Here is a 57,671-nt window from a genome sequence, read left to right as displayed (position 1 = left end):
GCGGTCACGGTCACGCCGGGGCCAGCCAGACCCGCTGCCGCGGTGCGGGTCTGGCTCGGCGAGCCGACCGGGCTGTCCGGACCGGTCGGCCTGGACTTCGGCGCGCGATCGCGGCGCAGCCTGCTGGTCATCGGCGAGGACGAGGCCAACGTCGGCGTACTCACCTCGGTGGCCGCGAGCCTCGCCCTCGCCGGTATCGGACGCACCCCCGCGGGCACCGGCGCCATCTCGGTGCTCGACTTCACCGGTACGGGACCCTCCGCGCAGTACACCCATGTGCACGCCGAACTCGCCGTGCTCCTGCCCGGTCTCACCCGTCTGCCCACGGGCGAGGCGCTGGCCCACGTCAGTGCCCTCGCCGACGAGGTACGCGGCCGCCACGGCGACGACTCCCACCGGGTGGACCTCGCCACGAACGCGCACTTTCTGCTGATCAACGGCCTGAACCGCTGCCCCGGCGGGCTGCGGGACTCACCTCGCGGCTACCGTCCGAGCGGCTTCGGTGTGCCCCTCGACGTCCTGCTCACACAGGGCTCCGACGTGGGCGTCTTCGTCATCGCGACCCTCGACCCCGGTGCGCAGCGCCAGGTCCACGGCGAGTTCACCAACGAGTTCGGCCCGGTGCTCACCCGCCGCCAGCCCGACGCCTTCGACCACCGGGTCCAGGCGCTGATCGGACGGCGGACGGCGAGCCTGCGTCCGGGCCAGGCACTGCTCGTCGACGACGACACCGAGCGACGCCTGCGCCCCTACCGCATTCCCGCGCCCGGTTGGCTCACCGACCTCGCCGAGCGCCTCCCCCGCGGCTGACATCCACCCGAGGCCGGGAGCGAAGCGCGACGAACGGGCACCTTCGGTTGGGGTCGATTGTCACTGTCACGGCATGTCGGACCTCGGTGGACGGTAGACAGGAGCCTATGAGCACCTTCCGCCTGTGGGCCCCGGACGCCAAGACGGTCAGCCTCGTCGTGGCGGGGGCCACCGGCGACGCCACCCACGAGATGTCCGCCGGGCGCGGGGGCTGGTGGTGGATCAACGTGCCGTCGGCCAGGCACGGGGCGGACTACGCCTACGTGCTCGACGGCGACGACCAGGAACTGCCCGATCCACGTTCGGCCTGGCAGCCCCACGGCGTGCACGGGCGCTCCCGGCTCGTCGAGCACTCCACCTTCACCTGGACGGACGCGAGCTGGCGGGGCATCGCCCTGGCCGGCAGCGTGCTCTACGAACTGCACATCGGGACGTTCACCCCCGAGGGCACCTTCGACGCGGCGATCGAGAAGCTGCCGCACCTGGCCGAACTCGGCATCGACGCGGTCGAACTGCTGCCCGTCAACGCCTTCCCGGGTCGGCACGGCTGGGGTTACGACGGGGTGGGCCTGTTCGCCGTGCACGAGCCGTACGGCGGGCCGGACGGGCTCAAACGGTTCGTCGACGCCGCGCACGCCCACGGCATCGGCGTGATCATGGATGTGGTCTACAACCATCTCGGACCGGACGGCAACTACCTCAACCGGTTCGGCCCGTACTTCACCGACCGTTACATCACCCCGTGGGGCCCGGCGGTCAACCTGGACGCGCCCGGCTCCGACGAGGTGCGCGCGTTCATCCTGGGCAGCGCCCTGTCCTGGCTGCGTGAGTACCACTGCGACGGCCTGCGGCTGGACGCGGTGCACGCCTTCCAGGACAGTCGGGCGCTGCACCTGCTCGAGGAGATCGCCGAGTCGGTGCACCGGCTCGGCGCCCAGCAGCGCCGTCCGCTGTTCGCCGTCGCCGAGTCCGACCTGAACGACCCGCGTCTCGTCGTCGCCCCCGAAGCCGGCGGTTACGGGCTGGACGGCCAGTGGTGCGACGACGCCCACCACGCGCTGTGGGCGACGCTGTCCGGCGAGCGGCAGGGCTACTACATCGACTTCGGTTCACTCGCCACCCTCGCCCATGCCCTGACCAGGGGTTTCGTGCATGAAGGCGGCTACTCGACGTTTCGGGCCCGCTCCCATGGCCGGCCGATGCCGGCGACCACCCCGGCCTACCGGTTCGTCACGTTCCTGCAGAACCACGACCAGATCGGCAACCGGGCGCTCGGCGACCGTTCGTCCACGCAGCTCAGCGATGGTCTGCTGCGTATCGGAGCCGCGCTGCTGCTCACCTCGGCGCTCACCCCGATGCTGTTCATGGGTGAGGAGTGGGGTGCGCACACGCCCTGGCAGTACTTCACCGACCACACCGATCCGGACCTGGGCGACGCGGTCCGCAACGGCCGCCGCGCCGAGTTCGCCGCCCACGGCTGGGGCCCCGAGCAGGTCCCCGACCCACAGGACCCGGCCACCTTCGAGCGGTCACGGCTGGACTGGTCCGAGCCGACCCGCCCCGGCCACGGCAGCCTGCTCGACTGGCATCGCCGGCTGATCGGCCTGCGTCGCCGGCTGCCCGCGCTCACCGATCCGGCCTGGTCGTCGGTCGCCTGCACCTTCGACGAGCAGGCTCGCTGGCTGGTCGTGCGCCGCGGGGATGTCGCGATAGTCGTCAACTTCGCCGACGAACGTCAGGCGGTGCCGCTCGACGGCGTCCCGTTCGACGCGCCGGCCGCCTCCACCCCCGGTTTCACCTACATGCCCGGACGGGTGGAACTCGACGGCGAGTCGGTCGTCATCACCCGCCTGCTCCCCACCGAACACCCCGCCGGCTGACCGCCGCACCGCCTGGGCACCCGGCCGGGTGTCAGCGGCGGGTGCGGTCGCGCATCAGGTAGGCGTAGAGCCCACCCAGCACCGCCAGCCCCACCAGCAGCACCATGACGAGCAGGACGACGTAGGTTCCCATACCCGCATCGTCGCAGGGCCCCGCCTCGTCGGCGACAGACAGGTGGCGCGGGGCCGCCGGCGGATACAGTCGGCGCCGTGCGCTACCTGTTCTCCGAGACCGAACCGGCACCGGCCGTCCCCCCGCGGGGGGAGGTCGATCTCGACCAGGCGTACGCCTATCCGGAGAAGGCCGCCACACACAGTTACGTGCGGTCGAACTTCGTCAGCGCCGCGGACGGCGCCGCCGAGGTCGACGGCCGCTCCGGCCCGCTGGGCGGGGAGGGCGACCGGCAGGTGTTCCGGATGCTGCGCTGGTTGTGTGACGTGGTGCTCGTCGGCGCCGGCACCGTCCGGCATGAGAACTACGGCCCGGTGGTCATCCCGCCACAGCGTCGGGAGCAGCGGGTCGCCACCGGACTCGCGGCCGCGCCGCCGGTGGCGGTCGTCACCGCGTCGGCGGCGTTGGAACCGACCGCCCGGCTGTTCGACACCGAGGTACGCCCCATCATCCTGACCTGTGCCGACGCCCCCGCCGACCGGCGCGCGGCGTTGGCGCGGGTCGCCGAGGTCGTGCTGTGTGGCGACAGCACGGTCGAGCCGGGCGCCGCGCTCGCCGCGCTGGCCGAACGGGGCCTGACCCGGGTGCTGCTCGAGGGCGGCCCGACCCTGCACGCCCAGCTCGCCGCGGCCGGCCTGCTCGACGAACTGTGCCTGACCGTCGCCCCCCTGCTCGCCGGCCCCGGCCACAAGAGCATCACGATGGGCGACGACTGGGCGCGGCCCGTCCCCCTGCGGCTGACCCAGGTTCTCACCGAGGACGGCAGCCTGTTCCTGCGCTACCAGCGAGGCCAGTGCGGTCCCTGACACGAACCCCTCGCGTCAGTCCGGCGGGCGTTGTCCACAGGGGCGGGTCGGCGGTGGTCGCCGGGTGTCGTCGTCCACAGCGCCGGTGCGCGGCCGGCGAGACCCCGCCTGTCGTTGTTACGGTCACCGCACCCCGACCCTGATCCTGACGGTGGTGTGCGATGACGGATGTCGATGCGGCCCGGGCGGCTACGGCGGATGCCCTGGCGGTGGCCCGGCGGGTGCAGGCCGAGGTGGAGCAGGCCCTTGATCAGGTCAACGCTGCCGGCGTCGCGGCCTGGGAGGGCGCCGCGGCCGAGCAGGCCGCGCAGCGGCTGCGCCGGTTGGCCGTCGAGGCCGCGGCGGTGCTGGCGAGCTGCGTGCGCCTGTGCGAGCAGGCCGGGCTCGCCACCGGTCCACCCCAACCTCCGCCGCCGTCCCCGCCGTCCCCGCTGTCGTCGCCGTCCGGGCGGCAGGCGGGTCCGGCGTCGTGACGGCCCACGGCCTGACGATCCGCACGGCGGCCGGGGCGGAGCCTGGCCGGGTGCTCGTCGATCCGGTGCGGCTACGCGGTCTCGCGAGGGCGGTGGGAGCGGCGGCGCAGGCACTTCGCGCCGGTGCCCGGGCGCTGGAGCGAGCGGCGTCCCTCGCCGCGGGGCTGGCCGGGCTCGCCGGGTTCGTCGAGCAGCTCCTGCGCCTGGCGGCGGCGTTCGACACCGAGGCGGGTGCCCTGACCGACCGCGGTGGCGCCGCCGAGCGGGCCGACGTCGTCCTGCCACGGGTGTCGCTCGCGGCGAGGGACCTTCACGTGCTGCCCGTGATGGCGCGCACGGCGTCGGCGCACACGGCCGCGTGGGTGGCGGGGCGGGCGGCGGCGACATTACTGACGGGCGGTTCCGGTTCCGGTTCCGGTTCCGGCGGCAGCGGCAGCGGCAGCGGCAGCGGCAGCGGCAGCGGCAGCGGCCATGATGCTCGGGCAGGCCGGCGGCTGGGGTCGCCCGGCGCGTCTGGCGTCGGCGGCCCGGGGGGTACCGGCGGCGCCAGCGAGGGTGGCGGGGCCCGGCCGGCGGCGCTGCGGCTGCTGGGCGCGCGGGCGAACGATCCGGAGTTCGTCGCCGGTTTCTACGACACGCTCGGTCCGGCCGGGCTCGCGGCTCTGCTCACCCGGCTGGCCGGGTACGTCCCGGGGCCGCTGGGTCACCGGCCGCCGCCGACCTCGGGCGTGGACCAACCGCAGGCGCACGCGCTGCTGGGGCGCACCTTCGCCGCCTACAGCCGGTTCCGTGGTCTCGACGATGCCTGGCTGGGCCGCTTCAACGTCACCGGGCGCACCGACCGGGTTGACGCGGTGCTGCTCACTCCCCTGCTCGGCGCCGGGCGGTTCGACCGCACCCTGCTTGACCGGCTCGCCCGGCTGACCTTCGGCGCCGGCGACGGCATCACCGACCCGCGCGTGACCGGTGCCGGCATCCGTGCGCAGGCGGTCGACGACGGGCTGCGGGCCGGTGCGTACCAGGTGGCGTTGCTCGACGCGATTCGGCTCGAGCCCGCGCTGGTGGCACAGGTCGCCGCACGTCATGTCGAGCTGGCCGTCGGGGCGTCGATGATCGGCGCGCTGCGGCTGCCGGTGCGGGTCGCCACCCTGCCAGCGGCGACGCTTGCCGCCTGGTCACGGGTGATCGCCGCGGCTGGCTCGCCGGCGGCGCGGGCCGCCGATCCGGCCGGCAGCGCGGCCTTCGTCGGGCGGCTCGTCCAGACGATGGCCGCGACCGACCAACCGACACTGCCGCTGCGGCTGCGGGCGGCGTTCGTCCCGGTGCTGCACACCTACCGTGACGAGCTCTACGCGACGGTGACAGCGGTGGTACCGGGTCGGGCCGACAGCGGGGACCCGGCCGACGGGTTGGCGGACGTGCCCGCCGCCGCCTGGCGGGCGCTGCTGCGGGAGTGTCTGCGCGGTGGTGCGCTGGCCGGTTCGCTGGCCCGTGACGCCGCCGGTTACGGCGTCGATCTCGAGGCTCGGCTGGCGGCCCGAACCCGAGGCTGGAACCAGCCTGCCGGTGGCTATCCCTCGAGTCCCCGCGCGCTGGGCTACCTGCAGGCCGTCCGAGCGCAGACGTTCTTCGCCCAGGTGCTGGTCGACGCGGCCGATGATGTCGTGCGTGACCATGCGGCGTCCGGTGCCGCCCATCGGCGTCGCCAGGGCGCGATCCTGGAACTGCTGGCCACGGTCGCGACGTCCATCGAACCGTCGAACCCCTCGGGAACCATCACCAGGATGACGGTCGGGCTGACCGTCGACGCGCTCGAGATCGCGATCCGCCAGCGATACCGGGACACCGGCACCGCCGGCCCCCGCCGTGTCCTGGCCGGTCTGCGGGCGGCCGCCCGCGATCTGCCTGACTGGGTCGGGGTCTACGAGTCGAGCGCCCGGCTGCTGTGGGCGCGGCGCGCCAGCGATCCGCTTCGGCCCGTCACGGTGACCGATGACGCCGGGCGGCACCGCACCTACACCGGCGATCCGCATCAGGATGGCTTCATCACCGGAGCGCGGACCGATTTTCTCGACGCCACCGGGGCACCCCTGGCGGTGGCGGCGATGACCCCGCGTCAGCGCGGCGCCTACCGGGCCTGGTTGGAGTCGCCGGCCATGGTCGCCAACAACGACCGGCTGCCCATGCTGGCCGGATTCGCCGCCGCGGGCGATACCCGTGTCCCACCCGACCGTGCCCTTCGGCCCGACGCATGAGCTCCGGGATCCGAACCGGGCGTGTCGCGCACCGGTCGACGCGGTCACCGACCCGGGGTCAGCGCAGGACGCGGCTCAGCTCGATCGGCGCCGGCCGGCCGAACACGGCACGCCGCCGGCCGAGGGTCCGAGGATGAGAGGCTCAGAGGATCATGCCGGCGCCGAGGGTGGTGCCGGTGACCTCGTCGATGAGCAGCACGCTGCCCGTCGTGCGGTTGCGGCGGTAGGGGTCGTAGCACAATGGGGACGTCGTGCGCAGCGCGATCCGTCCGATGTCGTTGAGGCCCAGGGTGTCGATGGTCTCGTCCCGGTGCAGGGTGTCGATGTCGACGCGGTAGGAGATGTCGGTGACCATCGCCCGCACCGAGCGGGTGGTGTGCTTGACGCCGATCCGGGCCCGGCGACGCAGCGGCGCGTCCACCATCCAGGACACCATCAGGTTGATGTCCTGGCCGACCGTGGGCTGGTTGTTCGGGCGGGCGATCAGGTCGCCGCGGGAGACGTCCAGGTCGTCCTCGAGGCGCACGGTCACCGACATGGGCGGGAACGCCTCGTCGACCGGGCCCTCGAAGCTGTCGATCCCGGCGACCCGCGTGGTCAGACCCGAGGGCAGCACGATGACGTCGTCGCCGGGCTTGAGCACACCGCCGGCGACCTGCCCCGCGTAGCCGCGGTAGTCGGGTAGTTCCTCGCTGCGGGGACGCACCACCCACTGCACCGGGAACCGGACGTCGATGAGGTTGCGGTCGGAGGCGATGTGCAGCTCCTCCAGATGGTGCAGCAGCGAACTGCCGTCGTACCAGGGGGTGCTGGGCGAACGCGAGACGACGTTGTCGCCACTGAGCGCCGAGACCGGGATCGCGGTGACGTCGACGATCTCGAGCTTCGCCGCGAAATGCCGGAACTCCTCCTTGATCTTCTCGAAGATCTCCCGGTCGAAGTCGACGAGGTCCATCTTGTTCACGCACAGCACCAGGTGCGGAACCTGCAGCAGGGAGGCGAGGAAGGCGTGCCGGCGGGTCTGCTCGACCACACCCTTGCGGGCGTCGACGAGCAGCAGCGCGAGGTCCGCGGTCGAGGCGCCGGTGACCATGTTGCGGGTGTACTGCACGTGCCCGGGAGTGTCGGCGAGGATGAACGACCGCCGGGGGGTCGCGAAGTAGCGGTAGGCGACGTCGATGGTGATGCCCTGCTCACGTTCGGCGCGCAGGCCGTCGGTGAGCAGCGCCAGGTCGACGTAGCCGTCGCCGCGTTCCCGACTGGTCCGCTCGACCGCCGCCAGCTGGTCGGTGAACAGGGACTTCGTGTCGTAGAGCAGCCGGCCGATCAGCGTCGACTTGCCGTCGTCGACGGATCCGGCGGTCGCCACGCGCAGCAGCTCGGCCATCAGAAGTACCCCTCCCGCTTGCGGTCCTCCATGGCGGCCTCGCTGACCCGGTCGTCGGCGCGGGTGGCACCACGTTCGGTGATCCTGGTCGCCGCGACCTCGGCGATGACCTCCTCGGGCGTGTGCGCCGTCGACTCGACCGCACCGGTGCAGGTGATGTCACCGACCGTCCGGTAGCGGATGCGGCGGGGCACGGCGGTCTCGCCGGGGCGGGGCAGCGTCAGCGGCGTGACCGCGAGCAGCATGCCGTCGCGCTCGACGACGTCGCGGCTGTGCGCGTAGTAGATCGAGGGGATCTCGAGCCGCTCCTGGGCGATGTAACGCCAGATGTCGAGCTCGGTCCAGTTCGACAGCGGGAACACCCGGATGTGCTCGCCGGGCCGGTGCCGGCCGTTGTACAGCGACCACAGCTCGGGACGCTGGTTCTTCGGGTCCCACTGGCCGAACTCGTCGCGGAAGGAGTACACCCGCTCCTTGGCCCGGGCCTTCTCCTCGTCGCGGCGCGCGCCACCGAAGACCGCGTCGAACCGGTTGTCGGCGATCGCGTCGAGCAGCACCGGGGTCTGCAACTGGTTGCGGGACGCGCCCGGGCGGGTGTCCTCGGTCAGCGTGCCGGCGTCGATCGCGGCCTGCACGGACGCGACGATCAGGCGGGCGCCGAGCTCCTTGGCGCGATGGTCGCGGAACGCGAGCACCTCGTCGAAGTTGTGCCCGGTGTCGATGTGCAGCAGCGGGAACGGCAGCTTCGCGGGCCAGAACGCCTTCTCCGCCACCCGCAGCATGACGATCGAGTCCTTGCCGCCGCTGAACAGCAACGCGGGACGCTCGAACTCGGCCGCGACCTCACGGAAGATGTGGATCGCTTCGGCCTCGAGCATCTGCAGATGGGTGAGCTCGTAACCCCTGACAGGCACGCGGATACCCCTCGTCGAGCCGGTGTATCCGTCCAAACTAGCCGACCCCAGCGTCCGTAGGCTGGTTTCGCCACCGTTAAGCAGCTCACCCACGTCACACGGCTGTCACCAGACGCCCACCGGGCGCACTCTGATCACCCGGCGACTCGCCCGGGAGCTCATCCGGCGGCGGCGATGGCCGCGAGCACGGCCGTGGCCAGCGGCGCCGTACAGATGACCAGGTCCGGTAGCAGCGGGTCGGGCTGGTTGTAGCGCAGCGCCGAGCCGTCGAGGCGGCTGGTGTGCAGGCCGGCCGCCCTCGCCACAGCCACGGGCGCGGCGGAGTCCCATTCGTACTGGCCCCCGGCGTGCAGGTAGATCTCGGCCTGACCGCGGATGACCGCGCCGGCCTTCGCGCCCGCCGACCCCATCGGCACGATCGTCGCCCCCAGCGCCTCGGCGACCTGGGTGACCAGCAGCGGGGCTCGGGTGCGACTGGCCACGATCCGCGGCGGGCTCACCACCGGCCGGGTCTGCGGCGCGGCGGCGGCCGGCAGCGTGATGCCCAGCGCCGGCAGCGCGACCGCGCCGCAGACGAGCTCACCGCGTTCCCACAACGCGACGTGGACAGCCCAGTCGGAGCGGCCGGGCTCGGCGAACTCGCGGGTGCCGTCAAGCGGATCGACGATCCACACGCGTTCGGCGGCCAGCCGCGCCGGGTCGTCCACACCCTCCTCGGACAGCACCGCGTCCAGCGGCCGGTGGCGGGCCAGGGCCCGGGCCAGCAGCTGGTGCGAGCGGGCGTCCCCGGCGTCGCGCAGCGTGGCGGGTTCGGCGAACCCCACCTCGTCGCGGATCCTGAGCAGAAGTTTGCCGGCATCCGTGGCCAAACGCCGGGCCAGGTCATTGTCGTCGAGTTCGTCGCTCGCGATGTCGACGGGAACGCGAGCCGGCTGGCTGGTGTCGTCGGTGTTCATCGAAGGGGAGTCTGTCACCCGCTACGGTCGCGAGTGTGAGTGCCACCTCTGCTCCGAATCCTGATCGTCACGTCGTCTCCCCGACGGACCCCGCCGCGGGCTCGACCGGGTCCGCGGGCCATCCCGCGGCGTCCGCCGGCGGTGATCCGCTGCTGACGCTGGTCGGCCCGGCCCGGGCGGCCGAGCTGACCTCGGCCTCGCGGGACTGGTCGTCGCTGACCCTCACGCCGGCGCAGCTCGCCGGGCTCGAGCTGCTGCTCGTGGGCGCCTACGGCCCGCATCCCGGCTACCCGGCGCAGGACGAGGTGGCCGGGGTCCCGGTGCCGACCCTGATCGTCCCGACCGGTCTCGACCCGACACCGCAGGTGCCGGCGCCCGGGTCGAGCGTCGCGCTGCGCGACGCCGAGGGCGTGATGATCGCCGCCCTGCACGTGGGGGCGACGATCCCGGCGCCGAGTACGGGGCAGGGCGGGGCGGGGCAGGGTGGGGCGGGGCCGGTACGCCTCGTCGGTGAGCTCGAGGGCATCCGGCTGCCGCATCACCCCGACCATCCGGACCTGCGGCTCACCCCGGACCAGCTGCGCGCGGAACTACGGGCCCGCGGCTGGATCGGCCCCCAGGTCGGCGAGGGTGCCGCGTGGGCGGTGTGGGCCGACGGTCTGCTGCACACCGCGGACGTCGGACGCATCCGGGCGCTGACCCGGCAGGGCAAACGCTGCGTCGTGCTCGCCCCGGTCGGTGGGGCCGACCCGGCGGACGCCCGCCACCATCTGCGGGTGCGCTGCCTGCTGGCGGCGCTGGACGCCGTCGACGCGCCGCTGCGCCCCTCCGAGGCGACGCTCGCCTCCGAGGCGGTGGCCTCCGACGCCCTGGGCACCGGGGGATCGGGGCGCCACCGTGAGCCGACGCCCGACCCCTACCGTCGTCCCGCGCCCGGTGATGCGACGCGCGGCCGACGCAGCCTGCTCGTGCTCGTCCCCGCACTGCCCTCGCCGCTGCTGGTGACGCCGCGTGAGCCGGGCCTGAGCGCGACGGTCCTGAGCGGGCCGGCCAGCACCGGGGCCGCCGCCGGAGCCACTGCCGGCGCTGCCACCGCTGGCGGCAACGGGGACGGCGTCCCGACACCCGGCCAGGATGGCGCCGGTGTCGACGCCGAACCCGGCGCGGCCCGCGATCTCGGCACCCCGGTCAACCCTGGCACACCGGTCGACCTTGGCCTGGAGGCGGCCGAACTGTCCCGGCTCACCGCCGAGCGGGCCCAACTGGCCAGCGCCTACGGTCTGACCGGCAGCCTGACCGGTCCGGCGATCGGCGCCCCGGGGCGCGACGAGCTCGCCTCGCTGCTCGACAGCGGTGGGCCGATTCCCGCCGAGCTCACCCCGCCGACGGTGGCCGCCGAACTGACCCGGGCGGTGCCGCCGCGGCTGCGGCGGGGGCTGACGGTCCTGTTCACCGGGCTGTCCGGCTCCGGCAAGTCGACGCTGGCCGGTCTGCTGGTCTGCCGGTTGCTCGAGGAGGGTGGGCGCCGGGTGACCCTGTTGGACGGGGATGTGGTGCGCACCCATCTGTCGAAGGGCCTCGGCTTCGACCGCGCCGACCGGGACACCAACGTGCGCCGGATCGGGTTCGTCGCGGCGCAGGTCGCCGGGGCGGGAGGCACCGCGGTGTGCGCGCCGATCGCCCCCTACGCCGAGGTGCGCGCCGAGGTACGGGCGATGGTCCGCGCGGCCGGCGGGGGCTTCGTGCTCGTCCATGTGGCGACGCCGGTCGAGGTGTGCGAGGCCCGTGACCGCAAGGGTCTGTACGCCAAGGCCCGGGCCGGGGTGATCCCCGCGTTCACCGGTGTCTCGGACCCGTACGAGGTGCCGCAGGACGCCGACGTCACCGTCGACACCGCCCGGCTCTCGCCCGAGGAGTCCGTCGACCGGGTGCTCGACCATCTGCGCCTGGCCGGCTGGCTCGCCGCCGACTGAGCTCGGGCGCCGACCCGACAGGAGGGGGCCGGCGCCCGGGCGGCGAGCCGGCGGATCAGTAGGCGCCCTCGCGGCGCAGCACGGCGAAGACGGTGCGCCACAGGATGACGAAGTCCATCGCCAGCGACCAGTTCTCCACGTAGCGCAGGTCCAGGCGCACCGACTCGTCCCATTCGAGGTCGGAGCGGCCGCTGATCTGCCACAGGCCGGTCAGACCCGGTTTGACCATGAGGCGGCGGTGCACGTCGTCCTCGTAGCGGGCGACCTCGCTGGGCAGCGGTGGGCGCGGACCGACCAGCGACATGGTGCCGTTGAGCACGTTGAACAGCTGCGGCAGCTCGTCCAGCGACCACTTGCGCAGGAACTTGCCGGCCCGGGTGATGCGCGGGTCGTCACGCATCTTGAACAGCAGTCCCTCGCCCCGCTCGTTGTGCGACTCGAGGTCGGCCTTGCGGGCCTCGGCGTCGATGTACATCGACCGGAACTTGAACATCGTGAAGTGCTCGCCGCCGCGGCCGACCCGGATCTGCTTGAACAGCGCCGGACCGCGGCTGGTGAGGCGCACCGCGAGGCCGAGGCCGAGCAGCAGCGGCGAGAACAGCAGGATCACCGTTATGGCGACGAAGCGGTCGAACACGCCCTTCATCACCCGCCGGGTGCCGGACAGTTCCGGCTCCTCGATGTGCAGCAGCGGCAGCCCGGCCACCGGCCGGATCGAGATCCGCGGGCCGGTCACATCGGTGAGTGCCGAGGAGACCAGCACGTCGACGTCGCTGCCCTCCAGCGTCCACAGCACCCGGCGCAGCGTCTCGCCGTCCATCTGCGGGCAGATCGCCACCGTGGTGGCGTGGGTGGCGCTGATCGCGGTGTGCAGGGTGTCGGAGGTGCCCACGATCGGCACGCCCAGCAGGTCGAAGCCGCTGCGTTCGGGACGGTCGTGGCTGTGCCGGCCGGGTGAGCGGTCCAGCACGACACCGACGACGGCCCAGCCGGATGTCGGGTCTCGTTGGGCCAGTCGCACGAGGGTGGCCGCCGACTCGCCGGCCCCGACGACCAGAACCCGGTGCAGGCAGCGCCCGGAGCGGCGCATCCGGTGCAGGATGCCGCGGCCGATCACCCGCCCGGCCACCGAGAAGACGGTGGCCGCCGGGAAGGCGATGAGCACGTAGCTTCGGGCGATCTCGGCCTTGGTGGCGTAGGAGGCGATGGCCACCGCGGCGGTAAGCCGGGCGGCGGAGTTCACCACCCGGCGGAACTCCTCCGAGCCGCCGCCGAGGAACCGGCTCTCGTAGGCCCGGTTGAGTGACATCGCCAGCACCCAGGCCAGCGGCAGCAGCACCGTCATCAGGATGTACGGCTTGATCGAGATCGGTTCGGTGTCGAAGCTGACCAGGTTGCCGAACCGGACGAAGAAGGCCAGGGCGGCGGCGAGCACACACGCCGCCGCGTCGAACCCGAGCAGCATCCGCACGTAGCGACGTTCCCAGTTGACCTGGGCCCGGTAGGCCAGCGACGGGTCGCCGCCCGCCCGGGCGGCGCTGTGCCGCCCGACCGACGAGCCCAGCGACCCGGCGTTCGACCCGCGCCGGGAGCGGCCACCGCGCCCCTGACCCGGTACCCCGCCGGCCCCGTCGGGCGGCTCCGGTCCGCCGGAGCCGCCATAGCCACCGGGCCCGCCGAACCCGCCAGGATCGGCGGGCCCGCCAGGGCTCATGGGGCCGCTGGGATGTGCGCCGTCCGGCCCGTACTGCGGCCGTACCGGCGGGTACTGCACGCCGGCACCCTGGTCGTCGCGCGGCCGGGCGACGACGTTGGGGCCGCCCGAGCGCCGATTACCCGACATGGTGTCGGTCACCTCTGGACTAGTCCGGTTTGCGCCGGCTCGCAGTAGTTCGCGTTAACGTGTGACTCCCCCGCCGATCGCCCGTACCGCATCGACCGCCCGGCCTGGCGCGGTCGGTCTATCCCGTTCGATCGACGCGAGAACCTGTTCCGACCGCCTCTGGCCGGGGGTCGCTCCGGCGGCGGCGAGCTCATCTTTCGGTGATGCATCGACCGGACCTCCAGCGCTCTTCCCCCGCCACTGAATGAGCCCCACGGGCGGCACGAGGACGACTCGCACCCGCTCGCGGACCTGGGCCGCACGCCCGTGATCACGCCTGGGCCGCCACGGCGGACCAGACCGAACACCTGGCATGACCGGCGCCCTGCTCATGGGCAACGTTACCGGCCCTCTCAGGCCGAACCACCAGCGGGCGGATGGGGCACCCACCCATTCGAGGCGCATGGATCGCCCGTTGCCACGGCGTCATCCGTCCGTTTGCGGCGACTCAAGGTAACAGAGATGGCGCCACGATCCGATAACTCGACGCAACCGGATTTCCGTGATTGCGCTCTGGTCATGACATGCGGGGACCCGGAACCCGAGCGACACGCTGTGTATACAACGAGCGACGATTGTGCTACTGTGCGTCATGCTCCTGGGCGTGACCGAGGAGCTTCCGGGCCCCTGACCTCTGTGGGAGCGCGGACGCAACACCTGCCGTGGACCGTGGTCCGACCCGCACGACGGCGCACCACGAGCACGGCTACAGAACGGTCGGCGTCTGCCGGACGGGTGGGGGCGCCCAGGCAGACGCCGACTGCGTCAGGCCGCGGGCAGCCCCGCACCCGCGCGCGGCGACCGACTGTTCTCGCAGGTCAGCGGCCCTGTTACGGCAGGGCGGCGATGATGTCGGCGACGGGCTTGCGGGCGCCGGTGTAGAAGGGGGTTTCCAGCCGGGTGTGTCGCCGGGCGGAGCTCGCGCGCAGGTGGCGCAGGCAGTCGACGATCCGGTGCAGCTCGTCGGCCTCGAACGCGAGCAGCCACTCGTAGTCGTTGAGACCGAACGACGCCACGGTGTTCGCCCGGACGTCCTCGAACTCGCGCCCCATCATGCCGTGCTCGGCGAGCATCCCCCGTCGCTCGTAATCGGGTAGCAGATACCACTCCAGGGAACGGTTGAACGGGTACACGCAGACATACGTACGGGGGTCCTCCCGGCGCACGAAGGCCGGGATGTGGTTGCGGTTGAACTCGGCCGGGCGGTGCAGCCCGACCGACGACCACACCGGACGCAGATGCCCACCGAGTGTGGTCTGGCGGAACCGCTGGTAGGTCTCCTGCAGCAGATCCGGGTCAGGGCTGGTCCACCACAGCATCAGGTCGGCGTCAGCCCGGTAGCCGGACAGCTCGTAGAGCCCGCGGGTGTAGACGTCCTTGGCGAGGGCGCCCTCGAGCAGCGCCTCGACCTCGTCGGTCAGGGCGCCCCGTTCGGCGGGCAGCCGACGGTCGGCGGCGAAGACCGACCACCCGGTGTAGAGCAGCTCGGCGTTGAGCTCGTTGGCGGACTTCGTGGACTCCGGCATTCGGCGGTCTCCATGGTCGGCCGGCCGGGCCCACCCCGGCCGGAATCGCGGTCAGACTCCGGGGGCAGCCGGCTGGGTCGGGCCACCGTGTGTGGCGCGGACGGCCCCCCGCAACACCGCGGCGGCGGCGGCCTCACCCGAGCGGATGCAGGCGGGGATGCCGATCCCGTCGTAGCCCGCGCCGGCCAGGGCGAGGCCGGCGGGCAGGGACCGGCGCACGGCGGCGACCCGGTTCAGATGGCCCGGCAGGTACTGCGGCAGCCCACCCTCCCAACGGCTCACCCGGGACGCGATCGGACGCGCCAGCAACCCGGTGATCTGCGCGATCTCGGCGGCGGCGATCCCCGCGAGCTCCGTGTCACCACGGGTCAGGTCGCCCTCGGCGCCGGCCCGCCCGAGACTGGCGCGTACCACCGTGAGACCCGCCGCGCCGACGTGCGGCCACTTCGTGGTGAGGAACGTCGCCGCCTTCACCGCGGTTCCCGCCCTGGCCGGCACCAGGAAGCCGCTGCCGGGCGGCGGGGTGACGTCCCGGTAGATGAGCGTCACCAGCCCGACGGAGGCGTACGGGACGCCGGCCAGCGGCGCCGCGGCGTGCGGAACGATCGGGCGCAGCAGCGAGCGGGCCACTCCCGTGGGCACGGCGAGGATCACCGCGTCGGCCAGCAGCGGCTCGGGGGTCACCCCGGTGCGGTCACGCCCGCACACCACCCGCCATCCGGACGCGGTGCGTTCCAGCGCCCGCACGGACACGCCGGTGCGCACGGTGGCGCCGCAGCGCTCGGCCAGCCGCCGGGCGAACCCGCCGAGGCCGCCGCGCACGCTGGCGAACACCGGTGTGGCGGCGGCGCTGGGCGCGGGACCGGTGCGGGCCCGCACCCGGTGCGCGCCGAGCAGCAGCGAACGGTCCTCGGCGAGGATGGGGACGAGCTGGGGCACGGTGGCCCGCAGTGACAGCGCGTCGGCCCGGCCGGCGTACACGCCACCGAGCAGCGGATCGACGAGCAGGTCGACGACCTCCCGGCCGACCCGCGCGCCGACGAAGGCGCCGACGGTCGGATCCTCGGGGAACTGCGAGCGCGGCAGGGCGAGGTCGGCGGCGGCCCGCAGCATCCCCCACGGCGAGAGCACACCCGAGCGGATCAGGCCGAACGCGTCGGTGGGCACCCCGAGCATGGTGTTCGGCGGGATGGGCCGCAGCCGGCCGCGAATCCACAGCGACGCCGACGTCGTGGCCGGATGCACCACGTCATGGCCGAGCCCGATCTGGCGGGCCAGCCGCAGGCCGTCGGGGACCCGGGCGAGAAACGACTCGGCGCCCTCCTCGACGTCCATCCCCTCGATCGGCGTCGTGTGCAGCTTGCCGCCGACCCGCTCGGCCGCGTCCAGGACGGTGACCTCGGCCTGACCAGCCAGCGCGTGGGCGGCGGCGAGCCCGGAAACGCCCGCACCGACGATGACAACCCGCACGTTCCTGCCGCCCTCTCGCAGAGCCACGAACTTCGAACTCACGAACCGCTTCGCACTTTCGCCCCCGCGCGCCCCGGTCACCCGGGCTCGCGGGGGCACCTGGATCAACCCGCGTGGACGACGTCCACGATGTGCGCGAGCACGCCCGGGTCCGTCTCGGGCAGCACACCGTGCCCGAGGTTGAACACGTGCCCCGGTGCCGCCGTGCCACGCGCCAGCACGTCCCGGATCTTCGCGTCCAGCACGTCGTGCGGGGCGAAGACGGCCGCCGGGTCCAGGTTGCCCTGCACCGCGCGGTGCGGCCCGACCCGGCGGGCCGCCGCGTCCAGCGGGACACGCCAGTCGACGCCGACCACGTCCGCGCCGACCTCGCCCATCGCAGCGAGCAGTTCACCGGTGTTGACCCCGAAGTGGATACGGGGCACCTGCCCGGCGAACGCGCCGAGCACCTTCGCGCTGTGCGGGGCCACGTAACGACGGTAGTCCGCCTCGCTGAGCGCGCCCGCCCAGGAGTCGAACAGCTGGATCGCGTCGACCCCGGCGTCGACCTGGACCCGCAGGAACGCCGTGGTGATCCCGGCCAGCCGGTCGAGCAGATCGTGCCAGAGCTTCGGCTCGCTGTACATCAGTTCCTTGGTGCGCAGATGGTTGCGGCTCGGTCCGCCCTCGACCAGGTAGCTGGCCAGGGTGAACGGCGCTCCGGCGAAACCGATCAGCGGCGTGTCGCCCAGCTCGCGCAGCAGCGAGCGGACGCCGTCGGCGATGTAGGGGACGTCGTCGGCCACCAGCTCGCGCAGCCGCGCCACACCGGCCGCGTCCCGCACCGGCTCGGCGACGACCGGCCCGACACCGGCCACGATGTCGATGTCGAGCCCGAGGGCGACCAGTGGCACGACGATGTCGGAGAAGAAGATCGCGGCGTCCGGGCGGAACCGCCGCACCGGCTGCATGGTGATCTCGGTGATCAGCTCCGGGTCGCGGCAGGAGTCAAGCATCGGGATACCGGCCCGTAGCCTGCGGTACTCGGGAAGCACCCGGCCGGCCTGGCGCATGAACCACACGGGTGTGGTCGCGGGCCGCTCACCGCGGCAGGCACGCAGGAACGCAGCCGTGGCTGCGAGATCCGGCCGCCGCGCACCGACAGCGGCGCCGGCGTCGATGTGGACGACAGACATGGCTCGATCGTTGCATGCCCGCCGCGACAGTGCGGGTGCGACCGGGCTCAGGCGGGCTGGCCCGCGCGGGTGAGCCGTGGCGTCGGCATGCTCACGATGGCGTCCCGGCCGCCCTCTGGACGTCGACTATCTTCTACTCTCAGTAGAAGAACACCCTGGTCTGCGCCGTTTCCCTCCGCCCGACCCACGGCCGGGAGCTCCGCGGGCCGCGCGAACCTCGCATGACCGAATGTGACGCAATCGGCTCTCCGCCCAGGCGGACCGCCACCCGCCCGACCATGACCGCCACGCCTCACCACCCAGCCCGCGACCCAGCCCACGATGCGATTCCACGCACCACGACGGAGAGGTCACCGATGACCGGTCAGGCACCCCCCAGCGGCTCCTCGATCCTGACCGCCGCCCGAGCGGTCTCCCTCGCCGAGGCGACGTCCTTCCTGCTCCTGCTCGTCGCCACCGTGATCAAGTACGCGGCGGACCACCCCGGTGGCGTCCGCGTGCTCGGGCCGATCCACGGCGTTCTCTTCCTGACCTACTGCGCCCTCGTCGGCTATCTCGCCTTCGCCGGGCGCTGGCCCCGCCGACGCACCGTCCTCGCCCTCGTGGCGTCGGTGCTGCCGGTGGCACCGTTCTTCGTCGAACGGCGCTGGCTGCACCCCGGCGCACCGGGTACCCCCGGCGGTCCCGCGTTCACCGCCGGCTCCTCCCCTCGCCCCGCACCCGCCGCCGGCCGGCCCTGACCCCTCCCCCAGCCTCGACCCGCTCCATGCGGACCGGACCTTCGATCACGCTCCGAAGTGACCGTGGCCGAACGGTCCGGTGCACAGGATCGCCCACCCGGGTCGTCACGGTCGGCCCATCGACCCCGGACCTGACCACGACGACCCGGGTGTACCTGGCCGGACCGGCGGTGGCGCATCGGCCTCGAAGGCGACCACGGCGACCCATCTGCCGGCCACCCGTCCAGACCATGGGGGCAGCCCCCCGCAAGGCCGCTACCGAGAGTCAGCCTGCTCGGAGACGACCAGGCCCGCCGCCGACGGACGACGTCGGGGTACGAACGTCGCGAGTCGCCCGAGCAGGGACGTCACGCCCACACCCGACCGAGACGGGCTCACGCGACACGCCGCGAGGAATGCGCGGACATTTACGTCTGCCGTGGCACCGTCTGTCCGGTCGGAAAGTGGACAGAGGTGCACGTTGATCCGTGTTCCTGGTTCCTGCGCCGGTGGATTTCCGATGACCGCGACGGGCCGGCGAGCGGGGAGTGAGACGCAGGTGGAACGGATCTGGGTGGACCTCGACGATCAGATCGTGCTCGACTGCGCGGTCTGCGGCGACGAGCGGTCGTTCGAGCGGCCGCCCTGCCTGGACGGACACGGCGCGGACTGTCCGGAGTGGGCCTGCACCGGATGCGGATCGGCCGTGCTGATCGGACCGACGCCGAGCACCGGCGGCCACATGCGCGGCCGCGCCGGGCGCGACGGAGTCCTCGTCCGTGAGCCCTCCGTGCGGGAGACGGCGGCGCGGGAGACGGCGGCGCGTGGGCGGGAGCGGTCCGCCCCGCGGATTCCGGCGTGAGTCTGCACAGTCCGGCGGATTCCGGCGCGAGCCTGCACAGCCCCGTTGCGCACCCGACCTGTGACCGCACGGCCACCCCGCTACGCCGCGGCAACCGGCCACACACAACGGGGTCGAACCCACACGCTCCGACGTCCGCACAGCGCGATCAAGGTCGACGTCCTACCGTTGCCGTCATGGGGGCCGCGCAGTCGTACACGCCGAGCCCGCAGCTCTTTCACGCGGTCGCCGACGCCATGCGCACCGGTATCGGGCGGCTGCGCCCGGAGATCACCGTGCATGAGGTGAGCGCGCCGACCCGGCTCGCTCCCTTCGCCTTCGCGTTGGCCGGTGCCCTGACCGGCGACAGCGCCGATGTCGCGACCGGCCGGCTGGTCATCCTCATGGATCCGGACGGGCAGCCCGCCTGGCACGGCACCTCGCGGATCGTCTGCTATGCCCGGGCCGGGATCGACGCGGAGATCGCCGCCGACCCGCTGCTGGCCGAGGTGACCTGGTCGTGGCTGGGTGAGGCGCTGGCCGCCCACGGGGCCCAGGCGCGGGTGCTGGGCGGCACGGTGACGACGACCTCGTCGCGGCGGATGGGAGTGCTGCGAGCCGAGGGTGACACCTTCGATGTGGAGCTGCGCTGCTCCTGGTCGCCCGACTGGGCGCTGGAGGGCACGCTGCCCCCCGAAGGAACCCTGGCCGGCACCGACGGACCGGCGCCGCCGTGGAACCCGGCCGACGCCATCGCCCAGGTGCTGGCGTTCGGCGATCTGCTCGCCGCGATGGCCGGGCTGCCACCGGCGTTGTCCGGTGTGGTGCCGCTGCCGCAGCGAAGGGCCTGAGGCGCAGGCCCAGACGTTCGACGAGCCGGCGACCGGGAGCCGGCGACCGGCCCGAACGGGCCCGTCGCGCGGGGTGAATCGATCTGGCTATTGTAACAGGCAGACCCGCCACCATGCGTATAATCAGCGCGATTCGCTGAACAGCGCAGCTGCCTCCGCGAGCATTCAGACGTACGATCGCCGATCGTGACGGCGACGGTTCCAGATCCAACAGAGCAGGTCAGCGGGGGTGTAAGCGCAAACGTGGAGGGTGAGCCCAACAGCAGCGCCCGCGAGACCATCCCGCTGCTCGTGCCCGCCGACGGTGTCCCTCCCGTGCTCACCGAGGCCGCGGAGCTCGCCGCGGCGGCCGACCGGCTCGCCGCCGGCACCGGCCCGGTCGCCTTCGACGCCGAACGCGCGTCCGGCTACCGCTACAGCCAGCGGGCGTACCTGATCCAGATCCGCCGCCGCGGCACGGGTTCGCTGCTGCTCGACCCGATCGCCCTGGGCGAGCTGTCGATCATCCAGGCGGCGGTGGGCGACACCGAGTGGGTGCTGCACGCCGCCAGCCAGGATCTGCCCTGCCTGGCCGAGCTGGGGTTGCGTCCGACGGTGCTGTTCGACACCGAACTCGCCGGCCGGCTGCTCGGCTACGAGCGGGTGGGCCTGGGCATGATGGTCGAGCGGGTGCTCGGTTTCGGCTTGGAGAAGGGGCATTCGGCCGCCGACTGGTCGACCCGCCCGCTGCCCGAGCCATGGCTGCGGTACGCGGCTCTCGACGTGGAACTGCTCGTCGAACTGCGCGACGCGCTCGAGGCCGAGCTGCACGAACAGGGCAAGATCGAGTTCGCCCACCAGGAGTTCGCCGCGATCGCGGCCGCGCCCCCACGCGAACCGCGGGCCGAACCCTGGCGGCGCACCAGCGGCATCCACCGCGCCCGTACCCGCCGTCAGCTCGCCGCCGTGCGCGCCATGTGGACCGCGCGGGACAGGCTCGCCCGCACCCGTGACGTCGCCCCCGGCCGGGTCCTGCCCGACAGCGCCATCATGGACGCGGTCCTCAACGCCCCCACCGACGCCGCGGCCCTGATCCGGCTGCCGATCTTCTCCGGCCCCCGCATCCGGCGCACCGCCAGCACCTGGATGGACGCGCTGCGCGGTGCCGCCGCGCTGCCCGACGACGCGCTGCCGGCGCCGGCTGGTCCCAGTGGCGACGGGCTTCCCCCGGCCAACCGCTGGGCCGAACGGGACCCGGTGGCCGCGGCCCGGCTGGCCCGGGTGCGGGCCGCTCTGGCGGCGGTCGCGGCCACGCACACCATGCCGGTGGAGAACCTGCTCGAACCAGCGTTGTCCCGGCGACTCGCCTGGTCGCCACCGCGCCCGTTGGCCGGCCCCACGGTGCGTGGCGCGCTGGTCGCCGGTGGGGCCCGTCCCTGGCAGTGTGAACTCACCGCCGAGGTCCTGCTGGCAGCCCTGGTCGACCCGCCCCCCGAGGCCAGGCCCGCCCGTGGCGCGGCCGGCGCTGCCGCCGCGGCCAGCGGTGCTGGTCCTGCTGGCGGCGCTGGTGCTGCTGGTGCGGTGGCCGGCACTGAGGCTGGGGTTGGCGCTGAGGCTGGGGTTGGCGCTGAGGCTGGGGTTGGCGCTGAGGCTGGGGTTGGCGCTGAGGCTGGGGTTGGCGGTCGGGGTGGGGCGACCGTGGCGGCCGACACCGACACCGACACCGGAGGCGCCGAGGCCGCGGGTCGGTCGGTGGATCGCACGGGCGTCCGTTCGTCCAGCCGGAGTGCGGGCGGGGGCTCCGAACGTACGCGCACCCGCGGCGGCGGGCGCGGTGGGCGTGGCGGGCGCGGAACCGCGGCACATGGGGCTCCGCCCGCGCACGAGACCGGGCCGCCCGGTGGGTCGTCGGGGGCTGCGGGAACCTCGCCCGGGGCATAGCGGGCAACTTCCTACCCGTGGGTAACCTCGAGCGTAGGATGGCCCGTGCCGGCACAGCGTCCACGCCGGTGCCGATCGTGGCCGGTCGGCTTCCTCGGCGAGCAGTCGGCGGCTGGGCGCTGCCGGCAGGGAGGCCAGCGTGTTCGGTTCAGCCCGCGGCCAGGTGCGTGATGTGGTCTTCGTCGACGGTGTTCGCACGCCGTTCGGCAAGGCCAAGGGTGTGTATGCCGAGACCCGGGCGGACGATCTGATCGTCCGGGTTATCCGGGAGTTGCTGCGGCGTAATCCGTCGCTGCCGGCGGCGCGGGTCGACGAGGTGGCGATCGCCGCCACCACGCAGATCGGTGACCAGGGCCTGACCATCGGGCGTACGGCCGCGATCCTCGCGGGCCTGCCCGAGTCGGTGCCCGGCTATGCCGTCGACCGGATGTGCGCCGGGGCCGTCACCGCGGTGACCACGACCGCGTCGTCCATCGCCGTGGGCGCCTACGACGTGGCGATCGCCGGCGGGGTCGAGCACATGGGTCGCCATCCGATGGGTGAGGGCGCCGACATCAACCCGCGGTTCATCGCCGAGCGGCTCGTCGACCCGTCCGCGCTGATCATGGGGTCGACGGCGGAGAACCTGCACGACCGGTTCCCGGCGATCACCCGGGCGCGGGCCGACGCGTACGCCCTCGCGTCCCAGGAGAAGGTGGCGAAGGCCTACGCGAACGGCCAGATCCAGCCGGATCTGGTGCCGATGGCGGCACGCCACGCCGACACCGGCTGGGATCTGGTCACCACCGACGAGCCGCCGCGCCCGTCCACCACCCTTGAGGGTCTGGCGGGGCTGCGGACCCCGTTTCGTCCGCATGGCCGAGTGACCGCCGGTAACGCCGCGGGCATCAACGACGGGGCGACCGGCTGTGTGCTCGCCGCCGCCGAGGTCGCCGCGGAGCTCGGCCTGCCGGCGAAGATGCGCCTGGTCGGCTACGGGTTCACCGGCGTCGGCCCCGACGTGATGGGGATCGGGCCGATCCCGTCCACCGAGCGGGCGCTGGCCCGCACCGGCCTGTCGATCGACGACATCGGGTTGTTCGAGCTCAACGAGGCGTTCGCCGTGCAGGTGCTCGCCTTCCTGGACCATTTCGGCATCGCCGACGAGGACCCGCGGGTCAATCCGTACGGCGGTGCGATCGCGCTGGGGCATCCGCTGGCGTCCAGTGGGGTGCGGCTGATGACGCAGCTGGCGCGCCACTTCGTCGAGCATCCCGAGGTGCGTTACGGCCTGACCGCGATGTGCGTCGGGCTGGGGATGGGCGCGACCACGATCTGGGAGAACCCCCACCACCCGGCCGTCACCTCCGGCGGCGACGCGGGCTGAGCCCGCCGCCGGTACCGCGCATGCCGGCGAGTCCGTACCCGCGAGTCCGTACCGCGCGAGTCTGCATCCGCGAGCCTTCAGGAGAGGCGTCATGAGCGACGACGAGGTCACGCTGGAGTTCCCGGACGAGGTGGTCACCGCGACCCACGTCCGTTATGTGACGCTGCCCGGGGTGGCGGGGCCAGTCGCGCTCGTCACCCTGGACAACGGCCTGGACCACACCCGGCCGAGCACGTTCGGCCCGGCCGGCCTGCGTGGCATCCTCACCGCGGTGGATGAGATCGAGGCGCACCAGCCGCCGGTGGCCGCGATCGCGGTGACCGGCAAACCGTTCATCTTCGCCGTCGGCGCCGATCTGGCGTTCCGTTCGTCGATCACCGATCCGGCCGCGGTGCGGCCCGCCCTCGAGGCGCTCGGGCGCCTCGGTCACGAGGCGTTCGTCCGGTTGGGCTCTGGCCGCCTCGGCGAACGTCGAGTGCCGACGTTCGCCCTGGTCAACGGGGCGGTGTTGGGTGGTGGCCTGGAGCTCGCGCTGCACTGCGACTACCGGGCGCTGTCCTCGGGTATCCCGATGCTCGCGCTGCCGGAGGTGTTCCTCGGTCTGGTGCCGGCGTGGGGTGGCAGCCAGCTGCTGCCGAACCTGGTCGGGCCGCAGCGAGCGATCAAAATCATCCTGGACAACCCGCTCAGCCAGAACCGGATGCTGAAGGGACCGCAGGCCTTCGAGCTCGGCCTTGGCGATGTGCTGCTGGAACCGGCCGACTTCCTCGAGGAGGCGCTGACCTGGGTCGGACGGGTGCTGCGCGGCGAGATCGACCCGGTGGCCGCGCGCACCCCGGTGGAACGCGGCGCCGCGTGGGCTGCCGCCATCTCCGCCGGCCACGAACTCGCCGACGGACGGCTGCACGGCGCGGCCCCCGCCCCCTACCGGGCTCTTGACCTGATCGCGCTCGCCGAGACGGCCACCCGGGCCGACGGTTTCGAGGCGGAGACGCAGGCCCTCGCGGATCTGTCCGTCTCCGGGGAGCTGGTCGCCGGGCTGTACGCGTTCGACCTGGTGCAGAAGCGGGCCCGGCGCCCGGTCGGCGGGCCCGACCCGGCACTCGCCCGGCCGGTGACGAAGGTCGGGGTGGTCGGGGCCGGGTTGATGGCGTCCCAGCTCGCGCTGGTCTTCGCGCATCGCCTCGAGGTTCCGGTCGTGCTCACCGACCTGGACGCCACCCGGCTGGACGCCGGGGTCGCCGCTGTCCACCGGGAGATCGACAACCTGCTGCTACGCCGCCGGATCACCGCCGACCAGGCCGGCCGGTACAAGGCGAACGTCACCGGTTCCCTGACCAAGGACGCCTTCGCCGACGCCGACCTCGTCATCGAGGCCGTCTTCGAGGACCTGTCCATCAAGCAGAAGGTCTTCGCCGAGCTCGAGGCGGTCGTCTCACCGCAGGCGGTGCTGCTCACGAACACCTCGGCGCTGTCGGTGAGCGAGATGGCCGCGCACCTGGCGCATCCCGAGCGGGTCGCCGGGCTGCACTTCTTCAACCCGGTGGCGGTGCTGCCGCTGGTCGAGGTCGTCCGGGCCGAGCGCACCGACGACGCGACCGTCGCCACGACGCTGGCGGTGGCCAAGGCCCTGAAGAAGAACGCGGTGCTGGTCGCCGACCAGCCGGCGTTCGTGGTGAACCGGCTGCTCACCCGCTTCCTCGGCGAGGTGCTCGCCGCCGCCGAGCAGGGCACCCCGCTCGACGAGGTCGACCACGCCCTGGACCCGCTCGGCCTGCCGATGTCCCCGCTGACGCTGCTGGCCCTGGTCGGACCGCCGGTCGCCCTGCACGTGGCCGAGACGCTGCACACCGCCTTCCCCGACCGTTTCCGCGAACCGTCGAGCCTCGCGCGGCTCGTCGAGGCCGGCAAGGGCGGCATCTACACCGCTGGCCCGGATGGCACTCAGACCATCGATCCCGAGGCCGCCGCCGCCCTGCGCGCCGCCGTCGCGGCGGGTGGGACGTCCACCAGTGCCATCAACGGTCGCGGCAGCGGTAGTAACGGTGGCAGTGGCGGTGGCGGGTCGACGGTGGCGCCGAGTGCGGCCGAGGTGCGTGAAGCGGCGCTGCGGGCGCTCGCCGAGGAGATCCACCTGATGCTCGCGGAGAAGGTCGTCGCCGAGGCACCCGACATCGACCTGTGCATGATCCTCGGCGCCGGTTGGCCGTTCCATCTTGGTGGCATCACGCCGTACCTGGATCGCACCGGTGTCAGCGAGGCCGTCACCGGCGAACGCTTCACCCCGCCCGGCGTCGCCACCCTCCCCGTCTGACCAGAGCGGGCCCCTGCCCCGGGGTCGTGGCGGCGCAGGTCGCGGGTTAGTTTGGGGCCATGTCGACCGTTCGGGCGTTACGTCCGTCGACGGTCGTGGTCGGGCTCGTCACCGGTGGCGCACTGATCGTCGCCGGCTGGTGGGCCTACCGGGTGCTGCACCGACCACCGGCCGGCCCGGGCGGCGGACCAGGTGCCGCGGCACGCCTGTGTGGGCTGGTCGCGGGCTACCTGGGGGTCGTCCAGGTGGTGCTGGCCGCACGCCTGCCCTGGTTCGAGCGGACGGTGGCGATGCGGCCGGCGCGGCTGATCCATGTGGGCTGCGGGCTGTCGTTCCTGGCGTTGATCGTCGCGCACGCGGTGCTGGCGATCGCCTCGAACGCGGCGAGTGTCGGGACCCCGTTCGCCTCGGCGCTGATCGGGCTGGTCGTCGACCTGCCGTACCTGTGGCTGGCGGTGCTCGGCCTGGTACTGCTGCTGATCGCGGTCGTCACCTCGGTGCCCGCGGTGCGCCGGGCGATGCCGTACGGCTGGTGGCATCTGCTGCACCTGGTCGTCCACCCCGCCATCGTGATCAGCTTCGCGCATCAGCTCTACGGCCCTGACCTGCTCACCAGCCCCGCCCGGGTGCTGTGGACGGCGCTGCACCTGGCGGCGCTGGGCGTCTTCGCCTGGTACCGACTGCTCGCCCCCGTCCGGCTCACGTTGCGCCACCAGTTCACCGTCGCCGCCGTCGAACCGGAGACGCACGGCGTCGTCTCGATCATCGTGTCCGGACGGATGCTGGACGCGGTGGGCGCGCGGCCCGGCCAGTACTTCCGGTTGCGACCCCTGGACTGGCCGATGTGGTGGCATTCCCACCCGTTCTCCCTGTCCGCCGCCCCCCGGTCGGACGAGCTGCGGTTCACCGTCAAGGCCGTCGGTGACTACAGCGTCGCGATGGCCGGCCTCGCCCCCGGCCGGTGGCTGCTGGTCTCCGGCCCCTACGGCGCGCTCACCACCGCGGCCCGCCCGCGCCGGCCGGTCCTGCTCGTCGCCGGTGGGATGGGCATCGCTCCCCTGCGCGCCCTGTTCGAGGACCTCGACGACACCCTCGACGACGACCTCGACATCACCCTGCTCTACCGCACCGAACGCGCCGACCAGATCGTCTTCCGCGGCGAACTGGACGACCTCGCCGACGACCTCGATGCCACCGTCCACTACCTGACCGGCCCGGCTCCCACCGGCGAGCAGGACGATCCCCTGTCCTGCCAGCGGCTGACCACCCTGGTCCCCCGCCTCGCCGACCACGACGCCTACGTCTGCGGACCCCCCGGCATGGTCGCCAGCACCGTCCGCTCCCTGCGCGCCGCCGGTCTGCGCCGCCACCACATCCACGCCGAGGCCTCCACCTTCTGATCAGCCGACCGGCTCAGGCACGCCACTGAGGACGGCCGGAAAGGTCAGGTCAGGAGAGGAAACCGGCTACCGAAGCGCTGCCCACCGTTCTCAGTCCTCGCGCGCATCGTGGTGAAAAGCCATCCCGGCTCGTTGTCGGTCCCGGAACCAGCGCACTACCGCGACAGCGGACAACACCACTTCGGCGACCAGATAGGCGAGGAAAAACCACACACCCCAGGCGATCAGCGTCCAGAGGCCGAACGCGATAACGAGTACGGACTCGGAGCAGACGGCGAACACCCTGGCGGGCCGCGCTCCCCGGCGACGACTGATGACCACGGCTGCCAGGAGTTCCGAGGCCATTCGCACCACCATGAACCCCAGGAACCACCGAAGATCCGCCGCGGAGGCGGTGTCATCCACCTCGCGTCATCCTTTCTGGGTGCGCTTTCACCGGATTCCCCCTCTCGCGACCCCTGGGACGTTCAGCCGTAGAGCAGAAATATCCCAGACCTCGACTTTTACCGCAAGATCGCCCGGTGGAGTTGCGCCTGCGATGTCCGGGTCATCCGGAGACCGGAACTCGCCACCGACAAAAACTCTTTGTGATCTGCGACATAGACAGGTCGATCTGGGTCAGCGGAGAAGAGCGGAGCCTCAGGCCGGGCCGAGCGCTCGCGCGATCCGTCGCTGGTCGCTGTCGTAGGCCACCACCATCCGGTCGGCCTGGCTTTTAGGCGGGAGAGAGCACCCAGCCAGCTCGCTCGCGCAGGAACGCGTGATGACGCACATGGTCGGTCGGTGTTCCCGGCCAGAATGGAGAACACGATCCGCCGGTAAAGCTCACGCAGGTCGGTGCCGGCTCACGGTGGCGCAGCCGGACGGCTCTCCTGCCCGTCGAGCTCGACGGTGACCTCGGCAGGATCCCGCCCGGCCATCAGCGTCGTACCCGCTTGGGAAGGATCTCGTCCATGCGTAGTCGACCGACGTCGGTCTCGTACGGGTCGCTGGCCCTGACCACGGCTTCCATGATCCCGAGGGTGCGGAGCACCCTGAACAGGTTCTCGGTGCTCGCGGTGCCCGTGCCCTGCTCGATGGCGCGCAGGGTGTCCCGTGAGATCCCGGCCCGCTCGGCGACCTGCGCGGCGGTCAGCCGGTTCAGCTTCCGCCAGGTCGACACCTGCTCGCCGAGCAGGCGCAGCGATCGTGCCACTGACAGCGGCGTGACATGCGAGGACCTTTCGCCGACCATAGCCAGCATCATACGGTTCTACGACGACTCTGTTCGCCGTTAAATGGGAGCCCTCTCCCACCAGCCCCTCCGCCGGTCGCGCGGTACACCTGGATCGCCGTGCCGTCGGCGCGGGAACCGTCGACGACGGCGGGGTTGACATAGGTAGTGAGTGGCCACTACCTTACGGCTCATGGCAACACGGACGGACGGCACCGGAGCGCGGATGAGCGCGCAGCGGCGGCGGGAGAGCGTGCTCGCGGCCGCGGTCGAGGAGTTCGCCAACGGCGGGCTGACCGGCACGTCCACGGAGGCGATCGCGGCCCGGGCCGGCATCTCGCAGCCCTACCTGTTCCGCCTGTTCCCGACGAAGAAGGCCCTGTTCATCGCGGTTGTCGAGAGCAGCTTCGCCCGCACCGCCGCGCTGTTCGAGCAGGCCGCGGGCGAGCGGACCGGCAAGGCCGCCCTCGACGCGATGAAGGAGTCCTACTCCGGGCTGCTCGCCGACCGGTCCTACCTGCTCACCCAGCTGCACGCCTACGCCGGCTGCTACGACCCGGACGTGCGGCTCGCGACGCGCGGCGGGTTCCGGCGACTGTGGGAGACGGTGGAGCGGATCACCGGGCTGCCGGTGGACGAGCTGCGCGTCTTCTTCGCCCACGGGATGCTGATCAACGTGAGCGTCGCGATGGATCTCTCCGCCGTCGACGACCGGTGGGCCCAGATCATCTGCTCCCCGACCTTCCTCAACCCCCTTCCCGAGCCCGACGGCGACACCGAGCCCGACGGCGACACCGAGCCCGCCAGCAACCCTGGACCGACCTCCACGGTGGACGAGCTCCCAGCCGTTCCCCGCTGATCCTTCCTGTCACATCGAGGCCCCGACGTCCGTCATTTGAAGGTAGTGGTCGCTTACTACCTTCCGAGGCTAGTGAGTACTCACAACAGTTCGTGTAGTGCCCCCACACTGGAAGGAGAACGGTCGTGACCCGACGCCCCAGCACCGCCTGGACGCTCGTCGTGACCTCCCTGGCCGCGTTCATGGTGTCCCTGGACAACCTCGTGGTCACCACGGCGCTCCCGCAGATCCGCACCGATCTCGGCGCGGGCCTCGAAGGCCTGGAATGGACCGTCAACGCCTACACCCTGCCGTTCGCGGTGCTGCTGCTCACCGGGGCGGCGCTCGGGGATCGGCTCGGTCGACGCCGGGTGTTCCTCGGCGGCCTCGCCGTCTTCACCGCGGGTAGCGCCGCCGCGGCGCTCGCACCGTCCATCGAGGCACTGATCGCCGCCCGGGCGGTGCAGGGCGTCGGGGCCGCGTTCGTGCTGCCGCTGACGCTCACGCTGCTCGCGTCGGCCGTCCCGCCGGAACGACGTGGAGCGGCGCTCGGGATCTGGGGCGCGATGACCGGGCTCGCCGTCGCGGTCGGACCGCTGATCGGCGGCGCCATCACCGAGGGTGTCAGCTGGCAGTGGATCTTCTGGGTGAACGTGCCCGTGGGCCTGATCGCCCTGCCGATCGGCCTGCGCGCGCTGGCCGAGTCGCGCGCGAGCACATCGCGTCTTGACGTCACCGGGGTCGCGCTGATCAGCGCGGGTCTGTTCGGGATCGTCTTCGGGCTGGTCCGCGGCGAAGGACACGGCTGGACGAGCACGCCGGTGCTGACCTCCATCATCGCCGGTGCTATCGGGGTGGCCGCGTTCGTCGCCTGGGAGCTGCGGGTCGCCCGGGCCGGTGGGGCACCGATGCTGCCGATGGCACTGTTCCGCATCCGTGGGTTCGCCGCGGTGAACGCCACCGCCCTGTTGTTCTCGATGGGCATGTTCGGCTCGATCTTCCTGCTGGCCCAGGCGCTGCAGAACGTCTATGGCTACTCGCCGCTGGAAGCCGGTATCCGCACCCTGCCCTGGACGGCGATGCCGCTGCTGATCGCGCCGATCGCCGGCCCGGTCTCCGACCGCATCGGTGGCCGACCGCTGCTGCTGGCCGGGCTCGCCCTGAACGCGATCGGCCTGGCCTGGATGGGCCTGGTCCTGTCCGACCACATGAGCTACGGCGCGCTCGTCGGACCGTTCGTCATCTCCGGCATCGGGATGGCCCTGTTCTTCGTGCCCGTCGCCACCGTCGCGCTCGGTGTGGTGCCCGAGCAGTTCCAGGGGCTGGCGTCCGGGGCGAACAACGCCCTGCGGGAACTCGGCGGGGTGCTCGGCATCGCCGTCCTGTCCTCGGTGTTCGCCGCCCGCGGCGGATACGACTCGCCCGCCAGCTTCATCGACGGTACCCGTCCCGCCGTGTTGCTCGGCGCGATCGCCGTCGCGATGGCCCTGCTCAGCGCGATCGCCCTGCCTCGCCGCGGTGCCCAGCCCACGTCGTTCGTGGACGACCAGCCGGCCCCTGTCCACGCCGACCGACCGGCGACCGAAACCGTGGGTGCCTCCGCCGCCGGTTAGCCCGACCGCAGCTGCCAGGCATCAGGCATCAGGCCGAGGGTCGGTCGGGGATTCGCATCCTCGACCGGCCCTCGGCCTGATGGCTTACCACGCGGCCGCACGTCCCATCCCGTCCGGGACGGGCGGACTCAGGCGGCGTGGACCGATGCGTCGCCGTCGCTCTGCCCGCCGGAACCGCCGCCGCTACCACCGCCGCCGAAGGGGTCCGTCCCCGTGCCCGGTCCACCGGAACCACCGGAACCACCCGTATCCGGCGGACCGCCACCCGAGCCGAGGGAGAACGGCGACCCGGCGGTCAGCAGACAGTAGCCGCCGGACTCCTTGTGCACGTCGTACGACTCCCGGCTGGCGCTGCCACCGCTGCGCTGCACGTCCACCTGGACCTCGCGCACCGTCTCCGCGGCGCTGGGGTGGACGGTCTGCACGGTGCGCACCGCGTAGGAGGCGACCGTGCCACGGACACCGTCGAACGCCCGCATGATCGTGCTGTACTCGCGCTGGGACCGCGTGCCGCGAACCGTCGCACAGAGCCGGCCGTACGCCGCGTCGTACCGGGCGGCCCGCACATCCGCGAGATAGGACCGGACAGCACTCGCCGGACCCTTGTCGCTCCCACTGAGGACCAGGACACCCACAGCACCCGCGCCGACCGCGAGCGCGAGGACGATCGCGAGCGGCACGATCCACCGCGTCGGCCGACGCCTCGCCGACCGAGACAGTGGCACCCCGCCTGGCCCGATCGGGCTACCCCAGGAACCCGACGCCGGCGGCCCCATCGGAGGACCCATCGGACCCATCGGGCCCATGGAACCCGGAGCCGGCTGGCCAGCCGGCCGCGCTGGCCAGCCAGGACCGACAGGTCCCCCAGCCGGACCCGGCGCACCACCTGGGCCGGCGGGGCCGAACAGACCAGGTGGTCGCCCAGGCACGGGCGACCCGCCGAACCCGGACCATCCACCGTGACCAGACACTCCCAGCTGGCCGGGCGCTCCCGGCTGGGGTCGCTGTTCCACGGGGCCGGGACGTCCACCAGAGCCGGGATAACCAGACGGGCCGGGATAACCAGACGGGCCAGGCTGACCCGGTGCCGGATACGACATCGGCGCGGATGGCCCGGCCGGGCCAGGTCCACCGATCGGTGGTGCCCACCTCTCACCGCCGCCCGGAGCGGCCGAAGCGGGCGCTGATCCTGATGTGTCCGGTGGGACCGGAGCGGCCCGCCGGGGCCGAAAGGCGGAGGCCGGGGGGACGGGACGCTGGGCCAACGTGGGCAGATCCCGATCCCTGGGGACAGCCCGCATCGTCTCCTCGGCGGACGAGGGGTGGTTCCATCCCGCTGCGGGTAGCCCGCTGCCACCCTGCTCAGGCTCGTGCTCACCGGACGGGTTCTCGTTGCCCGGTCCGTTCATCTGACCCCCTCGCGCCGCGACCCACCCCAGCGAACGCCTGTCCGGACGTCAACCGCCGATGGTGGCATTATCCTGCCCGGACTCACCCGAATCAGGCGGCCCCGATCGCATTTCCGACGCATCGCCGCCCGGGGCGTTCCGCCGCCGCTGACGGCCGACCGTCCAGCCATCCCACAGTCCAGCCGTCCTACAGTCCAGCCGTCCTACAGTCCAGCCGTCAGCCGGGTTCGGTCGGGTTCGGCTGCTCACTCGTCTCGATCACACCCGGATGACGCTGACGCAGCGCTACCCCGACCGCGGCCCACACCAGATCGGCGATGGTGGCCAGCAGCCGCGCGACCAGCGCGACCAGGGTCGCCGGTCCACTCGCGATCGCGGGCGCGAGCGCGAGAACCAGGACGGCCTCGCGCACCCCGGCCCCGGCCGGCAGCACCAGCACCAGGAAGCCGGCCGTCCAGGCCAGCGCGTACGCGCCGAGTGAGAGCGTCACCAGCCGCGCCCCGCCGATCTCGGGGTCGAGGTCGCGCACGAGCAGCCACGTCGCCAGTCCATACCAGACGAAGCTGAGCAGCAGCCACCCGGCCCCCGCCGCGATCGGACGCAACGTCAACGGCACATCAAGGCCCGGCCGCCGCAGCAGCCGAAACGCCCGCTCCAACAGTCTGGACAGCACCGGCGGGCACAGCAGCACCGCGAACACCGGCACCGCCACCAGCGCCCACCAGTACTGTGCCAACGCGTCGGCGGACACGAACGGCAAGGTGAGCGCGGCCGCGAGCCCACCGCTGGGAACCGCGAGCGCCAGCACCACGAGACTCGCCGACGCGGCCTTCGGCCGGGACACCCCGTAGTCGCGCGAAAGCTCCATCTGCGCGAGCACCGGCCACACGCTGCCCGGGATGTACTTCCCGATCTGCCCGACAAAGAAGATCCGCACCGCCGCCCGCAGCGGCAGTTTCGCCCCCAGCCCCGCCAACAGCGCCCGCCAGGACAGCACCGTCGTCCCGACCGCCAACACCGTCAACACCCCGGACGAGACCACGCCACTCACCGTGAGCAGCGAAAAGGACTCGCGGACGTCGTTCCACTGACTGACCAGCGCCAACGCCAACAGCCCGAGCGCGACGACGAGCGCCCCTCGCGTCACCCACCAGCGCGGCCCCCGGCCCTTCGAGCCGGCGGACGCCGCAGAACCCGCGGCCGGCTCAGAACCCGCAGGCGCCTCGAAACCCACGGGCGGCGGCGTGCCGGGACCGGACGACACGCTCGAACGCGACGCCGCGCTCGGGGTGACCGAACCGTTCGGGGCGGGGGTGACGCCCGAACCCACCGAGGAGCCCGAGGCCGAGGCAGCGCTCGAAGACGGCAACCGTGGATCCAGGGCGTTCTTCGCGAGTGCGCGTGCGCCCGACGCGGAATGCTGACCCACCAGAACAGATTAGGCCGGGCCCTGCCCGACATCCCCGCCGCCCCTCGGCAGCCCGCGGCCAAGCCACTTGCTCGCGTCACCCACCGGACACGCCCGCCCGCCCGGCCGTCGCACCGGTCAGACGCCGACGGCTACCCGTCGCCGCCAGGTGGTGAGCGTCGTCGGGTAGCCGTCGGGTGGTGATGTCAGGTGGTGATGTCAGTGCTGGTCGGCGACCCGCTGTGCGGCGGAGTGGTCGCCGTTGCGCTGCACACCAGGGGACTTCGGCTTCGAGGACGCGGCCGACGTGACCGAGGAGCCCACGGATGCCGAAGCCGAGGACGCCGAGGAACCGACCGCGGTCGGGTCGTCGTCCAGGATGGCCTGGCGCTTCGCGATGGCCTCGACGACCTTGCGGGCAAGGTCCTGCGGGGCGAGACCGACCTCGGCGAGGATCTGGTCGCGCTTGCCGTGCTCGAGGAAGCGCTGGGCGATGCCGAAATCGCGCAGCGGGACGTCGACGTCGTTGTCGCGCAGGAGCTGCGCGAGCGTCGAGCCGACGCCGCCGACCCGGCCGTTGTCCTCGATGGTGACGACCAGGTCGTGGTCCTGGGCGAGGCCGACGAGGGCGATGGGCAGTGGCTTGACCCAACGCGGGTCGACCACTGTGATCCCGATGCCCTGGCTGGCGACCAGGCGGGCCACCTCGAGCGCGGTGGTGGCCATCGCGCCGATCGAGACGAGCAGCACCTCGCGGCGCTGGGCGACGGCCGGGGACCGGAAAAGCACGTCCACGCCGCCGATGGTGTCGATGGCGGGGATGTCCGGGGCGACCGTGCCCTTGGCGAAACGCACCACGGTGGGCTTGTCGGTGGTGGCGACGGCCTCGCGCAGTTCGGCGCGCAGGGTCGGCGCGTCGCGGGGGGCTGCGATCGCGAGGTCGGGGACGACCTGCAGGAAGGACATGTCCCACATGCCGTTGTGGGACGCGCCGTCCTCACCGGTGACCCCGGCGCGGTCGAGCACGAACGTCACCGGCTGACGGTGCAGGGCGACGTCCATCAGCACCTGGTCGAAGGCACGGTTGAGGAACGTCGCGTACAGGCAGACGACCGGCTTGAGGCCGCCCATCGCCAGGCCCGCGGCGGAGGTGACGGCGTGCTGCTCGGCGATGCCGACATCGAAGACCCGGTCGGGGTAGGCCTTGGCGAACTTGCTGAGGCCGACCGGGGCCAGCATCGCCGCGGTCAGGGTGACCACGTCCGGCCGTTCGGCACCGATCTGGACGATCTCGTCGGAGAAGACGTTCGTCCAGCTGGTGCTCTTCGCGGTGGAGAGCGGCTTGCCGGTGATCGGGTTGATGACGCCGACACCGTGGAAGTTGTCGGCCTGGTCCTGCTCCGCCGGCGGGTAGCCGAAGCCCTTGCGGGTGACGCAGTGGACGATCACCGGGCCACCGAAGTCGCGTGCGCGGCGCAGGGCCGACTCGACCGCGGCGGTGTCGTGACCGTCGACCGGGCCGACGTACTTCAGCCCGAGGTCCTCGAACATCCCCTGCGGCTGGACGACGTCCTTGATGCCCTTCTTGATGCCGTGCAGCGCGTCGAACAGCGGCGCGCCGACCAGCGGCGTGCGACCGAGGACCTGCTTGACGACGTCGAGGACCTGCTCGTACTCGGGGGCCAGGCGCAGCGCGGCGAGATGGTCGGCGAGACCACCGATCGTCGGCGCGTAGGACCGGCCGTTGTCGTTCACGACCACGACGACGGGACGGTCGCCGGCGGCGATGTTGTTCAACGCCTCCCAGCACATGCCACCCGTCAGCGCGCCGTCACCGACGACGGCGACGACCGCCCGGTCCTCGCCACGCAGGGCGTAGGCACGGGAGAGACCGTCGGCGTACGACAGTGCCGTCGAGGCGTGCGAGTTCTCGATGATGTCGTGCTCGGACTCGGCCTGGCAGGGGTAGCCCGAAAGGCCGCCCTTCTGGCGCAGACCGTCGAAGTCGTCCACCCGACCGGTGAGCATCTTGTGGACATAGGACTGGTGCCCGGTGTCCCAAAGGACCCGGTCGAACGGTGAGTCGAACACTCGGTGGATCGCCAGCGTCAGCTCGACGGCCCCGAGGTTGGGGCCGAGGTGGCCCCCGGTACGCGCGACGGCGTGGATGAGGAAATCACGGATCTCGGCCGCCAGGGTGCCGAGCTCCTCGTGGTCGAGGCGCTTGACGTCCTGGGGACAGCTGATCGTGGACAGAAGCGACACGGCGGGAACTCCCTCTCCCGAAAGGGGATCGGTCCGGGTCCGGCAAAGTCTACGCAGGTCAGCTGGGGCCCCGCAGACACCCAGACGACATGTGAGTTCCTCGTGGAACGCAGGGTAATAGGTCCCGGCGGGGTAATATCGGCCGGCTCTTGCCCCCACCGCTTGTCCGGGTTCGGACACGTAGACGAGTGTCGTCACCTGGCGGGTCGCCCGTCAACACGCCGTGGCATCGGCCAGCCGCACAGGCGAGTGAACTCCTGCCCGACCACCTTGATTCAGCACCGTTCAGGATGAATCAGATACCCCGAGTTATCTTACGGTGGGTTCAAAAAGGGCGACGCATTCGACATGATGCGTCATCGGGAACAGATCGAAGGCGCGCAGTGCGGTCATCGTGTAACCACGAGCTCTGAACGTGGCCAGGTCACGGCCGAGTGCCACCGGGTCACAGGCCACGTAGGCGACGGCACGTGGGTGGTGTCCCAGCAGCGCCGCGACCACCTCCGCCCCCGCTCCGGCCCGCGGCGGGTCGAGCACCGCGCACCCGACCCGGCCGGCGGACGGCCCGGTGCCGAGCACGCCGCGCACGGTCGCCGGCGTCACTCGTACCGCACGTAGCGACACCTGTGGCAGGTCCGCGAGGTTGTCCGCGGCCGCGGCGACGGCGGCCGCCTCCGACTCCATCGCCACGACCCGCCCGGACGGCCCGACATCCTCGGCGAGGAACGCCGCGAACAGCCCCGCGCCGGCGTAGAGATCAAGCGCGGTCTCTCCCGGCTGTGGCCGCAACGCCGTCCGTACCGCGTCGACCAGCACCTTCGGGGCAGCCGCGTGCACCTGCCAGAACACCCCAGACCCGACCGCGAAGCTGCGCTGCCCCACGACCTCCACGATCCGACCAGCACCGATGGGCGCGTCCGGCGCCCCCGAGGCGGTACCCCCGCCCCCGCCGCGCCCCGCCGCTGAGCCGCGCACCGCGCCGGCGTGCGCCGTCCCGACCCGCGTCCCGCCGCCGGGCGCCCCGCCGGTGTGTACCTCCACGGCCACGGCGTCGGAGGCGGGACTCACCGCCACCTCCACCACGGCCGCCGCGGGAAAGCGGCGATCGGCGAGTGCGGCGCGGACCAGCGGATGGGCGATGCGGCAGTCCGGGGTGGCCAGCACCTCGTGCGAACGGCTGGCCCGCAGCCCGACCTGCCCGTCCGCCGTGACGGCGAACCGCATCCGGGTGCGCCAGTCCAGCCCGTCCACCCCATCCAGCCCGCCGGACGGCTCGACCCCGGACGGCTCGGCACCGGAGGGATCGGGCGCGACGGCCTCGACCACGAGCGGTCCCACGTCCACACCGCCGAAACGGCGCAGGGACTCGATCACGACCTCGGCCTTGCCGCGCCGTTGCGCCGCGGGTGTCGCGTGCTGCCAGTCGCAGCCGCCGCAGGCGCCCGGTCCGGCATGCGGGCAGGGCGCTGGGACCCGGTCCGGGGACGCTTCGAGGATCTCCACCGCGTCCGCCCGCCAGTAACGGTCATGGGAGTCGTCGGTGATCCTGGCGAGTACCCGCTCCCCCGGCAGCGCGTGCCGGACGAACACCACCCGTCCCTCGTCGCGCGCGACGCAGAACCCACCGTGGGCGATCCGGCCCACGGTCAGCTCCCGCCGCGTCCCGACCTCGGACGGACGTGCCGGCCGCGCGGTCGACGACGGGGCCGACGCGGGCGCCCCCGAGGCCGACGCCCCCCGGACGGGACTCACCTTCCCTCCCCGGACGAGGTGGGAGGAGCCGGCGGCGCGGCAGCGGGCGCCGAAGCAGCCGCGGCAGGTGCGGCGGACGCGGCAGGTGCGGCGGACGCGGGTGCCTGCGGCGCGGACTGGCCGCGGCGGACGGCACCGGCGCCGATGCGCTCGACCCGACCCTCGACCCGGCTGGACGAGGCGAGCTGCCACGGCACGCTGGTGACCATCACTCCGGGTTGGAACAGCAGCCGGGCCTTGAGCCGCAGCGCGCTCTGGTTGTGCAGCAGATGCTCCCACCAGTGACCGACGACGTACTCGGGCACGTACACCGCGACGACGTCACGGGGGCTCTCCCGGCGGATCCGGGCGACGTAGTCCAGTACCGGGCGGGTGACCTCCCGGTACGGGGAGGCGAGCACGACGAGGTCGATACTGATGCCACGCTCCTGCCAGGCGGCGCGAAGCCGGTCGGCGTCGGCCTGGTCGACGGCGACGGTGAGGGCGACGAGGCTGTGCGGACGGGTCGCCTTGGCGTAGGCGAGGGCCCGCAGCGTCGGCGCGTGGATCTTGCTGACCAGAACGACGCCCCGCACCCGCGACGGCAGGGTCGGCGGGCCCGGTTCGGGGGTGAGCTCGATCGCCACCCGGTCGTAGTGGCCGCGGATGCCCCGCATCCCCACGAAGATGATCGGGATCGCGAGGCACACGATCCACGCGCCGTGGGTGAACTTGGTGATGAGCACCAGGACGAGGACCGTCCCGGTCAGGCAGGCGCCGATGAAGTTGATCGCCTGCGAACGGCGGATGCGCCGCCGGGCCAGCGGGTCGCCGGCCCGTGGGTCGCCCGAGTCCGCGCGCAGGATGCGGGCCCAGTGCCGGACCATCCCGGTCTGACTCAGGGTGAACGAGATGAACACCCCGAGGATGTAGAGCTGGATGAGCTGGGTGACCTCGGCGTGGAAGACGATGATGAGCAGGATCGCGAAGCCCGCCAGCAGCACGATGCCGTTGGAGTAGGCCAGCCGGTCGCCGCGGGTGTGCAGCTGGCGGGGCAGGTAGCCGTCCCGGGCGAGGATCGAGCCGAGCACCGGGAAGCCGTTGAACGCGGTGTTGGCGGCGAGCATCAGGATCAGCGTCGTCACCGTGGCGATGTAGACGAACCCGACCGAGCCGTCGCCGAACACGGCGGCGGCGACCTGGGTGATGACGGTGGGCTGCTCGCCGTGGGCACCGATGAGGTCGCTGGTGTGCTCGGCGACGTGGACGTCCGCGATGAGGGCGAGCGCCGTGACACCGGCGAACATGGTGACGGCGATGAGGCCCATCATCAGCAGCGTCGTCGCGGCGTTGCGGCTCTTGGGCTTGCGAAACGCCGGCACGCCGTTGCTGATCGCCTCGACGCCGGTCAGCGCCGTACAGCCGGACGCGAACGCCCGCAGCACGAGGAACGCCAGCGCGAACCCGGCGTAGTCGTGTTCGGCGACGACCTTGTACCCGGCGCTTTCGGCCCGCGGGGTGTGCCCGGTGGCTGCCTGGATCAGCCCGGTGACGATCATGATGAAGACGCCGGCGACGAACCCGTAGGTCGGGATGGCGAAGGCCGTGCCGGACTCGCGGACCCCGCGCAGGTTGATCAGCGTCAGCACCACGACGATGATCACAGCGATGACCACGCGGTACGGGGCGAGCCCGGTGACGGCGGAGATCAGGTTCGCCACGCCCGCGGACACCGACACGGCGACCGTCAGCACGTAGTCCACCAGCAGAGCGCTGGCCACCAGCAGACCGGCGCGCGGGCCGAGGTTGACCGAGGCGACCTCGTAGTCCCCGCCGCCGCTGGGGTAGGCGTGCACGTTCTGCCGGTACGACGCGACCACCGTCAGCATGAGGATGATGACGCCGCCCGCCAGCCACGGCGAGATGTGGTAGAAGGCAAGCCCGCCCAGCGACAGGACCAGCAGGATCTCCTCCGTCGCGTACGAGACGGAGGACAGCGCGTCGCTGGCGAACACCGGCAGCGCGACTCGTTTGGGCAGCAGCGTCTCGCCGAGTCGGTCGCTGCCAATCGGTCGACCGACGAAGCTGCGCTTCAGCCGGTCCGTGAGCGCCACGCGGGGGATGCTACCGACACGACGCGCGACCGATCACAACTGTGACGTGGGACACATCACCACCGACCACCCCGGCAGCCCTCCAGCTCAGCCACATCGCCGGAGCGAACCCCGCTGTCGGACCCGCCGCACGCCCGTCCCGGCTCCGCATACGGAGCGTTCCTGGGAGGATTCGCGCCACGCGGATCGGATGCGGCTACTGTCATGCCTCGTGCATGTGGTGATCCTCGGCTGTGGCCGGGTCGGCTCCGCTCTCGCCCGTGGGGTCGAGCGTCTTGGCCATTCGGTGGCCGTCATCGACCAGAACGTGGCGGCGTTCGGCCGGCTCCCCGCGGACTTCACCGGTCAGCGGGTGACCGGCATGGGGTTCGACCGGGACACCCTGATCGAGGCGGGCATCGAACGCTCGGCGGCGTTCGCCGCGGTGTCCAGCGGCGACAACTCGAACATCATCGCCGCCCGGGTAGCCCGGGAGATGTTCGGCGTCGAGCGGGTCGTCGCCCGCATCTACGATCCGCGCCGCGCCGAGGTGTACGAGCGTCTGGGTATCCCCACCGTCGCGACCGTGCGCTGGACCCGCGACCAGATCCTCGGTCGGCTGCTGCCCGAGGCGGTCACCCCGGTCTGGTCGGACCCGTCCGGTTCGGTGCTGCTCACCACGGTCAACCCCGCCCCCGGCTGGGTCGGGCGACGGGTGCGTGAGCTCGAGGAGGCCGCCGGCGTGCGGGTGGTGTGCGTGACCAGGTTCGGCGACGGCATCCTGCCCGACGGCCGCACCCTCGTCCAGGATGGCGACGTGCTGCACGTGGCCGTCGTCAAGGCACGCGCAGCCGAGGCCGACGCGATCGCGCGCCGCGGCCCCGAGGAGGGCTGACCTGTGGCAAGCACCGTCCCACCGGCAAGCACCGCCCCACCGGTCACCGATGGTGCGCCGGCGACGACGACGGCCGTGGCGCCGACGAGTCGGCCGTCCGGGCGGCGGGTGGTGATCGCGGGGGCCGGCAAGGTGGGCCGCTCGATCGCCGCCGAACTGTTGGAGAACGGCTCCGAGGTCCTCGTGATCGAGCGGGACCCGGCGAAGGTCCGCCTGGACTCGCTGCCCGGCGCCCGGTGGCTGCTGGCCGACGCCTGCGAGCTGGCGCAGCTGGACGCCGCCGGGTTGGACGACTACGCCGTGCTGGTCGCCGCGACCGGGGACGACAAGGTGAACCTGGTGGTGTCGCTGCTGGCCAAGACCGAGTTCGGGATGCCCCGGGTGGTCGCGCGGGTGAACCATCCCAAGAACGAGTGGCTGTTCACCGAGTCCTGGGGGGTTGATGTCGCGGTGTCGGCGCCGCGGCTGCTCACCGCGCTGGTCGAGGAGGCGGTGAGCGTCGGCGACCTGGTGCGGCTGATGCGGTTCCGCCAGAGCGACGCCTCGCTGGTCGAGCTCACCCTCGCCGCGGACGCCCCCGTCGCCGGACGGGCCGTCGGTGAGATCGAACTGCCCGCCGACAGCGCCCTCGTGGTGATCCTGCGCGACGGACGCCCCGTCATCCCCTCCCCCGACGCCACCCTCGAGGCCGGCGACGAGGTGCTGGCCGTGGTCACCAGCACCGAGGCCGAGGACCAGCTCGCCGTTCTGCTCGGCCCGCCCCCGCGCACCAACGGCTGATCAGCGCCTGGAGTGCCCCGGCTCGACCGGCCCGGACGGCTCGCCGGCCAGCCGGTCACTGGCGATGACCTCACCTTCGACGACGGACGTGTCGGAGGGGGACGGCGGCTGGGGTGGCAGGGGTGCGAGGCGGCGCACGATGGCGAAGCTCGCGAGCAGGGCGACGCCGAACAGCGGCAGGCCGAGCGCGATGTTCGCCGCGGCGAGCCAGCCGTCCTGATCGGCGAGGTAGAGCACGCCCTGCACGACGAACCGGACCCCGAACACGGCGGCCCACACCAGCGTGGCGAGGGCAGCGGCCCGCCGCTGACGCGGATCGTCACGCCAGCCGGTGTAGCGCCGGTCGAGCCCGGCCATCAGGTAGCCCAGGACCGGTCGGCGCAACGCCACCGAGGCCAGCGCCACCACCACACCCGCGGCGTTCTTGGCGATGCCGGGGAGGAAGAAGCCCTTCGCGTCCCCGGTGCGGGACGCGACGAACGCCGCGAACCCGACCGCGAACAGCCCGGAGAAGGTCTGCTGCACCGGCTCACGCCGCACGATCCGCAACACCAGCAGCGCGGCGGCGGTCACGACGGCGACCACGATCCCGGCGGTCAGCCCGGCCTGCGCGTTGACCGCCACGAACGCGACGGTGGGCAGGGAGCTGTCGATGATTCCCCGTGGCCCGCCGATGGCCTCGGACAGAGTCGTCGGCGGGGTCTCGGGGGCAGGCAGTCCTGGCATCGTCGGTGGAGATTCCTGTCGGTCGGTCGGACGCCTACCGCCCGGCGCGGTCAGGCGCTGGCGGAGGACACCGGTAGCAGTTCGTACCGCGGGTTGAAGATGGTCGGCCGATCATCGGAGAGCGTCACCCGCCCGGATGCCTTCACCGGCGCGCCGGCCCGCAGGCCCGGGATGTTGCGCCGGCCAAGAAACACCAGGGTCACGGTGCCACTGCCGTCATACAGGTCGACCTCAAGGTTCGGCGCCCCGGAACCGGCCCGGACCGTCACCGCCTGGATGGTACCCGCGACGCAGATCTCGTCCCGGTCACGACAGCGACTCACCGGGGCGGCGCCGGCCGCCGCGGCGGCGGCCTGCAGATCCTCGGCGTCGAGCTCGTTGACCCCCGCTGTCAGCCTGTGGAGCTTGCGCCCCCACCAACCCCGTGGCTCGCCCACCGCTCCTCCGATCCCGCGCCAGCAGGTCTGCCCGGACACGTCTGTTGCAACGAACGACCGAAGCACAGTGTGCCCCCGCACAGCCGCCCAATCGAGTGATCCGACGACGAAACCCGACGAACGAACAGCACCACCACAAGCCGCCGCCAGGCAGTGACCCACCGTGCATCCGGTTACTGCGGATTACCAGGGAATTACGCCGGATTACGACGCTTGCGGTGCGACGGCCGACGGTGGGGCGGTGCGACGGGGGCGGTGGGACGAGCGGGTCAGCGGATCTCGGCGGTGCGCACGCCGGGGGTGGGCAGTGCCGGGCGTCCGGTGGTGGCCGCGGTGGCTGGCGCGCCGGGACCGTCGGGATGGTCGGCGACCTCGCGGGGCAACGTCAGCGGCAGCGGGTCGCGCACCGGCATCGCCTCCTCCCCACGGGCCACCACGATCCGGCGCAGCGTCTCCTCGAGCAGCGGCGCCGCACCGGGATCGCTGCCCGCGGCACCGGTCACCACCGCCCGCAGGAACCAGCGCGGCCCGTCCACCCCGATCATCCGGGCGGGCACGGACTCCTGCGGCCGCCCGGTGGGCAGCGCGATCCGCAGCTCCCGCCCGAACGAACCGCCCGCTTCCTTCCCCCCGGACGCCTCGACACCCGCGAGGATCTCGGCGCGCACCTCGTCCCAGAGCCCGCGGCTCTTCGGCGCGGCGAACACGGACAGTTCCATCGCACTACGCCCGTCGGTGACGACGACGGTCAGTGGCTGCCCCGACGCCTCCTCCACCTGGAACTGCACCTGGACGCCCGGCAACGCCGGCAGCCGCAGCGCACCGAGATCAAGTCGGTGCACGCCGTCCTGCGGCGACTCGGTGATGTCGTACGGGCCGTCCGGCACGTCCGGGATGGCCTGGCCGAGCCCATCCGCACCGTTGGTGGCGTGCGCCGCCCCCGTCGCGGACCTCGGCGTACCCTCCGGCGCGTCGTCTGACTCTTCTTCTCTACGCCGGCGGCCGAACACCCGCGGTCTCCCTTCCTGTCTCCCCGAACCCGCCAGTCGAGCCGAAGCCGCCGACGCCCCGCACCGAACCGGGCAACTCGTCGACCTCCCGGAACAGCGCGCGTTCGACCTTCTGGACGACAAGCTGCGCTATCCGGTCGCCGCGGCGCAACGTCACCGGTTCGGACGGATCGGTGTTGATCAGAACAACCTTTATTTCACCACGGTAGCCGGCGTCCACCGTTCCCGGCGCGTTGACCACTGTCACTCCGTGCCGGGCGGCCAGCCCACTGCGCGGATGCACGAACGCCGCGTACCCCTCGGGCAGCGCGATCGCCGTCCCGGTCCCCACCACCGCCCGCTCCCCCGGCGCCAGCGTCACCTCCGACGCGCTGACCAGGTCCGCCCCCGCATCGCAGGGCTGCGCGTACACCGGCCCGGCAAGCCCCGGGTCCAGCCGCCGCACCAGCACCTCCACCTGCCCCGGCAGCCCTCCCAGCGACGCCGGCCGCCCCGGCTGCCGACCCGGTCGCTCGTCCACCGGATCCGGTGACACCTGCCCCGGATGGGCCGCGCCCTGGTGCCACCCCGGTGGGGCGGCAGTGGTCGGCTCGGTGGCGGTCATGGATCTCCTGCCTCGTACGGGATAGCCGGACGTACTACGGTTCAGCACCTTAGGCCATCCTCCGCCTGCCCTCGGCCCACGCTCACGCCCGCCCCTGCACCGCTGCTCGGCACGTCGCGCCGCGGGTCCCTCGGCCCGCCGTGCCACCGGTGCCGCCCGCGGATGGATGATGTCCCGTACGGCGCCGGCCACGGACGCGGCGACCGTACGGCGCCACCCCGGCACCGGATCGACGCCGTCTCGGTGCCATCCCGGGTCGTGGGGCTGGCATGACCGGCACCATTCGTGGACATGGACAACACGGGCCCATCTGGGCCGCTGTGCAAGAGGAAGGATGTTCGGGTGGCGAAGGCGGCATCGAAACTGGGCTGGAAGGTCGTGGGCGGCGCTGCGACCGCGCTCGCCGGGACGGCGGCCAGCCGCGGGGTGACCCTCGCGTACAAGAAGGTCCGCCGGTCGGACCCACCGGTCAACCCGGCCGACCCGGACACCGCACTGGCCGAAGCCATCCTGTGGGCGGCGATCTCGGGCCTGGCCATCGGCCTTGGACGCCTCGCGGCCGAGCGCGCCGCGGCCCGCGGCTGGGCCCGGGCCACCGGCTCGGCGCCCCCCGGCATGCTCCGTCCCGAGCTGGACACCGACTGAGCGCACCAGACCCGGCGCCGTCCCGGCACCACCGGGGCGGCGCCACGGGCAGGATGGGCTGGTCGATACCTACAGTTTCCGGGAGCTCGGATGGCCGTGTACGCACTGGGGGACGCCGTCCCCGTCATCGACCCGTCGGCCTACGTCCATCCGGACGCGACCGTGATCGGCTCGGTGACGATCGGACCCGGGTCGACGGTATGGCCGTCGGCGGTGCTGCGCGGCGACTACGGACGCATCATCATCGGCGCCCGGTCCTCCATCCAGGACGGCACGGTCATCCACGCCACCGACGAGTATCCGACGGTCGTCGGTGACGACTGCACGGTCGGGCACCTGGCCCATCTGGAGGGGTGCGTCGTCGAGGACGGCGCCCTGATCGGTTCCGGTTCCATCGTGCTGCACAAGGTGCGGATCGGCCGGGGCGCCCTGGTCGGGGCGGGTGCCGTCGTCGTCGGCGGCACCCAGGTCCCGCAGCGGTCGCGGGCGCTGGGCATCCCGGCCAAGGTCGTGCCCGGCCACGATCCGTCGACCCAGCTCCTCGGCGCCTCGATCTACGCCGCCAACGGCCAGCGCTACCGCAGGGAACTCCGTCGCATCGACTGACCCGGTCGCATCGACTGACCCGCCCCACCACCTCCACCCGCCCCCCGGTGGGAGGGGTCGGGGGCGAGGTGGCGCAGCTTGTCGGGGTTCACCACGATGTTGATCTCGGTGATCCGGCCGTCCACGATGTGCAGGCTCGCGACGGTGCGCAGGGCGGTGCCGTCGTGGTAGGCGAAGCCGGGTTCGCCGTTGACCTCGACGGGGCGGGTCCAGGCCCGCGGGCCGGCGTCGGCCAGGCCCTTCTCGATGATGCCGACGATGAACCGGGCCGCCCGGTCGGCGCCGGTGATCGGACGACGGGCCGCCCGGGCGAGACCACCACCATCGGAGCGGACGATGACGTCCGGGTCGAGCAGGGCGGTGAGCCCGCCGAGGTCACCGCCGGCCGCGGCCGCGAGAAAGGCATCGGCGACCCGCCGGCGCAGCCCCGGGTCGGGTTCGAAACGCACCGACCTGTCCCGGACGTGGCGACGCGCCCGGCTGGCGAGCTGGCGGGCCGCCGCCGGGGTGCGTCCGGTGGCCTCGGCGATCTCGGCGAAGTCGTAGCCGAACACGTCGTGCAGGACGAACGCCGTGCGCTCGGCGGGGCTCAGCGCCTCGAGCACCACCATCATCGCCATGCTCACCGACTCGGCGAGGGTCACCCGATCCGCCGGATCGACCTGCCCGGGTGCCCCGCCGCCGCTGCCCGCGAACCGCTCGGTCCCCGCCATCGCGGCCGCCGCGCCGAACCCGCCTGACGCCGCCCGCAGCCCCTCGACACCACCACCGGCACCGGCCGTGTCACCGCCGGGCCAGCTGACCAGCGGCTCCGGCAGCCACGGCCCGACGTATCCCTCCCGCCGGACCCGGGCCGAACGCAACTGGTCCAGACACAACCGCGAGACCACGACCGTCAGCCAGGCACGCAGATCGTCGATCTCGTCCGCGTCGACCCGTCGCAGTCGCAGCCAGGCGTCCTGCACGACATCCTCGGCGTCCGCCAACGACCCGAGCAGCCGGTAGGCCACCGCCCGCAGATGCCCCCGCTCCCCCTCGAACGCCTCCGCCAACAAGATGGACCGCACGTCCACCCCGGACCGCACGTCCGACCCAGGCGGCGCCTCCACCCCGGACGGGACGGTTGGCACGGGTGGGACGCGGGGCGGCGGGTCGGTCGATGCCATGGGGACCTCCGGAGCTCTGGCAGTCTCCTTCCCAGGACGGCCGGGCCCGCGCGAACGTGACATGCCCGCCGACGCGGCCCCGCGCGATCGCGTCAGGCGAATCCCGGACGGGGTCCGCTGTCCGCCGCGGGGCGGGGCTGGATCAGGCGAGGGTCACGTCGACGGTGAGGTCGCCGGTGGTGGGGGCGAGGATGAGCTCGCGGATGCCGCCGGCGCTGCGCAGGTCGGCGGCGGCGGACTGGACCAGGGCGATGATGTCGGTGTCACCGGCGAGGGTGGCCTGCGCGACCTCGGCCTTCATCGACACCTTCGCCGTGGACTTGGCCTTGCGGACACCGGCGAGGGCCGTGCCGACCGCGTCCAACAGGTCGGGACGGCCGGAGTCGGCGAGCTTGCGGATCTCGGCCGCGTCCGGCCAGGGGGCGCGGTGCACCGAGCCGGTCTGCCACCAGGACCAGACCTCCTCGGTGACGAACGGCAGCACCGGGGCGAACAGCCGCAGCAGCGCCGAGAGGGCCACCGTCAGCGTGGCCTGCGCGGACGCGGCGCCTTCGGCACCGAACGAGCCGTAGGCGCGGCCCTTGACCAGCTCCACGTAGTCGTCGCAGAAGCGCCAGAAGAACGATTCGGTGAGCTCGAGCGCCCGGGCGTAGTCGTAGCCGTCGAGCGCGCCGGTCGCCGCGTCCACGACGTCGGCGAGTGCGGCGAGCAGCGCCCGGTCCAGCGGCTCGATCACCGCGGCCGCCGGCCGAGCCTCCTGCGTCCCCGGTGCGGTCGCGTCGACCTCCGCAGCCGCGGCACCACCCGTCGCAGCACCACCCGTCGCGGCACCACCCGTCGCGGCATCGGCAGCGGCATCCGCAAGGGCGGCACCGGCGACGTCAGCACCGGTGCCGGCGGCCTCAGCGGGGTCGGTGGTGAGGCCCAGGGCGAAACGGCTGGCGTTGAGGATCTTGATGGCCAGGCGGCGACCGGTCTTCATCTGGCCGACGTCGTAGGCGGTGTCGGTGCCGGGGCGCCCGGAGGCGGCCCAGTAGCGGACCGCGTCCGAACCGAGTTCCTGCAAGGTGGCCATCGGGGTGACCACGTTGCCCTTGGACTTGGACATCTTCTTGCGGTCCGGGTCGAGGATCCAGCCGGAGATCGCCGCGTTCGACCAGGGAAGCACGCCGAACTCGGCTTCCGCGCGCACCACGGTGGAGAACAGCCAGGTCCGGATGATCTCGTGGGCCTGGGGGCGCAGGTCCATCGGGAAGACCCGGGCGAACAGGTCCGGGTCGCTGCCCCAACCGCTGGCGATCAGCGGGGTCAGCGAGGACGTCGCCCAGGTGTCCATGACGTCGGGGTCGGCGGCGAACCCGCCGGGCACGCCCCGCTGCGCCTCGGTGTAACCGGGGGGGACGTCGCTGGACGGGTCGATCGGCAGCACCGCCTCGTCGGCGGCGATCGGCGCGTCGTAACGCGGGGTGCCGTCCTCGTCCAACGGGTACCAGACCGGGAACGGGACGCCGAAGAAGCGCTGGCGGCTGATCAGCCAGTCACCGTTGAGGCCGTCCACCCAGTTCTCGTACCGGACCCGCATGTACTCCGGATGCCAGGACAGCTCCTGGCCCCGGCCGCGCAGCTGGGCGCGCAGGGACTCGTCCCGTCCACCGTTGCGGATGTACCACTGGCGGGTGGTGACGATCTCGAGGGGACGGTCGCCCTTCTCGTAGAACTTCACCGGATGGCTGATCGGCCGCGGTTCGCCGCGCAGCGCGCCGGACTCGGTGAGCAGCTCGACGATCCGGGTGCGGGCGCTGTGCACCGTCCTGCCGGCAAGCTCGGCGTAGTGCGCCTGCCCGGCGGACGAGGTGATGGCCTGCGGCGCGTCGGGGACGAGCCGCCCGTCCCGGCCGACGACGGCCCGGGTCGGCAGGCGCAGCTCACGCCACCAGATGACGTCGGTGAGGTCACCGAACGTGCAGATCATCGCGATGCCGGAGCCCTTCTCCGGGTCGGCGAGCCGGTGGGCGACCACCGGCACCTCGACCTCGAACAGGGGCGTGCGCACCGTGGAGCCGAACAGCGGCTGGTAGCGCGGGTCGTCCGGATGTGCCACCAGTGCCACGCACGCCGCCAACAGCTCCGGCCGCGTCGTCTCGATGATCACCGCGTCGCCGTCGGCGTCGGCGTCGGCTGGGGTGGCCGTGCCGGAAGGCGGGGTCGTCCGGGCGAAGGCGAGGGTGTGGTAGGCGCCGGGGCGCTCCCGGTCCTCCAGTTCGGCCTGGGCGACGGCGGTACGGAACGTGACGTCCCACAGCGTCGGCGCCTCGGCGAGGTAGGCCTCCTCGCGGGCGAGGTTACGCAGGAACGCCCGCTGGGCGACGGCCCTCGAACGCGTGTCGATGGTGGCGTAGGTGCGCGACCAGTCGACCGAGAGGCCGAGGCGACGCCACAGTTCCTCGAAGCCCTTCTCGTCCTCGAGGGTGAGGCGCTCGCACAGTTCGACGAAGTTGCGCCGGGAGATCGGCAGCTGGTCCTTGCCCGGCTTCGCCGGCGGGGTGAACTCCGGGTCGTACGGCAGCGACGGGTCGCAGCGCACCCCGAAGTAGTTCTGCACCCGACGTTCGGTGGGCAGACCGTTGTCGTCGAACCCCATCGGGTAGAAGACCTCACGGCCCCGCATCCGCTGGAAACGGGCGATGACATCGGTATGCGTGTAGGAGAAGACATGGCCTACGTGCAGCGACCCGGAGACGGTCGGCGGCGGGGTGTCAATGGAGTACACCCGGGCACGCTCGGCCGTGCGGTCGAAGGCGTAGGTGCCCTCGTCCTGCCATACGGCCGACCAGCGTGCCTCGATGCCGTCGAGGGCGGGCTTCGCGGGCACCCCGCGGGTCGATCGGTCCGATCCGTCTGCTGCAACCACGACAACGATCCTACGGGCCCGCCGATCGTTGCCGGCCCCCACCACCCCACGTGCTCCGTCCCTGCTGGGTATCGGTACGCGATCGGTGAGCTCTTGGCAGGATGAGCGTGCCATGGCGTGCTGCGAGTCCCGATCTGCCACGTCGGCGAACCGTCACGTGCCCCGACACCTCGAGTGCACGACACCCCGAGTGCATGGAGCGCCCTCTGATGAGCGACCTGCCTGATCCGGACGTCCTGCTCGACGTCGCACTGACGATCGCCCGCGAGGCCGGGGAGCTGCTTGCCCTGGGTCGGGAGGGGACGGTGGCCACCGAGTCGACGAAGTCCTCGCCGACCGACATCGTCACCGCGCTTGACCGGGCGTCCGAGGCGCTGGTCGCGCGCCGGCTCGGCGAACTGCGTCCCGGTGACGGGCTGCTCGGCGAGGAGGGGTCCGACTCCCCCGGCTCCACCGGGGTGCGCTGGATCGTCGACCCGCTCGACGGCACCGTCAACTTCCTCTACCGCCTGCCGAACTGGGCGGTCTCGATCGCCGCCGAGGTGGGCGGCGAGGTCGTCGCCGGCGTCGTGCACGCCCCGGCGCTGGGCGTCACCTACACCGCGACCCGCGGCGGCGGGGCGTTTCGCCACGCGCCGGCCTCGGCCGCCGGTGCATCCCAGGCCGGCGTGGCGCTGACCGGATCGACCGAGTCGGAGCTGGGCCGTGCGCTGGTCGCCACCGGTTTCGGCTATACCGAGGGTCGCCGGGCTGCCCAGGCCGCGGTGGTCGCCCGGGTGATCCCAAGGGTCCGCGACATCCGCCGGATGGGCGCGGCCTCCCTGGACCTGTGTGCCGTGGCCGCCGGCACCCTCGACGCCTACTACGAGCGCGGCCTCAAGCCCTGGGACCACGCCGCCGGTGGCCTGATCGCCGCCGAGGCCGGCCTGCGGGTCAGCGACCTCCGGGGCGGCCCGGCTGGCGAGAGCCTCACCGTCGCCGCTCCCCCAGCCCTGTACGCACCTCTGGTCGCGCTGCTTGCCGAGGACCCGCCCGCCGACCGCGACTGACCGCCCGCCCGGTCGGTCGGGCCGGACCCCGTACTCAGCCGTCCGACCGGGGGCCCGGGACACGCGCGATCGCGAGGGCGCGGACCAGCTCGGAGCGGGAGCGCAGGCCGAGCTTGCGGTAGACCCGGGTCAGGTGGGTCTCCACGGTCTTGCGGGAGACGAACAGGGCGGCGGCGGCCTCGGCATTGTTCATCCCGTCGCCGATGGCATGGGCAACCTGGAGTTCGGCGGGAGTCAGCTGGTCGATCCGCACCGGCGGGACAAAGGACTCCCAGGGCCCGGGCCGGCGATCCGGACCACGATCTGGACCGCGGTGCGCACCGCGTTCTGAGCCACGATTCAGGCCGTGGTCGGGGCTTGCCTGCGGGCTGCGACCACCACCGCCGGCGGCGAGCAGCTCGGCTGTGGCCCGCCGGGCCCAGGGACGGGCGCCAAGGGATTCGAACAGGACGCGAGCCTCCCGCAGCGGTGGGCGGGCCGCGGCGGGACGGCGTAGTCGTCGCAGGGCCTCGCCCTGGCACAGCCGGGTCCGGGCATGTTCGAAGGGCATCCGACGCCGATCCAGAGCCCGATCGGCGTCAGCGAACGCCGCCTCGGCAGCGATGAGCCCGTCGGCCATCAGCCCACGGCAGCGGGCCGCGACGGCAGCGGGCCGGGCGAGACCGGTGGTGTGGGCCCGTTGCGCGAGCCAGTCGACGATCGGGGTCGCGCGGGCCTGGTCACCGGCGCGAATGAGCGCCTCGGCGAGGTCCGCGGCGAGCGGGATCGCCATGAGGCTGCCGGGGTCGTGCCGACGCGCCCGGTCCCACGCAGCAGTCAGGGCGAGGGCCGCCACGTCATGGTCGCCGTCCCCGATCGCGGCCAGGCCGAGGACGCCATCGGCATGCAGGCCGAGCAGGTCGATGCCATACGGGCCGGCCTCGGCCCGGAGCCGGGCGATGCGCCGCTCGCACAGCTCGCGGTCGCCCCGGGCCGCGTCGATCCAGGCGAGCAGGACCAGACTGTGGCCGAGCGCGGAAACCTGCCCGAGCTGTTCGGCCCAGCGCAGCGCATCCTCACCATCGGCATATCCCGCGGCCCACAGGCCGCGCCAGCATTCCAGTTGGCCGCGCACCGCGAGGGCGTACGGCAGGATGGCCGGGGCATGGGCCCGGCGGGCCCCGTCAACGACGGTGGACAACAACCGCGCGGCGGCGGGCTCCCGTTCGAGGTCGAGCAGGGTGTGCCCGGCAACGGTGAGCAACTGCTGGTCGGCGACGGGGTCGGCGGCCCGTAGCTGGTCCACCGCATCGCGCAGACACACCCGTGCCGTCTCCACCTCACCGGCCACGGTCAGGGCACGTGCCCGGTAGATCAGCCCGCGCTGACTGTGCCCGGACAGATCCTCCTCGCCGCCCACGCCATCCAAGGCGCCGCCAGACCCGGCGGGCGACGCGCCACGGTCTGCGGTGCGGACCGCGAGGTCGGTCCGGCCAACCAGCAGCGCAGCCTGGACAGCCTCGGCGAACAGCGCCGCCGCCCGGCCCGGGTCGTGCTCCCGCACCGCCACCGCCGCGTGGACCAGCTGCTCGTAGGCCCGGGTCGGATGCCCCGACCACATCAGAATCCGGCCGCGAATCAGATCGGCGTCGGCCCGCACGGCCGGGTCGGTGCCGTCCCGGCCCGCCGCGTCCGCCCAGGCGCAGGCCTGCCGAGCGAACCCGGCGAGGCTGGCATCCGTCGCCGCCTGCAGGAACCGCGCGCCCCGCAGCGCATGGTCGGCGGTGAGCTCGGCCGCGCGGTGCCAGACCTGCGCCGACGCCCCGTAACCGACACGGGCGCGGGCCGGCCCCGCCGATTCGGCAAGTGCCATGGCGACCCCGTCGTCCGGCCCGCTGGCCGTGGCAGCCGCGAACCAGACCCCGGCATCCCCGTCGCAGACCTCGGCAAGAGCCGTCTGGGCCCGCAGCCGCGCTGCCGGGGACGCCCGTTCCAGCACTACCGCCCGCAGCAGCGGATGGACCAGGCTCACCGCGCCCCCCAGCCCCGCGCCGTCCAGCCCCGCACCCTCCAGCCCCGCACCCTCCAGCCCCGCACTCCCCAACCCGGCAGTACCCAGCCCGGCAGTACCCAGCCCGGCGTCGGACGGGAGACGTTCGACATGGCGGACAAGGCCCGCCCGGTGAGCGGCGTCGAGATCGGCGAGCGAACCGGAATCAACGACGAGGGCGCGTTCCAGGGTGACCGCGGGCAGGCCGTTGCCGATGGCCAGCATGACCAGGGCTGCCCGGGTCGACTCGGGCAGCTCGTCGATGCGCTCCGCCCAGGCCCGGTGCAGGCGCCGCCCGGGCGCAGGCAACTCGGGCACCGGCTCGTTCCCACCGAGCTGCGTCGTGCGCAGCGCCTCCACCGTGTCCAGCAGCGCCGACGGGTTGCCGCCCAGCCGGTGCACCAGATCCTCGAGCACCCATGGCGCAATGGGTACGCCACGGGAGGCGAACAACTCGGCGCAGGCGTCCCGGGACAACCCGCCCACCTCGATGCCCGGCAGCCCCGAGCCGTCGATCATCGACACTGCCTCCGTACGGATCGCCATCAGCATCGTGACCCGCTGCCGGACCAGCCGCCGGGCGACGAACAGCAGCACCTGCCGTGACGTCTCGTCGACCCACTGCAGATCATCGACGAGGACCAGCAGTGGATGCTGCTCCCCCGCGGCGACGAGCAGGTTCAGCGTGCCCGCGCAGGCGGCGTACGGGCTGGGCGGTGCGCCCTCCCCGAGCGCGAGGCAGATCTCCAGCGCGGAGCGCTGCGCATCGGGGAGTTCCCGCAGATACCCCCGCAACGGCAGCACCAGATCGGCGAGTGTGGCGTACGGCAGCGCCGACTCCGACTCTGCTCCCCGCAGCCACAGCACCCGCGCCGACGGCCCGCCCGGTGGGGTGGCCCGCCGCTCACCATGCCGCAACAGCGCGGTCCGCCCGACCCCCGGCTCGCCACGCATTACCAAAGCGTTACAGCGGGAGACGTCACCGGAAAGCAGACTGTCGATGAACCGAATTTCCCGATCCCGACCCACGAGGCCGGGATATGTCCGTGAATTTTCCTCGGTGACAACCCGCGCACCGTCCACGACGATCGTCCCTCCCCGCGACGCCGCTGCCGTGTACGTAATCCTGCCGTGGCCCGCCGACATCGAACATGCTTTTTCGTGGCACGCCTCAACAAAGGACTATCGACCCCTGGCAACCCGGCGGCGCAGCCATCCCGAAAAATGTCACTGACCTGCTCTTTTTCAGCCGCTTTCACGGCCGTGTCACGTGTCGAACGGACTGCCACCACCCGAGCGACACCACCGACCGGACCAAACGTCACATTACCGCCGCGAGACGCCCATACCGCTGCCGAGTCCGGCCATCGACCACCGTCACGAATCCCTCGACAGAGCAGGGTCAACCCGCCAGAACGATGTGGGAGACCTGCCAGAACGACCTCGCGGACCAGGTGCCCGGAACCGCCGACCCGACCCGCACCGGACGACAGACAGGATGGCCCCGGCGGTAATCCCCGCCGGGGCCATCCCAGGTTCTTATTCGGTACAACGATTTCCACCGACCGGCGTCGACTCGGCGACGCCCGCGGGTGGCCCGCCGGTCAGAGCGGGTTCGAGACGACGAAGCGCGGGCTCGTGTCGGAGGTGGCGTTGGTGAAGACCCCGGAGGTGAGCCGGAAGGTGGCGATCACGTCGAGCACGTCGCCCTCGTTCGCGGTTCCGGTGTCGGGCACCGCCACCCGGATCTCCTGGCTCGCGGTCGGCGGCAGCTGCTGACCACCCTGCGCGGGGAAGGTGCCCGTGGCGCTGTCCGTATAGACGATCTGATAGGTGCTCTGGTTCCGCACGGTGACGGTCAGGACGTACTTCGCGCCGCCGAACGAGATGAGCCCGCCGCCGACCTCCACATCCGCGAGGATGTCGTACGCGCCTCCCGGCTTGACCACGCCGAGCGTGTTCTCGGTCCCCTGCTCGACGGCGTAGACGGACTTGATGGTGGCATCCCAGTACCCGGGCATCCGGTCACCTTCCACAGTTGGTTCAGTACCTTGCGTCCCAAAGCCTTCGCGACGACAGGTACCTTCTGCGTCCGGGAAATCCCTGATTCCACCCTCACTCTGGCGGAGGCCCGGCAAGGCGCCGAACACCGGCTGGCGGCGTGGCGGTCTGGCCTACCGCGGCTGACGCCCACGCAGCCGAGAGCGGACGGCCGAGTCGAGCCGGATCCGGTCAGTCGGTGCGCCATTCGCGTGGCGGAACAATTCGGTAGATGTCGTCGTCCGCGCCCGCAACGGGCGGCGGTGTGGACGGACGCGCCTCGAAAAGGGGTGATCCGTCCACCGGCGCGTACGGTGACGGCTCCGGCCGCTGCCCGAAGGGCCGATCCTCGGGCCGGCGGGCAGCAGCCGGTGGCCAGGCGCTCGGCGCAGCGGGTACCGGCCCGGTCGGCGGCGAGCCGAACCCGCCGGACGGGCCGGGTTCGCCGGACGGGCCACCGAGGCCACCGGATCCCCCGGGCTGGCCGCCGGAGTTGAGGTTCTCGACGGGGGGCAGGCCGGCCGGGAAGCCGAACGCGGGGTGGACGTCCCGACGGTCGAGGGCGGCGCGCATGCCCTCGCGGCAGGCGGCGTGGATGGCCTCGCGCATCGCCCGGGCGGACTCGGCCCGCAGCAGCCGGCTGACCGGGTCGTGCCGGCGAAAGACCAGACCCGTGGTCTCCACGACGAACTGGCCGAGCAGCCCGGCGCCGCGGCGGGTCCGCCACATCCTCCAGCCGAGGTAGAGATCCGTGCCGTAGGGGGTCACCGAGACGGTGGCCTCGTAGCGGCCGTCGTCGAGCAGGAGGCGGTTGTTGACCGCCCAGGGCTGCGGGCCCACGCGCACCCGCTGCGCGACGGCGCGGACGGGGAACTGGCGCTGCGTCAGGCTGCCGGCGACCAGGCTGTACACCGAGGTTGCCCGGTCGCCGACGGCGGGCAGCAGCACGCGCCACTCGCCGAGCGGCTCACGCCGACGCATCGCGAGCACCAGCACCCAGAACACGAGCCCGGACAGCCACAGGCCGGCTCCCGCTGCCTTTTCCGCGGCGGAGTAGTCGGTCTCCGTGGAGCTGAAGTAGCTGGTTTCGGACGGTGTGGTCACCGCGAGCACGGCGGCGATGATCCAGAAGACCAGCTGCACGCCGAGCGAGACGAGCAGGGCCCGCAGGCCCAGCCGGACGACCGCAACCCCGGTAGCTTCGTCCGATGGCAGTTCGTGCCGCTGGTGACACAGCGTGTGGTCCAGATAGGCCACGCTCGGATCGTTTCCGTACCAACCCGGCATCGTCAGGCCGACGGCGCCCGCCATCCCACCCCCCTTGTGCGACCAGGCGTCACCATACGACATCTCGACGCAACAATATGGGGTACAAGCCATCGGATTGCAAAAATCCGGCCGATCTCGTCGAAAAGCGACGTCACACCCCGTCCTTGGCGACAGAAGCCCAAGGCATCGAGGATCCGATTGCCAGAACCCTGCGACCTCAGCGGCTTTCGGCGTCAGAAGCTTTCGGCGGGAGCGGGGGTGGTGGAGGCCGGGCCGGTGGGCAGGGGCGGGTCGTCGAACCAGACGGTGCGGCGGATGTGGTCGACGTAGCTGACGATGATGTGAACGACGCGACGGGAGACGTCGTCCGCGGCGTAGTCGGCGACGATCCGCGGGCGGCGGTCGCTTTCGGCCTCACGCACGACCAGCTCGACGGCGGCGCGGATCCGGTCGGGGTGCAGCACGCTGGACACCAGCACACCGCGGTCCATCCCCTCGGGGCGCTCATGGGCGTCGCGCACGAGCACGGCCGGGAACCCGATCAGCGAGGCTTCCTCGGTCAGGGCGGCGCTGTCGGACAGCACGCACAGGGCCGCCCGTTGCAACGCGATGTAGTCGCTGAATCCGAACGGCCGGCAGAACCGGATCCGGTCGTCGACGAGCGTGGCCCGACCAGCGCGGCGCAGCTCGGCGAGCCGGTCACGAGTACGCGGATGCGTGGAGACGATCACCGGCAGCCGGTACCGGACAGCCAGCCGGTTGAGCGACTCCACCAGCGCATGCAGGGCCTCGGGCCGATTGGTGTTCTCCTCCCGGTGGATGCTGGCGACCACGTACCGTCCCACCTGGACACCCAGGGTGGCGAGCACGGTGGAGGTGTCGATCAGCGGCGCGTAGTGCGTGAGCACCTCCCGCACGGGCGAGCCGACGACGAAGATGCGCTCGGTCGGGCGCCCTTCGGCGAGCAGGTGGCCGCGGGCGCGTTCGGTCGCGGCCAGGTGGACGTCGCTGAGCTGGTCGGCGACCCGGCGGTTGAGTTCCTCGGGGACCCGTTCGTCGAAGCAGCGGTTGCCGGCCTCGAGGTGGAACACCGCGATCCGGCGGCGTTTGGCCGCGATCGCCGCGTAGCAGGTGTTGGTGTCGCCGTAGATGAGCACGGCGTCCGGCGCCTCGGCCGCGAGCACGGGGTCGATCTGACCGATCAGCCGGCTGATCGTCTCCGCCGGGGTGGCGCCGGCGACGTCCAGGGTGTGATCGGGGCGGCGCACGCCGAGTTCGTCGAAGAAGATCTGCGAGAGCTCGTGGTCGTAGTTCTGCCCGGTGTGCACCAGCCGCAGGTCGACGGCCCGGTCCAGTGCCGCGAGCACCCGGGAGAGCTTCACCACCTCCGGGCGGGTGCCCACCACCACCAGCACCTTCAGCCGGCCTTCCACCGGCCCGGACGACTTCGGTATCGCCACTGCCGGGCGAACCACTCCGATCGGGGCGCGTCGCAGCCGCGGTCCGCTGGGCTGTGGCACCAGGGGGGTGGAGCGAGCACTCGGCGGCGCCGAGGGCACCGTGGGCACGGACGGCCCCGTCTGCTCCGACGTCTCCCTCGCCAACGCCGACGTCTCACTGGGCATACGGACTCCCCCCGGCACGCACAGATCATCTTGGACGCACGGATCGTCACCGACGATCACGGTCGCACCCGTTCGATCCGGACACCCACGCCGACCGCAGCCGTCACCCAGAAAGCTATCACCCTACGTATCCATCTGGTAACTCGACGTACTCCTGGTCGGTCCGCTGAACGCACCCGGCCCCGGGGGGGCCGGCGGCCGGGGCCCCCCCCGCGGCCC

45 protein-coding genes (1 of these 45 running past the window's edge) are annotated in these 57,671 nt (G+C 72.5%); 21 read left to right on the top strand and 24 right to left on the bottom strand.

All coding sequences use genetic code 11. The features are described from left to right. The 5 genes from MXD59_RS20385 to MXD59_RS27665 form a co-directional block, all read left to right on the top strand. Nucleotides 1-810 carry the final stretch of an FtsK/SpoIIIE domain-containing protein gene (locus MXD59_RS20385; RefSeq protein WP_248826233.1) on the top strand. Its footprint begins 2,496 nt before the window's first position, so the window shows 810 of its 3,306 coding nt (coding positions 2,497-3,306); its start codon lies off the left edge, out of view; the stop codon is at nt 808-810. A gap of 107 nt (nt 811-917) precedes the next feature. Then, nucleotides 918-2,690: a malto-oligosyltrehalose trehalohydrolase gene (gene treZ / locus MXD59_RS20380; RefSeq protein ID WP_248826232.1), complete on the top strand. Its 1,773-nt coding sequence runs from the start codon at nt 918-920 to the stop codon at nt 2,688-2,690. Nucleotides 2,691-2,900: 210 nt separating this feature from the next. Next, entirely contained in the window at nt 2,901-3,668 is a 768-nt protein-coding gene (locus MXD59_RS20375) for a pyrimidine reductase family protein (protein ID WP_248826231.1), read from the top strand. 161 nt (nt 3,669-3,829) lie between these two features. Continuing rightward, nucleotides 3,830-4,141 (top strand): hypothetical protein, encoded by a 312-nt coding sequence (locus tag MXD59_RS20370; protein ID WP_248826230.1) that lies wholly within the window; start codon nt 3,830-3,832, stop codon nt 4,139-4,141. After that, complete coding sequence (locus MXD59_RS27665; protein WP_248826229.1) at nt 4,138-6,396, top strand: hypothetical protein; 2,259 nt, start codon at nt 4,138-4,140, stop codon at nt 6,394-6,396. The genes MXD59_RS20370 and MXD59_RS27665 overlap by 4 nt, the downstream gene beginning before the upstream one ends. A 142-nt stretch (nt 6,397-6,538) precedes the next feature. Here the strand turns inward: MXD59_RS27665 and MXD59_RS20360 are convergent, their stop codons facing one another. The 3 genes from MXD59_RS20360 to MXD59_RS20350 all read right to left on the bottom strand — a co-directional run bounded on the left by MXD59_RS20360 (nt 6,539) and on the right by MXD59_RS20350 (nt 9,653). After that, the gene (locus MXD59_RS20360; RefSeq protein WP_248826228.1) at nt 6,539-7,783 is read right to left on the bottom strand and encodes a sulfate adenylyltransferase subunit 1; all 1,245 of its coding nucleotides are present in this window, start codon (nt 7,781-7,783) and stop codon (nt 6,539-6,541) included. After that, nucleotides 7,783-8,697 carry a sulfate adenylyltransferase subunit CysD gene (cysD, locus tag MXD59_RS20355; protein ID WP_248826227.1) on the bottom strand — a complete coding sequence of 305 codons (915 nt, stop codon included), beginning with the start codon at nt 8,695-8,697 and terminating at the stop codon, nt 7,783-7,785. The genes MXD59_RS20360 and cysD overlap by 1 nt, the downstream gene beginning before the upstream one ends. A 158-nt stretch (nt 8,698-8,855) precedes the next feature. After that, nucleotides 8,856-9,653, bottom strand: coding sequence for a 3'(2'),5'-bisphosphate nucleotidase CysQ (locus tag MXD59_RS20350; RefSeq protein ID WP_248826246.1), 798 nt, complete (start codon nt 9,651-9,653; stop codon nt 8,856-8,858). Between the two features lie 35 nt (nt 9,654-9,688). Here MXD59_RS20350 and cysC point away from each other — a divergent pair, with 35 nt between their 5' ends. Then, complete coding sequence (gene cysC, locus MXD59_RS20345; RefSeq protein ID WP_248826226.1) at nt 9,689-11,626, top strand: adenylyl-sulfate kinase; 1,938 nt, start codon at nt 9,689-9,691, stop codon at nt 11,624-11,626. 55 nt (nt 11,627-11,681) lie between these two features. Here the strand turns inward: cysC and MXD59_RS20340 are convergent, their stop codons facing one another. From MXD59_RS20340 to hemE, 4 genes are all read right to left on the bottom strand, one after another. Continuing rightward, nucleotides 11,682-13,481, bottom strand: coding sequence for a sugar transferase (locus tag MXD59_RS20340; RefSeq protein ID WP_372512150.1), 1,800 nt, complete (start codon nt 13,479-13,481; stop codon nt 11,682-11,684). Between the two features lie 857 nt (nt 13,482-14,338). Continuing rightward, nucleotides 14,339-15,034, bottom strand: coding sequence for a hydrogen peroxide-dependent heme synthase (gene hemQ / locus MXD59_RS20335; RefSeq protein ID WP_163547830.1), 696 nt, complete (start codon nt 15,032-15,034; stop codon nt 14,339-14,341). Between the two features lie 51 nt (nt 15,035-15,085). Next, entirely contained in the window at nt 15,086-16,504 is a 1,419-nt protein-coding gene (hemG, locus tag MXD59_RS20330; protein WP_163547841.1) for a protoporphyrinogen oxidase, read from the bottom strand. Between the two features lie 104 nt (nt 16,505-16,608). Then, a complete protein-coding gene (gene hemE / locus MXD59_RS20325; RefSeq protein ID WP_248815185.1) occupies nt 16,609-17,679 on the bottom strand; it encodes a uroporphyrinogen decarboxylase in 1,071 nt (356 codons plus the stop codon). A 356-nt stretch (nt 17,680-18,035) separates the two neighbouring features. Between hemE and MXD59_RS20320 the strand changes: the two genes are divergently transcribed. The 7 genes from MXD59_RS20320 to MXD59_RS20290 all read left to right on the top strand — a co-directional run bounded on the left by MXD59_RS20320 (nt 18,036) and on the right by MXD59_RS20290 (nt 27,090). Next, nucleotides 18,036-18,419: a DUF3817 domain-containing protein gene (locus tag MXD59_RS20320; RefSeq protein WP_248826225.1), complete on the top strand. Its 384-nt coding sequence runs from the start codon at nt 18,036-18,038 to the stop codon at nt 18,417-18,419. A gap of 499 nt (nt 18,420-18,918) precedes the next feature. Next, nucleotides 18,919-19,260: a hypothetical protein gene (locus MXD59_RS20315; RefSeq protein ID WP_248826224.1), complete on the top strand. Its 342-nt coding sequence runs from the start codon at nt 18,919-18,921 to the stop codon at nt 19,258-19,260. A 176-nt stretch (nt 19,261-19,436) separates the two neighbouring features. Further along, nucleotides 19,437-20,090, top strand: coding sequence for a DUF3000 domain-containing protein (locus tag MXD59_RS20310; RefSeq protein ID WP_248826223.1), 654 nt, complete (start codon nt 19,437-19,439; stop codon nt 20,088-20,090). 243 nt (nt 20,091-20,333) lie between these two features. Then, nucleotides 20,334-22,010 carry an HRDC domain-containing protein gene (locus MXD59_RS20305; RefSeq protein WP_372512149.1) on the top strand — a complete coding sequence of 559 codons (1,677 nt, stop codon included), beginning with the start codon at nt 20,334-20,336 and terminating at the stop codon, nt 22,008-22,010. Between the two features lie 139 nt (nt 22,011-22,149). Then, a complete protein-coding gene (locus MXD59_RS20300) occupies nt 22,150-23,376 on the top strand; it encodes a thiolase family protein (RefSeq protein WP_248826222.1) in 1,227 nt (408 codons plus the stop codon). Between the two features lie 91 nt (nt 23,377-23,467). Further along, nucleotides 23,468-25,690, top strand: coding sequence for a 3-hydroxyacyl-CoA dehydrogenase NAD-binding domain-containing protein (locus tag MXD59_RS20295; RefSeq protein ID WP_248826221.1), 2,223 nt, complete (start codon nt 23,468-23,470; stop codon nt 25,688-25,690). A 59-nt stretch (nt 25,691-25,749) separates the two neighbouring features. Next, nucleotides 25,750-27,090, top strand: coding sequence for a ferredoxin reductase family protein (locus MXD59_RS20290; RefSeq protein WP_248826220.1), 1,341 nt, complete (start codon nt 25,750-25,752; stop codon nt 27,088-27,090). Between the two features lie 90 nt (nt 27,091-27,180). Here the strand turns inward: MXD59_RS20290 and MXD59_RS20285 are convergent, their stop codons facing one another. Both MXD59_RS20285 and MXD59_RS20280 read right to left on the bottom strand, forming a co-directional pair. Next, nucleotides 27,181-27,495 (bottom strand): hypothetical protein, encoded by a 315-nt coding sequence (locus MXD59_RS20285; protein WP_248826219.1) that lies wholly within the window; start codon nt 27,493-27,495, stop codon nt 27,181-27,183. 514 nt (nt 27,496-28,009) lie between these two features. Continuing rightward, nucleotides 28,010-28,324, bottom strand: a complete 315-nt coding sequence (locus MXD59_RS20280; RefSeq protein ID WP_248815175.1) for a helix-turn-helix domain-containing protein — start codon at nt 28,322-28,324, stop codon at nt 28,010-28,012. A gap of 172 nt (nt 28,325-28,496) precedes the next feature. Between MXD59_RS20280 and MXD59_RS20275 the strand changes: the two genes are divergently transcribed. Both MXD59_RS20275 and MXD59_RS20270 read left to right on the top strand, forming a co-directional pair. After that, on the top strand, nt 28,497-29,162 hold the full coding sequence (locus MXD59_RS20275; RefSeq protein ID WP_248826218.1) for a TetR/AcrR family transcriptional regulator: 666 nt from the start codon (nt 28,497-28,499) through the stop codon (nt 29,160-29,162). A 182-nt stretch (nt 29,163-29,344) separates the two neighbouring features. Beyond that, nucleotides 29,345-30,754 carry a DHA2 family efflux MFS transporter permease subunit gene (locus tag MXD59_RS20270; RefSeq protein ID WP_248826245.1) on the top strand — a complete coding sequence of 470 codons (1,410 nt, stop codon included), beginning with the start codon at nt 29,345-29,347 and terminating at the stop codon, nt 30,752-30,754. A gap of 128 nt (nt 30,755-30,882) precedes the next feature. Here MXD59_RS20270 and MXD59_RS20265 read toward each other — a convergent pair whose 3' ends face one another. Both MXD59_RS20265 and MXD59_RS20260 read right to left on the bottom strand, forming a co-directional pair. Next, nucleotides 30,883-31,434, bottom strand: a complete 552-nt coding sequence (locus tag MXD59_RS20265; RefSeq protein ID WP_248826217.1) for a hypothetical protein — start codon at nt 31,432-31,434, stop codon at nt 30,883-30,885. Between the two features lie 946 nt (nt 31,435-32,380). Continuing rightward, entirely contained in the window at nt 32,381-33,397 is a 1,017-nt protein-coding gene (locus tag MXD59_RS20260) for a lysylphosphatidylglycerol synthase transmembrane domain-containing protein (protein ID WP_372512148.1), read from the bottom strand. A gap of 10 nt (nt 33,398-33,407) precedes the next feature. Between MXD59_RS20260 and MXD59_RS20255 the strand changes: the two genes are divergently transcribed. Then, on the top strand, nt 33,408-33,587 hold the full coding sequence (locus MXD59_RS20255; RefSeq protein WP_248826215.1) for a hypothetical protein: 180 nt from the start codon (nt 33,408-33,410) through the stop codon (nt 33,585-33,587). 203 nt (nt 33,588-33,790) lie between these two features. Here the strand turns inward: MXD59_RS20255 and dxs are convergent, their stop codons facing one another. The 3 genes from dxs to MXD59_RS20240 all read right to left on the bottom strand — a co-directional run bounded on the left by dxs (nt 33,791) and on the right by MXD59_RS20240 (nt 39,681). After that, complete coding sequence (dxs, locus tag MXD59_RS20250) at nt 33,791-35,836, bottom strand: 1-deoxy-D-xylulose-5-phosphate synthase (RefSeq protein WP_248826214.1); 2,046 nt, start codon at nt 35,834-35,836, stop codon at nt 33,791-33,793. A gap of 309 nt (nt 35,837-36,145) precedes the next feature. Then, nucleotides 36,146-37,588: a class I SAM-dependent RNA methyltransferase gene (locus MXD59_RS20245; protein ID WP_248826213.1), complete on the bottom strand. Its 1,443-nt coding sequence runs from the start codon at nt 37,586-37,588 to the stop codon at nt 36,146-36,148. Continuing rightward, on the bottom strand, nt 37,585-39,681 hold the full coding sequence (locus tag MXD59_RS20240) for an APC family permease (RefSeq protein WP_248826212.1): 2,097 nt from the start codon (nt 39,679-39,681) through the stop codon (nt 37,585-37,587). Before MXD59_RS20240 ends, MXD59_RS20245 begins: the two co-directional genes overlap by 4 nt. Before the next feature lie 190 nt (nt 39,682-39,871). Here MXD59_RS20240 and MXD59_RS20235 point away from each other — a divergent pair, with 190 nt between their 5' ends. Together MXD59_RS20235 and MXD59_RS20230 are read left to right on the top strand one after the other, a co-directional pair. Further along, nucleotides 39,872-40,555: a potassium channel family protein gene (locus MXD59_RS20235; RefSeq protein WP_251080341.1), complete on the top strand. Its 684-nt coding sequence runs from the start codon at nt 39,872-39,874 to the stop codon at nt 40,553-40,555. Between the two features lie 75 nt (nt 40,556-40,630). Further along, nucleotides 40,631-41,335: a potassium channel family protein gene (locus MXD59_RS20230; protein ID WP_248815168.1), complete on the top strand. Its 705-nt coding sequence runs from the start codon at nt 40,631-40,633 to the stop codon at nt 41,333-41,335. On the opposite strand, the gene MXD59_RS20225 is transcribed toward MXD59_RS20230, so the two are convergent. The 4 genes from MXD59_RS20225 to dut form a co-directional block, all read right to left on the bottom strand. Further along, a complete protein-coding gene (locus MXD59_RS20225; RefSeq protein ID WP_248826211.1) occupies nt 41,336-42,061 on the bottom strand; it encodes a DUF3159 domain-containing protein in 726 nt (241 codons plus the stop codon). Nucleotides 42,062-42,111: 50 nt separating this feature from the next. After that, entirely contained in the window at nt 42,112-42,498 is a 387-nt protein-coding gene (locus MXD59_RS20220) for an OB-fold nucleic acid binding domain-containing protein (RefSeq protein ID WP_163548312.1), read from the bottom strand. A gap of 269 nt (nt 42,499-42,767) precedes the next feature. Further along, on the bottom strand, nt 42,768-43,394 hold the full coding sequence (locus MXD59_RS20215) for a DUF3710 domain-containing protein (RefSeq protein ID WP_372512151.1): 627 nt from the start codon (nt 43,392-43,394) through the stop codon (nt 42,768-42,770). Between the two features lie 94 nt (nt 43,395-43,488). Beyond that, the gene (gene dut / locus MXD59_RS20210; protein WP_248826210.1) at nt 43,489-44,112 is read right to left on the bottom strand and encodes a dUTP diphosphatase; all 624 of its coding nucleotides are present in this window, start codon (nt 44,110-44,112) and stop codon (nt 43,489-43,491) included. Between the two features lie 342 nt (nt 44,113-44,454). On the opposite strand from dut, the gene MXD59_RS20205 reads away from it, so the two are divergent. Both MXD59_RS20205 and MXD59_RS20200 read left to right on the top strand, forming a co-directional pair. Further along, the gene (locus MXD59_RS20205; RefSeq protein WP_163548315.1) at nt 44,455-44,757 is read left to right on the top strand and encodes a DUF4235 domain-containing protein; all 303 of its coding nucleotides are present in this window, start codon (nt 44,455-44,457) and stop codon (nt 44,755-44,757) included. A gap of 90 nt (nt 44,758-44,847) precedes the next feature. After that, a complete protein-coding gene (locus MXD59_RS20200) occupies nt 44,848-45,363 on the top strand; it encodes a gamma carbonic anhydrase family protein (RefSeq protein WP_248826209.1) in 516 nt (171 codons plus the stop codon). On the opposite strand, the gene MXD59_RS20195 is transcribed toward MXD59_RS20200, so the two are convergent. Further along, the gene (locus MXD59_RS20195; protein ID WP_248826208.1) at nt 45,333-46,529 is read right to left on the bottom strand and encodes a sigma-70 family RNA polymerase sigma factor; all 1,197 of its coding nucleotides are present in this window, start codon (nt 46,527-46,529) and stop codon (nt 45,333-45,335) included. The genes MXD59_RS20200 and MXD59_RS20195 overlap by 31 nt on opposite strands. Nucleotides 46,530-46,671: 142 nt before the next feature. Beyond that, nucleotides 46,672-49,440 carry a valine--tRNA ligase gene (gene valS / locus MXD59_RS20190; protein ID WP_248826207.1) on the bottom strand — a complete coding sequence of 923 codons (2,769 nt, stop codon included), beginning with the start codon at nt 49,438-49,440 and terminating at the stop codon, nt 46,672-46,674. A 209-nt stretch (nt 49,441-49,649) separates the two neighbouring features. On the opposite strand from valS, the gene MXD59_RS20185 reads away from it, so the two are divergent. Further along, nucleotides 49,650-50,489 (top strand): inositol monophosphatase family protein, encoded by an 840-nt coding sequence (locus MXD59_RS20185; protein WP_248826206.1) that lies wholly within the window; start codon nt 49,650-49,652, stop codon nt 50,487-50,489. 34 nt (nt 50,490-50,523) lie between these two features. Here the strand turns inward: MXD59_RS20185 and MXD59_RS20180 are convergent, their stop codons facing one another. From MXD59_RS20180 to wecB, 4 genes are all read right to left on the bottom strand, one after another. Continuing rightward, entirely contained in the window at nt 50,524-53,664 is a 3,141-nt protein-coding gene (locus MXD59_RS20180) for a helix-turn-helix transcriptional regulator (RefSeq protein ID WP_248826205.1), read from the bottom strand. A 458-nt stretch (nt 53,665-54,122) separates the two neighbouring features. Next, entirely contained in the window at nt 54,123-54,539 is a 417-nt protein-coding gene (locus MXD59_RS20175) for a hypothetical protein (RefSeq protein WP_248826204.1), read from the bottom strand. A gap of 211 nt (nt 54,540-54,750) precedes the next feature. Continuing rightward, nucleotides 54,751-55,815 carry a hypothetical protein gene (locus tag MXD59_RS20170; RefSeq protein WP_248826203.1) on the bottom strand — a complete coding sequence of 355 codons (1,065 nt, stop codon included), beginning with the start codon at nt 55,813-55,815 and terminating at the stop codon, nt 54,751-54,753. Between the two features lie 245 nt (nt 55,816-56,060). Further along, entirely contained in the window at nt 56,061-57,452 is a 1,392-nt protein-coding gene (wecB, locus tag MXD59_RS20165) for a non-hydrolyzing UDP-N-acetylglucosamine 2-epimerase (RefSeq protein WP_283097214.1), read from the bottom strand. Nucleotides 57,453-57,671 lie beyond the last annotated feature (219 nt).

It is taken from the genome of Frankia umida, from assembly GCF_023242945.1.
Taxonomy (GTDB): domain Bacteria; phylum Actinomycetota; class Actinomycetes; order Frankiales; family Frankiaceae; genus Frankia; species Frankia umida.
This window is presented reverse-complemented; position numbering and strand designations above follow the sequence as displayed.

Excerpts from the sequence above, each read along its gene's own strand:
- MXD59_RS20315 (WP_248826224.1), top strand. The coding sequence starts at position 18,919 with ATGACCGCGACGGGCCGGCGAGCGGGGAGTGAGACGCAGGTGGAACGG.
- wecB (WP_283097214.1), bottom strand. The coding sequence starts at position 57,452 with ATGCCCAGTGAGACGTCGGCGTTGGCGAGGGAGACGTCGGAGCAGACG.
- MXD59_RS20360 (WP_248826228.1), bottom strand. The coding sequence starts at position 7,783 with ATGGCCGAGCTGCTGCGCGTGGCGACCGCCGGATCCGTCGACGACGGC.
- MXD59_RS20275 (WP_248826218.1), top strand. The coding sequence starts at position 28,497 with ATGGCAACACGGACGGACGGCACCGGAGCGCGGATGAGCGCGCAGCGG.
- MXD59_RS20280 (WP_248815175.1), bottom strand. The coding sequence starts at position 28,324 with ATGGTCGGCGAAAGGTCCTCGCATGTCACGCCGCTGTCAGTGGCACGA.
- MXD59_RS20195 (WP_248826208.1), bottom strand. The coding sequence starts at position 46,529 with ATGGCATCGACCGACCCGCCGCCCCGCGTCCCACCCGTGCCAACCGTC.
- MXD59_RS20270 (WP_248826245.1), top strand. The coding sequence starts at position 29,345 with ATGGTGTCCCTGGACAACCTCGTGGTCACCACGGCGCTCCCGCAGATC.
- MXD59_RS20180 (WP_248826205.1), bottom strand. The coding sequence starts at position 53,664 with ATGTCGGCGGGCCACGGCAGGATTACGTACACGGCAGCGGCGTCGCGG.
- treZ (WP_248826232.1), top strand. The coding sequence starts at position 918 with ATGAGCACCTTCCGCCTGTGGGCCCCGGACGCCAAGACGGTCAGCCTC.
- MXD59_RS20290 (WP_248826220.1), top strand. The coding sequence starts at position 25,750 with ATGTCGACCGTTCGGGCGTTACGTCCGTCGACGGTCGTGGTCGGGCTC.
- MXD59_RS20350 (WP_248826246.1), bottom strand. The coding sequence starts at position 9,653 with ATGAACACCGACGACACCAGCCAGCCGGCTCGCGTTCCCGTCGACATC.
- MXD59_RS20225 (WP_248826211.1), bottom strand. The coding sequence starts at position 42,061 with ATGCCAGGACTGCCTGCCCCCGAGACCCCGCCGACGACTCTGTCCGAG.
- MXD59_RS20295 (WP_248826221.1), top strand. The coding sequence starts at position 23,468 with ATGAGCGACGACGAGGTCACGCTGGAGTTCCCGGACGAGGTGGTCACC.
- MXD59_RS20320 (WP_248826225.1), top strand. The coding sequence starts at position 18,036 with ATGACCGGTCAGGCACCCCCCAGCGGCTCCTCGATCCTGACCGCCGCC.
- MXD59_RS20185 (WP_248826206.1), top strand. The coding sequence starts at position 49,650 with ATGAGCGACCTGCCTGATCCGGACGTCCTGCTCGACGTCGCACTGACG.
- MXD59_RS20235 (WP_251080341.1), top strand. The coding sequence starts at position 39,872 with ATGCGGCTACTGTCATGCCTCGTGCATGTGGTGATCCTCGGCTGTGGC.
- hemQ (WP_163547830.1), bottom strand. The coding sequence starts at position 15,034 with ATGCCGGAGTCCACGAAGTCCGCCAACGAGCTCAACGCCGAGCTGCTC.
- MXD59_RS20200 (WP_248826209.1), top strand. The coding sequence starts at position 44,848 with ATGGCCGTGTACGCACTGGGGGACGCCGTCCCCGTCATCGACCCGTCG.
- MXD59_RS20175 (WP_248826204.1), bottom strand. The coding sequence starts at position 54,539 with ATGCCCGGGTACTGGGATGCCACCATCAAGTCCGTCTACGCCGTCGAG.
- MXD59_RS20310 (WP_248826223.1), top strand. The coding sequence starts at position 19,437 with ATGGGGGCCGCGCAGTCGTACACGCCGAGCCCGCAGCTCTTTCACGCG.
- hemE (WP_248815185.1), bottom strand. The coding sequence starts at position 17,679 with ATGTCTGTCGTCCACATCGACGCCGGCGCCGCTGTCGGTGCGCGGCGG.
- dut (WP_248826210.1), bottom strand. The coding sequence starts at position 44,112 with ATGACCGCCACCGAGCCGACCACTGCCGCCCCACCGGGGTGGCACCAG.
- MXD59_RS20370 (WP_248826230.1), top strand. The coding sequence starts at position 3,830 with ATGACGGATGTCGATGCGGCCCGGGCGGCTACGGCGGATGCCCTGGCG.